The organism is Microbacterium sp. HMH0099, from assembly GCF_049384025.1.
Taxonomy (GTDB): Bacteria; Actinomycetota; Actinomycetes; order Actinomycetales; family Microbacteriaceae; genus Microbacterium.
Genome location: NZ_JBMRJR010000004.1, coordinates 274,622 through 332,292 on the forward strand (window position 1 = coordinate 274,622; position 57,671 = coordinate 332,292).

At 72.5% G+C, this 57,671-nt stretch carries 49 protein-coding genes (2 of these 49 running past the window's edge); 22 read left to right on the plus strand and 27 right to left on the minus strand.

From position 1 onward, the window contains the following. The 3 genes in view from ACO03V_RS11360 to ACO03V_RS11370 are tightly spaced (each overlapping or abutting the next) and all read left to right on the plus strand, a layout consistent with a single transcriptional unit that may run on beyond the window. A protein-coding gene (locus tag ACO03V_RS11360; protein WP_387055600.1) for a 3-oxoacyl-ACP synthase III crosses the window boundary here: on the plus strand, positions 1-635 show its 3' portion. 388 nt of this gene lie to the left of the window's left edge; 635 of the gene's 1,023 nt are visible here — the last part of the coding sequence; its start codon lies beyond the left edge, outside the window; its stop codon occupies positions 633-635. Continuing rightward, positions 632-3,274 carry an alpha/beta fold hydrolase gene (locus tag ACO03V_RS11365; RefSeq protein WP_423137660.1) on the plus strand — a complete coding sequence of 881 codons (2,643 nt, stop codon included), beginning with the start codon at positions 632-634 and terminating at the stop codon, positions 3,272-3,274. The genes ACO03V_RS11360 and ACO03V_RS11365 overlap by 4 nt, the downstream gene beginning before the upstream one ends. Continuing rightward, a complete protein-coding gene (locus ACO03V_RS11370; protein ID WP_423137661.1) occupies positions 3,271-4,230 on the plus strand; it encodes an NAD-dependent epimerase/dehydratase family protein in 960 nt (319 codons plus the stop codon). Before ACO03V_RS11365 ends, ACO03V_RS11370 begins: the two co-directional genes overlap by 4 nt. Before the next feature lie 208 nt (positions 4,231-4,438). Here the strand turns inward: ACO03V_RS11370 and katG are convergent, their stop codons facing one another. From katG to ACO03V_RS11385, 3 genes are all read right to left on the minus strand, one after another. Continuing rightward, positions 4,439-6,697, minus strand: a complete 2,259-nt coding sequence (katG, locus tag ACO03V_RS11375; RefSeq protein WP_423137662.1) for a catalase/peroxidase HPI — start codon at positions 6,695-6,697, stop codon at positions 4,439-4,441. A gap of 23 nt (positions 6,698-6,720) precedes the next feature. Next, complete coding sequence (locus ACO03V_RS11380) at positions 6,721-7,140, minus strand: Fur family transcriptional regulator (protein WP_367730926.1); 420 nt, start codon at positions 7,138-7,140, stop codon at positions 6,721-6,723. A 101-nt stretch (positions 7,141-7,241) separates the two neighbouring features. Then, positions 7,242-8,237 (minus strand): stage II sporulation protein M, encoded by a 996-nt coding sequence (locus ACO03V_RS11385; protein WP_423137663.1) that lies wholly within the window; start codon positions 8,235-8,237, stop codon positions 7,242-7,244. A gap of 16 nt (positions 8,238-8,253) precedes the next feature. Between ACO03V_RS11385 and ACO03V_RS11390 the strand changes: the two genes are divergently transcribed. After that, positions 8,254-9,102: an RDD family protein gene (locus ACO03V_RS11390; RefSeq protein WP_423137664.1), complete on the plus strand. Its 849-nt coding sequence runs from the start codon at positions 8,254-8,256 to the stop codon at positions 9,100-9,102. Between the two features lie 22 nt (positions 9,103-9,124). Here the strand turns inward: ACO03V_RS11390 and ACO03V_RS11395 are convergent, their stop codons facing one another. After that, positions 9,125-9,331, minus strand: a complete 207-nt coding sequence (locus ACO03V_RS11395; protein ID WP_367729907.1) for a DUF3499 family protein — start codon at positions 9,329-9,331, stop codon at positions 9,125-9,127. 69 nt (positions 9,332-9,400) lie between these two features. On the opposite strand from ACO03V_RS11395, the gene ACO03V_RS11400 reads away from it, so the two are divergent. After that, the gene (locus ACO03V_RS11400; protein ID WP_387055588.1) at positions 9,401-9,844 is read left to right on the plus strand and encodes a hypothetical protein; all 444 of its coding nucleotides are present in this window, start codon (positions 9,401-9,403) and stop codon (positions 9,842-9,844) included. A 20-nt stretch (positions 9,845-9,864) separates the two neighbouring features. On the opposite strand, the gene ACO03V_RS11405 is transcribed toward ACO03V_RS11400, so the two are convergent. The 4 genes from ACO03V_RS11405 to manA form a co-directional block, all read right to left on the minus strand. Continuing rightward, a complete protein-coding gene (locus ACO03V_RS11405) occupies positions 9,865-11,247 on the minus strand; it encodes a DUF5719 family protein (RefSeq protein WP_423137665.1) in 1,383 nt (460 codons plus the stop codon). Further along, positions 11,244-14,090, minus strand: a complete 2,847-nt coding sequence (locus ACO03V_RS11410; protein ID WP_423137666.1) for a glycosyltransferase — start codon at positions 14,088-14,090, stop codon at positions 11,244-11,246. Before ACO03V_RS11410 ends, ACO03V_RS11405 begins: the two co-directional genes overlap by 4 nt. A 61-nt stretch (positions 14,091-14,151) precedes the next feature. Further along, positions 14,152-14,475 (minus strand): WhiB family transcriptional regulator, encoded by a 324-nt coding sequence (locus ACO03V_RS11415; protein WP_367729903.1) that lies wholly within the window; start codon positions 14,473-14,475, stop codon positions 14,152-14,154. 149 nt (positions 14,476-14,624) lie between these two features. Next, a complete protein-coding gene (gene manA, locus ACO03V_RS11420; RefSeq protein ID WP_423137667.1) occupies positions 14,625-15,791 on the minus strand; it encodes a mannose-6-phosphate isomerase, class I in 1,167 nt (388 codons plus the stop codon). A 61-nt stretch (positions 15,792-15,852) separates the two neighbouring features. Here manA and ACO03V_RS11425 point away from each other — a divergent pair, with 61 nt between their 5' ends. From ACO03V_RS11425 to ACO03V_RS11435, 3 genes are read left to right on the plus strand one after another with little or no spacing between them, the layout of a single operon-like run. Continuing rightward, complete coding sequence (locus ACO03V_RS11425; protein ID WP_423137668.1) at positions 15,853-17,253, plus strand: O-antigen ligase family protein; 1,401 nt, start codon at positions 15,853-15,855, stop codon at positions 17,251-17,253. Positions 17,254-17,260: 7 nt separating this feature from the next. Next, positions 17,261-18,592, plus strand: a complete 1,332-nt coding sequence (locus ACO03V_RS11430; protein WP_367729900.1) for an O-antigen ligase family protein — start codon at positions 17,261-17,263, stop codon at positions 18,590-18,592. A 13-nt stretch (positions 18,593-18,605) separates the two neighbouring features. After that, positions 18,606-19,607 (plus strand): glycosyltransferase family 2 protein, encoded by a 1,002-nt coding sequence (locus ACO03V_RS11435; RefSeq protein ID WP_387055576.1) that lies wholly within the window; start codon positions 18,606-18,608, stop codon positions 19,605-19,607. Here ACO03V_RS11435 and ACO03V_RS11440 read toward each other — a convergent pair. From ACO03V_RS11440 to glf, 5 genes are read right to left on the minus strand one after another with little or no spacing between them, the layout of a single operon-like run. Continuing rightward, positions 19,592-20,332, minus strand: coding sequence for an ABC transporter ATP-binding protein (locus tag ACO03V_RS11440; protein ID WP_367729898.1), 741 nt, complete (start codon positions 20,330-20,332; stop codon positions 19,592-19,594). The two genes, ACO03V_RS11435 and ACO03V_RS11440, sit on opposite strands and share 16 nt — an antisense overlap. Further along, on the minus strand, positions 20,332-21,123 hold the full coding sequence (locus ACO03V_RS11445) for an ABC transporter permease (RefSeq protein WP_367729897.1): 792 nt from the start codon (positions 21,121-21,123) through the stop codon (positions 20,332-20,334). The genes ACO03V_RS11440 and ACO03V_RS11445 overlap by 1 nt, the downstream gene beginning before the upstream one ends. 26 nt (positions 21,124-21,149) lie before the next feature. After that, the gene (locus ACO03V_RS11450; protein ID WP_423137669.1) at positions 21,150-23,201 is read right to left on the minus strand and encodes an acyltransferase family protein; all 2,052 of its coding nucleotides are present in this window, start codon (positions 23,199-23,201) and stop codon (positions 21,150-21,152) included. After that, entirely contained in the window at positions 23,198-25,093 is a 1,896-nt protein-coding gene (locus ACO03V_RS11455; protein ID WP_423137670.1) for a glycosyltransferase, read from the minus strand. Before ACO03V_RS11455 ends, ACO03V_RS11450 begins: the two co-directional genes overlap by 4 nt. 1 nt (position 25,094) lies before the next feature. Then, positions 25,095-26,237 carry a UDP-galactopyranose mutase gene (gene glf, locus ACO03V_RS11460; protein WP_423137671.1) on the minus strand — a complete coding sequence of 381 codons (1,143 nt, stop codon included), beginning with the start codon at positions 26,235-26,237 and terminating at the stop codon, positions 25,095-25,097. Positions 26,238-26,395: 158 nt separating this feature from the next. Between glf and ACO03V_RS11465 the strand changes: the two genes are divergently transcribed. The 5 genes from ACO03V_RS11465 to ACO03V_RS11485 are packed head-to-tail and all read left to right on the plus strand — an operon-like array spanning position 26,396 to position 32,874. Further along, the gene (locus ACO03V_RS11465) at positions 26,396-28,318 is read left to right on the plus strand and encodes a DUF6541 family protein (protein WP_423137672.1); all 1,923 of its coding nucleotides are present in this window, start codon (positions 26,396-26,398) and stop codon (positions 28,316-28,318) included. Beyond that, positions 28,315-29,535: a glycosyltransferase family 4 protein gene (locus ACO03V_RS11470; protein ID WP_423137673.1), complete on the plus strand. Its 1,221-nt coding sequence runs from the start codon at positions 28,315-28,317 to the stop codon at positions 29,533-29,535. Before ACO03V_RS11465 ends, ACO03V_RS11470 begins: the two co-directional genes overlap by 4 nt. Continuing rightward, positions 29,528-30,718, plus strand: coding sequence for a glycosyltransferase family 2 protein (locus ACO03V_RS11475; protein ID WP_423137674.1), 1,191 nt, complete (start codon positions 29,528-29,530; stop codon positions 30,716-30,718). The genes ACO03V_RS11470 and ACO03V_RS11475 overlap by 8 nt, the downstream gene beginning before the upstream one ends. Positions 30,719-30,721: 3 nt before the next feature. Beyond that, positions 30,722-31,852: a glycosyltransferase family 4 protein gene (locus tag ACO03V_RS11480; protein ID WP_423137675.1), complete on the plus strand. Its 1,131-nt coding sequence runs from the start codon at positions 30,722-30,724 to the stop codon at positions 31,850-31,852. After that, on the plus strand, positions 31,849-32,874 hold the full coding sequence (locus ACO03V_RS11485) for a glycosyltransferase family 2 protein (protein WP_423137676.1): 1,026 nt from the start codon (positions 31,849-31,851) through the stop codon (positions 32,872-32,874). The genes ACO03V_RS11480 and ACO03V_RS11485 overlap by 4 nt, the downstream gene beginning before the upstream one ends. Here the strand turns inward: ACO03V_RS11485 and ACO03V_RS11490 are convergent. From ACO03V_RS11490 to rfbA, 3 genes are read right to left on the minus strand one after another with little or no spacing between them, the layout of a single operon-like run. Beyond that, complete coding sequence (locus ACO03V_RS11490) at positions 32,858-34,276, minus strand: sugar nucleotide-binding protein (RefSeq protein WP_423137677.1); 1,419 nt, start codon at positions 34,274-34,276, stop codon at positions 32,858-32,860. The genes ACO03V_RS11485 and ACO03V_RS11490 overlap by 17 nt on opposite strands. A 4-nt stretch (positions 34,277-34,280) precedes the next feature. Continuing rightward, positions 34,281-35,279 carry a dTDP-glucose 4,6-dehydratase gene (gene rfbB, locus ACO03V_RS11495; RefSeq protein ID WP_367729785.1) on the minus strand — a complete coding sequence of 333 codons (999 nt, stop codon included), beginning with the start codon at positions 35,277-35,279 and terminating at the stop codon, positions 34,281-34,283. Next, complete coding sequence (gene rfbA / locus ACO03V_RS11500) at positions 35,279-36,148, minus strand: glucose-1-phosphate thymidylyltransferase RfbA (protein ID WP_367729783.1); 870 nt, start codon at positions 36,146-36,148, stop codon at positions 35,279-35,281. The genes rfbB and rfbA overlap by 1 nt, the downstream gene beginning before the upstream one ends. 104 nt (positions 36,149-36,252) lie before the next feature. On the opposite strand from rfbA, the gene ACO03V_RS11505 reads away from it, so the two are divergent. From ACO03V_RS11505 to ACO03V_RS11525, 5 genes are all read left to right on the plus strand, one after another. Beyond that, positions 36,253-37,143 (plus strand): glycosyltransferase, encoded by an 891-nt coding sequence (locus ACO03V_RS11505; RefSeq protein WP_423137678.1) that lies wholly within the window; start codon positions 36,253-36,255, stop codon positions 37,141-37,143. Between the two features lie 88 nt (positions 37,144-37,231). Further along, the gene (locus tag ACO03V_RS11510; protein ID WP_367729779.1) at positions 37,232-38,155 is read left to right on the plus strand and encodes a glycosyltransferase family 2 protein; all 924 of its coding nucleotides are present in this window, start codon (positions 37,232-37,234) and stop codon (positions 38,153-38,155) included. Between the two features lie 25 nt (positions 38,156-38,180). Then, the gene (locus tag ACO03V_RS11515) at positions 38,181-39,401 is read left to right on the plus strand and encodes a lipopolysaccharide biosynthesis protein (RefSeq protein ID WP_423137679.1); all 1,221 of its coding nucleotides are present in this window, start codon (positions 38,181-38,183) and stop codon (positions 39,399-39,401) included. A gap of 96 nt (positions 39,402-39,497) precedes the next feature. Next, complete coding sequence (locus tag ACO03V_RS11520) at positions 39,498-40,367, plus strand: ABC transporter permease (RefSeq protein ID WP_367729775.1); 870 nt, start codon at positions 39,498-39,500, stop codon at positions 40,365-40,367. Continuing rightward, complete coding sequence (locus tag ACO03V_RS11525) at positions 40,351-41,091, plus strand: ABC transporter ATP-binding protein (RefSeq protein ID WP_367729774.1); 741 nt, start codon at positions 40,351-40,353, stop codon at positions 41,089-41,091. Before ACO03V_RS11520 ends, ACO03V_RS11525 begins: the two co-directional genes overlap by 17 nt. A 58-nt stretch (positions 41,092-41,149) precedes the next feature. On the opposite strand, the gene ACO03V_RS11530 is transcribed toward ACO03V_RS11525, so the two are convergent. The 7 genes from ACO03V_RS11530 to ACO03V_RS11560 form a co-directional block, all read right to left on the minus strand. Then, on the minus strand, positions 41,150-43,291 hold the full coding sequence (locus tag ACO03V_RS11530) for an LGFP repeat-containing protein (protein ID WP_423137680.1): 2,142 nt from the start codon (positions 43,289-43,291) through the stop codon (positions 41,150-41,152). 97 nt (positions 43,292-43,388) lie between these two features. Then, complete coding sequence (locus ACO03V_RS11535; protein ID WP_423137681.1) at positions 43,389-44,492, minus strand: glycosyltransferase; 1,104 nt, start codon at positions 44,490-44,492, stop codon at positions 43,389-43,391. Beyond that, positions 44,489-45,958: an LCP family protein gene (locus tag ACO03V_RS11540; protein ID WP_423137682.1), complete on the minus strand. Its 1,470-nt coding sequence runs from the start codon at positions 45,956-45,958 to the stop codon at positions 44,489-44,491. Before ACO03V_RS11540 ends, ACO03V_RS11535 begins: the two co-directional genes overlap by 4 nt. Beyond that, entirely contained in the window at positions 45,955-46,422 is a 468-nt protein-coding gene (purE, locus tag ACO03V_RS11545) for a 5-(carboxyamino)imidazole ribonucleotide mutase (RefSeq protein WP_367730922.1), read from the minus strand. Before purE ends, ACO03V_RS11540 begins: the two co-directional genes overlap by 4 nt. Positions 46,423-46,525: 103 nt before the next feature. Next, a complete protein-coding gene (locus ACO03V_RS11550; RefSeq protein WP_423137683.1) occupies positions 46,526-47,659 on the minus strand; it encodes a 5-(carboxyamino)imidazole ribonucleotide synthase in 1,134 nt (377 codons plus the stop codon). A 72-nt stretch (positions 47,660-47,731) separates the two neighbouring features. After that, entirely contained in the window at positions 47,732-48,283 is a 552-nt protein-coding gene (locus ACO03V_RS11555) for a PH domain-containing protein (protein WP_367729767.1), read from the minus strand. Between the two features lie 104 nt (positions 48,284-48,387). Beyond that, complete coding sequence (locus ACO03V_RS11560; protein WP_423137684.1) at positions 48,388-49,173, minus strand: biotin--[acetyl-CoA-carboxylase] ligase; 786 nt, start codon at positions 49,171-49,173, stop codon at positions 48,388-48,390. A 158-nt stretch (positions 49,174-49,331) separates the two neighbouring features. Here ACO03V_RS11560 and ACO03V_RS11565 point away from each other — a divergent pair, with 158 nt between their 5' ends. Beyond that, positions 49,332-50,921: an acyl-CoA carboxylase subunit beta gene (locus tag ACO03V_RS11565; protein WP_423137685.1), complete on the plus strand. Its 1,590-nt coding sequence runs from the start codon at positions 49,332-49,334 to the stop codon at positions 50,919-50,921. Beyond that, on the plus strand, positions 50,918-51,166 hold the full coding sequence (locus ACO03V_RS11570; protein WP_367729733.1) for an acyl-CoA carboxylase epsilon subunit: 249 nt from the start codon (positions 50,918-50,920) through the stop codon (positions 51,164-51,166). Before ACO03V_RS11565 ends, ACO03V_RS11570 begins: the two co-directional genes overlap by 4 nt. Positions 51,167-51,509: 343 nt before the next feature. Here the strand turns inward: ACO03V_RS11570 and ACO03V_RS11575 are convergent, their stop codons facing one another. From ACO03V_RS11575 to ACO03V_RS11590, 4 genes are read right to left on the minus strand one after another with little or no spacing between them, the layout of a single operon-like run. Further along, a complete protein-coding gene (locus ACO03V_RS11575) occupies positions 51,510-52,550 on the minus strand; it encodes a hypothetical protein (RefSeq protein ID WP_423137686.1) in 1,041 nt (346 codons plus the stop codon). Then, complete coding sequence (locus ACO03V_RS11580; protein ID WP_423137687.1) at positions 52,547-53,803, minus strand: sensor histidine kinase; 1,257 nt, start codon at positions 53,801-53,803, stop codon at positions 52,547-52,549. The genes ACO03V_RS11575 and ACO03V_RS11580 overlap by 4 nt, the downstream gene beginning before the upstream one ends. Further along, entirely contained in the window at positions 53,796-54,461 is a 666-nt protein-coding gene (locus tag ACO03V_RS11585; protein WP_367729728.1) for a response regulator, read from the minus strand. The genes ACO03V_RS11580 and ACO03V_RS11585 overlap by 8 nt, the downstream gene beginning before the upstream one ends. Before the next feature lie 59 nt (positions 54,462-54,520). Beyond that, the gene (locus ACO03V_RS11590) at positions 54,521-55,768 is read right to left on the minus strand and encodes a class I SAM-dependent RNA methyltransferase (RefSeq protein WP_423137688.1); all 1,248 of its coding nucleotides are present in this window, start codon (positions 55,766-55,768) and stop codon (positions 54,521-54,523) included. A 162-nt stretch (positions 55,769-55,930) separates the two neighbouring features. On the opposite strand from ACO03V_RS11590, the gene ACO03V_RS11595 reads away from it, so the two are divergent. Continuing rightward, the gene (locus ACO03V_RS11595) at positions 55,931-56,578 is read left to right on the plus strand and encodes a Maf family protein (protein ID WP_367729652.1); all 648 of its coding nucleotides are present in this window, start codon (positions 55,931-55,933) and stop codon (positions 56,576-56,578) included. 77 nt (positions 56,579-56,655) lie between these two features. Next, positions 56,656-57,671, plus strand: partial view of a biotin carboxylase N-terminal domain-containing protein gene (locus ACO03V_RS11600; RefSeq protein ID WP_423137689.1) — the 5' portion only. 751 nt of this gene lie beyond the right edge of the window; 1,016 of the gene's 1,767 nt are visible here — the first part of the coding sequence; the start codon lies at positions 56,656-56,658; its stop codon lies beyond the right edge, outside the window.

Consider the following 57,671-nt stretch of genomic DNA (forward strand, 5'->3'; position numbering starts at 1 on the left):
TCGGCTTCATCAACGGCATGAGCCTGGCGGCCGGGATGATCCAGTCCGGCCAGATCCGCTACGCGCTCATCGTCAACGGCGAGGACGCGGACGAGATCCAGGTCAACACCATCAACCGGCTCGTCCGCGAGGACCTCGACCGCGACGCCTTCATGCAGGAGTTCGCCTCGCTCACCCTCGGCTCGGGCGCGGCCGCCGCCGTCCTGGGCCGCGCGAGCGACCACCCCGAGGGCCACCGCATCGTCGGCGGCGTCACGCGGGCGGCGACCGAGTTCTACGACCTGTGCGTCGGCAGCGTCGACGGCATGTTCACCGATGCCAAGGCCCTGCTGAAGGGCGGGCTCGACCTCGTCGTCTCCGCCTGGAAGGAGGCGAAGGACGAGTTCTCGTGGACGGGCATGGACCGCTACGTCACCCACCAGGTGTCGTCGGTGCACACCTCCGCCATCGTGCGCGCGGCCAAGCTCGACCGCAGCCGGGTGCCGGTGACCTACCCCCACCTCGGCAACGTCGGTCCGGCCTCCATCCCCATCACCCTCGTCGACGAGCAGAAGACCCTGCGCCGTGGCGACCGCGTCCTGCTGATGGGAGTCGGGTCCGGCCTCAACACGGGGATGCTGGAGCTGGCCTGGTGACGGTGACCGGTCGGGCCGCGACGCTCCCCCCGGCGGGCCTGCCCGGGCTCGACCCCGCGCTGTCGCGGCTCGTCGACGTCCCCGGTGCCGGCGCCGACGCCGGCACCACCCGGCGCTGGCACGTCCTCGACACCGGCCCCGCTCTCGCCGCCCGCGGCGTCGAGCCGGTCGGCACGATCGTCGCCGTCCACGGCAACCCGACCTGGTCGTACCTCTGGCGCTCGTTGGTCGCGCAGTCGCTCGACCGCGCGGACGCCGGGCCCGCGTGGCGTGTCGTCGCCGTCGACCAGCTCGAGATGGGCTTCTCGGAGCGGACCGACGTGCGGCGCACCCTGGCCCAGCGCATCGCCGACCTCGGCGCGCTCGTCGAGGCGTGCGGCATCCCGGGTCCGATCGTGACCATCGGGCACGACTGGGGCGGTCCCGTCTCGCTCGGCTGGGCCGTGGAGAACCGGGAACGCCTGGCCGCCGTCATCGCGCTGAACACCGCGGTGCACCATCCCGAGGACGCGCCGCTGCCCTTCGCGCTGCGCGTCGCGACCGCGCGGGGCGTGCTCGCGCACGGCACGACCACGACGACGGCGTTCCTGGACACCACCCTCGCCCTGGCGGACCTCGACCCCGCCGTGCGGGCGGCCTTCCGCTCCCCATACGCCACCGTCGCCCGGCGCGGCGGCATCGGCGGGTTCGTCGCCGACATCCCGGCCACGGCGGACGACGAGAGCACCCCCGCCCTGCGCCGGATGTCGTCGGGCCTGCGCGAGCTCACGGTGCCTGCGCTGCTCCTGCGCGGACCGAAGGACCCCGTCTTCGGCGAGGGCCACCTCGACGACCTCGCCGAGCGCCTGCCGCACGCCGACGTGCACCGCTTCGAGGGGGCCGGGCACCTGATCGCGGAGGAGCGCCCGTACGCCGAGGCCGTCCTCGACTGGCTGGCCGAGAAGGTCGAGCCGGGGAGGGATGCCACCGGCCCGGCGCCGACGCCCCCGTCGACGGACGCCGACGCCGACACGGCCGCCCGGCTGTGGGACGCGCTCCACGCCCGCCGCGACGACGACGACACCGCCGTGATCGACATGAGCACCGCCCGCGACGGGGAACCGCTGCGGGTGAGCTGGCGGCAGCTGGCCGCCCGCGTCGAGGAGATCGCCGCGGGACTGGACGCGTTCGGCGTCCGTCGCGGCGACCGCGTCTCGCTCCTCGTGCCGCCCGGGCCGACCCTCACCGCCGCGCTCTACGCGTGTCTGCGCATCGGGGCCGTCGTGGTCGTGGCCGACCGGGGTCTCGGCATCCGGGGCCTGTCCCGCGCGGTCCGCAGCGCCGTCCCCGACATCGTGATCGGCGAGACCGCCGGCCTCGCCGCCGCGCGGGCGCTCGGCTGGCCGGGCCGGCGCATCTCGGCCCCGGCCCTGCCCGCGCCGACCGCGCGGGCGCTCGGCGTCGACGCGAGCCTCGCCGACCTCGCCCGCGCCGGCCGTGGCCGTGCTCTGCCGCCCGCCCCGCCCGCGGAGGCCGAGGCGGCGGTGCTGTTCACCTCCGGCTCGACCGGTCCGGCGAAGGGCGTCGTCTACACGCACGCCCAGCTGGTCGCGCTCCGGGACGCCCTCGCCGCGCACTTCGACGTGACCGCCGACACGGGACTGGTCACCGGGTTCGCTCCCTTCGCCCTGCTCGGACCGGCGCTCGGCACGCGCTCGGCCACCCCCGACATGGACGTGTCCGCGCCCCGGACGCTGACCGCCGCGGCCGTGGCGTCCGCCGTCCGCGCCTCGGACGCGCGGATCGTGTTCCTCTCCCCCGCCGCGGTGCGCAACGTCGTCGCCACGGCCGACGCCCTCGGTGACGAGGACCGCGCGGCACTCGCGCGCGTGGGGACGTTCCTGTCCACCGGGGCGCCCGTCGCCGTCGACCTCTTGCGGCGGGCGCAGGCGCTCATGCCGAACGCCGTCGCCCACACCCCGTACGGCATGACCGAGTGCCTGCTCGTCGCGGACGTGACCCTGCCCGAGATCGAGCGCGCCGCCGAGACGGGCGACCGCGGGGTGTGCGTCGGGCGCCCCGTCGGCCACGGCCGCGTCCGCATCTCGGCGCTGGACGCGGACGGGCGTGCGACCGGCACTCCGGACACCGCCGCCGGCGTCTCGGGCGAGGTCGTCATCTCGGCGCCGCACCTGAAGCGGGGATACTTCCGGCTCTACCTCACGGACCGCGAGGCCCGTCGCGACGTCGGCGAGCGCTGGCACCGCACCGGCGACGTCGGCCACCTCGACGCCGACGGCCGGCTGTGGATCGAGGGCCGGATGCCGCACGTCATCGCCACCGCCGGCGGCCCCGTGACGCCCGTCGGGATCGAGCAGGACGTCGAGTCCGTCCCCGGCGTCGGACGGGCCGCGGTGGTCGGAGTCGGACCGCGGGGCGCGCAGGTCGTCGTCGCCGTGGTCGAGACCGCCCAGGGCGCGCGGCGTCCCGGACTGGCATCCCCGGATCTGACGGCCGCCGTCCGCGCCGCGACGTCGCAGCAGCTCGCCGCGGTGCTCGTGGTCACCACGCTGCCGACGGACATCCGCCACAACTCCAAGATCGACCGCACCCGCGTCGGCGAGTGGGCCGCGCGGGTGCTGGCCGGCGAGAAGCCGTGAAGGTCCTCGCCACCGGGGCGTCCGGCTTCCTGGGCCGCGCCGTGGTCCGGGCCCTGCAAAGCGCCGGGCACGAGGTCCGCACCCTGCAGCGCCGGCCGTCCGGGGTGGCGGGTGCGGAGGACCGGCGCGGATCGGTGACGGATGCCGCCGTCGTGGCGGCCGCTCTCGACGGCGTCGACGGTGTGGTCCACCTCGCCGCGAAGGTCTCGCTCGCCGGCGACCCCGCGCAGTTCCGGGCGGTCAACGTGGAGGGCACGCGGACGCTGCTCGACGCCGCGTCGGCGGCCGGCGTGTCCCGGGTCGTGCACGTGTCGTCGCCGTCGGTGGCGCACGCCGGTCATGCGCTGGCCGGAGTGGGCGCCGAGCCGGCCGACCCCGCCGCGGCCTCGGGCGAGTACGCCCGCACCAAGGCCGAGGCCGAGCTGCTCGCCCTCGGCCGCGCGGGCGACGGGCTCTCGCTGGTGGCCATCCGCCCGCATCTCGTCTGGGGACCGGGCGACACCCAGCTCATCGCGCGCATCGTCGACCGTGCCCGGCGCGGGACGCTGCCGCTGCTGAACGGCGGGACAGCCCTCATCGACTCGACCTACGTGGACAACGCCGCCTCCGGCATCGTCGCCGCCCTGGACCGCGTCGACGACGTGAGCGGCCGGGCCTACGTGCTGACGAACGGGGAGCCGCGCCCGGTGGGCGACCTGCTCGCCGGTATCTGCCTCGCCTCGGGTGTACGGCCGCCGCGGTTCAGCGTGCCGGCCGGGCTGGCCCGCGCGGCGGGCGCCCTCGTCGAGCGGGTGTGGGCCGTGCGCCCCGGCGAGGACGAGCCGCCGATGACCCGCTTCCTCGCCGAGCAGCTGTCCACCGCCCACTGGTTCGACCAGACGGAGATCCGCCGCGATCTGCGCTGGACGCCCGCCGTCTCGCTCGACGAGGGCCTGCGCCGACTCTCCCGCGCCTGACTCGGCGGCCTCCCCTCTCTGCATGTCCCACTCTGTGCAGGAAACAGCCCTCTAACCTGCACGAAGTGGGACACCCAGCAGCATCCCCTCTCTGCATGTCCCACTCTGTGCAGAAATCAGCCCCCTGACCTGCACGAAGTGGGACACCCACTCCCAGGAACGGCGGAAGGCCCGCCCCCGCGAGGGGACGGGCCTTCCGGACAGGGGCTCAGACCAGGTCGAAGCGGTCCAGCTCGGTGACCTTGCGCCAGGCGGCGACGAAGTCGCGGACGAACTTCTCCTTGGCGTCGTCGGAGGCGTAGACCTCGGCGAGCGCGCGCAGCTCGGAGTTCGACGAGAACACCAGGTCGACGCGGGTGCCGATGCCGACCTTCTCGCCCGAGCCGTCCTTCGTGCCCTGGAAGGCGTGCTTGCCGCTGTCGAGCGGCTTCCACGTCGTGCCGAGGTCGAGGAGGTTCGCGAAGACGTCGTTCGTCAGCGCGCCCGGGGTGTCGGTGAAGACGCCCCAGTCGCTGCCGTCCCAGTTCGCGCCGATCGCGCGGAGGCCGCCGACGAGCACGGTCATCTCGGGCGCGGTGAGCGTGAGCAGGTTGGCCTTGTCGAGCAGCAGGAACTCCGCGGGCAGGCGCGCCTCGCGCGAGGCGTAGTTGCGGAAGCCGTCGGCGATCGGCTCGAGCCAGCGGAACGACTCGATCTCGGTCTGCTCCTGCGACGCGTCGGTGCGGCCCGGGGTGAAGGGCACCTCGACCTCGACGCCGCCGGCGAGCGCGGCCTGCTCTACCCCGGCGTTGCCGGCGAGCACGAGCAGGTCGGCGATCGAGACCTTCTTGCCGTCCGCGGCCTGGGCGTCGAACTCGGCCTTGATCCGCTCGAGGACCTCGAGGACGGATGCCAACTGCTCGGGGTTGTTGACCGTCCAGCTCTTCTGCGGCTCGAGGCGGATGCGCGCGCCGTTCACGCCACCGCGCTTGTCGCTGCCGCGGAAGGTCGAGGCGGCGGCCCAGGTGGTGGTGACGAGCTGCTGCACCGACAGGCCGCTGTCGAGGATCTGCTGCTTGAGGGCAGCGGCATCCGTCGCATCGATCAGTGCGTGGTCGACGGCGGGCACGGGGTCCTGCCACACGAGCACCTCGGAGGGGACCTCGGAACCGAGGTAGCGCTCGCGCGGGCCCATGTCGCGGTGGGTAAGCTTGAACCAGGCGCGGGCGAACGCGTCCTGGAAGGCCGCCGGGTCCTCGGCGAAGCGGCGCGAGATCCTCTCGTACGCCGGGTCGACGCGCAGGGCGAGGTCGCTCGTGAGCATGCGGGGCTCGCGGCGGCCGTCCGAGTGCGCCTCGGGGACCATGTCCGCTCCGCCGCCGTTCACGGGGCGCCACTGGTGCGCGCCCGCGGGGCTCTGGAACAGCTCCCACTCGTAGGCGAAGAGGATGTGGAAGAACTCGTTGTCCCAGCGGGTCGGGTGGTAGGTCCAGGTGACCTCGAGGCCGCTGGTGATGGTGTCGTCGCCCTTGCCCGTGCCGTGGCTGTTCTTCCAGCCCAGGCCCTGGTCGTTGATGTCGGCGGCCTCGGGGTTGACGCCCACGTGCGAGTCGCTCGCCGCGCCGTGCGTCTTGCCGAAGGTGTGTCCGCCGGCGATGAGCGCGACGGTCTCCTCGTCGTTCATGGCCATGCGGCCGAACGTCTCGCGGATGTCGTGCGCGGACAGCTGCGGGTCGGGGTTGCCGTTGGGGCCCTCGGGGTTGACGTAGATGAGGCCCATCTGCACCGCGGCGAGGGGACGCTCGAGCTCGCGGTTGCCCGTGTAGCGCTCGTCGCCGAGCCACGTGGTCTCGGGACCCCAGTACACGTCGTCGTCGGGCTCCCACTGGTCGGTGCGGCCGCCGGCGAAGCCGAAGGTCGGGAAGCCCATGTCCTCGAGCGCGACGTTCCCGGCGAGGATCATGAGGTCGGCCCACGAGATCGACTGGCCGTACTTCTTCTTGATCGGCCAGAGCAGACGGCGCGCCTTGTCGAGGTTGACGTTGTCGGGCCAGCTGTTCAGCGGAGCGAAGCGCTGCATGCCCGCGCCCGAGCCGCCGCGACCGTCGGTCACGCGGTAGGTGCCGGCGCTGTGCCAGGCCATGCGGATCATGAGGGGGCCGTAGTGGCCGAAGTCGGCGGGCCACCAGTCCTGTGAGGTCGTCATGACCTGCTGGATGTCGCTCTTGACGGCGGCGAGGTCGAGCGCCTCGAAGGCCGCCTTGTAGTCGAAGCCCTCATCGAGCGGATCGCGGGAGGCGTTGTTCTTCGCGAGGATCTTGACGTTCAGGCTCTCGGGCCACCACACGCGGTTGGCGGATCCCTGGGTCGGGTGCGGCAGGGCACCGACGGGCTCGCTGTCGGCGGGGGCTTCGCCCACCGGCAGCCGGTTGTCGTCGGGGGCGCCTCCGTCGTGAAAGACGGGGCATCCGTTCAGCGTGTCGCTCATCGGAATCCTCTCGGGGAAGGGTGTCAGGACGTGGCTCGACAGTCGGGGCAGACGCCCCAGAACGTGACCTCGGCGGTCTCGATCGTGAATCCGCTGCCGACCGGCGCGTGCAGGCAGGGAGCGGCTCCGACGACGCAGTCGACGTCGTCGACGCGCCCGCACTGACGGCAGACCACGTGGTGGTGGTTGTCGCCGACGCGCAGTTCGAACATGCCGGGGTGCCCCGCCGGCTCGATGCGGGCGGCCAGCCCGGCCCCGACGAAATCGCCGAGAGCGTTGTAGACCGACTGCATGCTGGTGGCGGGGAGGACGTCGCGGATGCCGGCGAACACGTCGTCGGCGGTCGCGTGCGGGCGGGAGCGCAGCGCGTCCAGCACGGCGACGCGGGTCGCCGTCACGCGCAGGCCGGCCTCGCGGATGATCGCATCCGCCGAGGCATCCATTCGTCCGTCGAGCACTCGATCACTCTAGCTTGTTTTGAGTTAATCAAAAACAACACGCCGGTGACGGATCGGATTCGGGATGCCGCCCCCCGGCGGTGCGGTCACCCGGCGACGAGCGTCGGCGTCCCGGCCTCGTACTCGGTCAGATCCCCGGTCTCGCCGAGGCGCACCGCGCGCCGGCCCACGACGAGCATGTAGAGGAGGAAGACGCCGAGGGCCGCAGCACCGATGGCGACCTTCACCTGCCAGGGCCACTCGCGCGGGGTGACGAAGCCCTCCACGACCCCCGAGAGCGCCAGCGCGAACACCAGCCCGACCGCGACCGTGGCGAGGGACCGGCCCTCCGCCGCCAGCGCCTCGATGCGCGTGCGACGGCCCGGGGCGATCCAGGCCCAGAAGATGTGGAGCCCCGCGGCGATCGCGACGAAGATGCACGTCAGCTCGAGCAGCCCGTGCGGCAGGATGAACTGGAAGAACACGTCGATGCGGTCGAACGCCGCCATGATCGCGGCAGTGACGCCGACGTTCATCGCGTTGAGGACGAGCTGGTAGACCGGCCAGATGCCGGTGATGCCGAAGATCACCGCCTGGGCCGAGATCCACGCGTTGTTCGTCCAGACCGTGGCCGCGAAGATCGAGTTCGGGTTCTCGCGGTAGTAAGCGACGAACTGCTCGTCCGCGACGTTCTGGAGCTGCGACTGCGCGCCGAGGGAGGCCAGCGCGGCCGGGTCATTCGAGATCCATGCCGCGAAGAGCGTCGCGATCAGGACGAACACCACCCCGACGACCAGCGTCGTCCACCGCACGCGGTAGAGCGCCGCCGGCAGCTGCAGCACGAAGAAGCGCGGGAGCTGCCGCTGGACGTTCTCCCGCACCCCGGTCAGACGCAGACGCGTCCGCGCCAGCAGCGTCGAGACGACGTCGCCCTGCGGCGTGCGGCCGGCGGAGCTCTTGATGTCGGCGAGGTCGGCGGAGGCGGCGCGGTAGCGCGTGACGAGCTCGTCGACCTCCGGGCCGGTCAGACGGCGGGTCCTGCTGAGCTCGTCGAGACGACTCCACTCGTCGCGACGGGCGGCCGTGATCGCGTCGAGGTCCATGTGATCAACTGTACGCATGGCCTCGTCGCACCCCACGCCGGTCTCGCCCGCCCCCGCCGCCGGGGCGGCCGTCGTCGAGATCGCCCAGGACGAGACCCTCACCGGCGAGGCCGTGGCCCTGGACGTGCAGCCGGTCGGCTTCTTCCTCCGCATCGTCGGGGCGCTGATCGATCTCGTCGTCTCCGTCCTCGTCCTGATCGCCGGGAGCTTCCTGGCCGGCTGGCTGCTGCAGAGCGGCGTCGTCGACGCCGCGGCGCTCCCCATCGTGAGCGTCGTGCTCGTCGTCACCGTGCTCGTGGTCGTCCCGACCGCCGTCGAGACCCTGAGCCGCGGACGCAGCCTCGGCAAGCTCGCCGTGGGCGGACGCATCGTCCGGCTCGACGGCGGGACGTCCGGCTTCCGGCAGGCCCTCATCCGGGCGGTGGCGGGCGTCTTCGAGATCTGGTTCACCCTCGGCACGGTGGCGGCCCTCGTCGGCATCTTCACGCCGCGCGCGCAGCGCCTCGGCGACCTCCTGGCGGGAACGGCGAGCGAGCGGACGCGGACGCGCCCGCTGCCCCCGCCCGCACCCGGCCTCCCGGCGGGTCTGGAGGACTGGGCGCGCTCGGCCGACGTCTCCCGCCTGCCCGACCGTCTGGGCGCGCGTGTGGGACAGTTCGTCCGCACCGCCGACGCCCTCGACCCGGCGAGCCGTCTCCGCGTGGCCACCGGGCTGGCCGAGGCCGTGGCGCCCTACGTCGCCCCGCGTCCGCCGGTCGACGCCGAGACGCTGGTCCGCGCCGTCGCCGCGGTGCGCCGTGACCGGGAGTACCGCGCCCTGGTCTGGGAGCGCGAGCGCGCGGCATCCCTCACCGCCGACCGCTGACGGCCGGGACGTGGGCCGGGTGTCAGGCGCGCAGGGTCTCGTGCCGGACGACGACCCAGCCGCGCGGGACGGACAACCGGTCGGCGTGGATGGCGCAGAGGTCGTGGGCGTGCGGATCGCCGGCCGGGCCGAGCGGGCCGAGCGCGGCCATCTGGTCGCCGTAGTCGTAGGTGAGGGTGCTCATCGCCTCGCGGGCGCATCCCACCTTCGAGCAGAGTCTGTCGCGCATCGCCGCTCAGCCTAGGCGAGGGCCCCTCCCCCGCTGACCGCGCCGCGCCGCCGACCGTAGGATGGGCGCATGGTGCGCAGACGATTCCGCGAGGCCGCATCGGTCCCCCGCCCGGCGCGTCCGTCCCGGCACGGACGTCACGGCCGGGAGAACCGCAGCCCCGTGGTCCGCCCCCCGCTGCCGCCCCTGGACACCCGGCCCGAGCGCTTCGACCTCGCGGTGAGCACGGCCGCGGAGTTCCTGCGGTCGGCGTGGAGCGAGCTGCGCGACGTCTCGTTCGAGATCGGGATCATGCCCCCGGCCGCGGGCGACGGCATCCCGCGCTGGCAGGTGCTCCGTGACGAGAAGCGCATCATCCTGTACCGCGTGCCGATCGAGCGTCTGGGGCACCCTCACCAGGACGACGACCTGCATCGACGCATGATGGTCGAGGGCGCCGTCTTCCGCGCGGCCGCCGAGTACCTCGACCGCGACCCCTGGGACCTCGGTCCCGAGCGCTTCCGCTTCCTCTGAGCCGGACGGCCGTCCCCGCGTCAGGGGTAGACGGTGACGGCGGCGGTGGCGGCCTCCGCCGGCCACAGCGGGTAGCCCGCGAGCGCACGGTCCGCCGTGTATGACACCGCGGCCCGAACGGGCGCCTGCGGCGAGAGCGTGTAGACCCCCGCACCGGCATCGACGACCACGCCGCCGTCCCCCGGGACGTCGATCTGGACCGGCGACCCTCCGTCGGACGGGGTCAGCGTCGCCGTCGTCGCCTGCCCGCCGTCCGCGACGAGGACGAGCCGCGCCCCGGCACCCGGGGCGACGGCGACGACGCTCTCGGCGTCGAAGACGGGCGCCGCGGCGTACCAGGCGAAGTCCGCGCCCTCGCCGAACCCGGTGGTCGACCACACGCCGCTGACCACCGGCGCATCCGCGCGGACGTCGACGGTGTAGGTCCCGGGGGCGATGCCCGACAGGTCGAGGGCGGTCGGGATGCCACCGGCCAGCGGCACCTGTCGCGGGTCCCCCGCCGTCTGCCCGGCGGCGTCGGTGACGGTGACGGTGGCCGTGGCATCCCCTCCCGGGGAGAGCAGACGCACGAAGGAGCCGACCTCGCCCTCGCCGGTGGTGAGGATCTCCACGCCGGGGACGACCACGCGCGTGTCGGCTTGGGCCGCCGGCGCGGCCTGGTCGACCCCGCCGGCGAGCAGGGTCCGCGTGAGGGTCGACTGCAGCGACGCCTGGACGGGTGCCCCGGTGGCGACGACCCGGACGACCGGGCTCTCCTCCCCGAGCAGCAGTCCCGCGAGGGGCACGATGCGCTGGCCGCGAGCGGGCACGATGACGTCGGCGCCGCCCGGCGGCGTGGAGACGCCCTGCGCGCCGTAGACGGACAGCTGCACCGTCGCGGGCACGTCCCCGGGGTTGCCGAGGACGACGAGGTCGTTCGCGCCCGTGGTCGTCGCCCCCGCGACGAGCCAGGACTCCGCCAGCGGCGGGCGGCACGCGGAGGCGACGAACCCGGCCAGGTCCTCCGCCGCGGAGGCGGCGCTCCCGGCCGCGGCCAGCGGCGCACGCGCCCCGTCCTGCGGCGCCGCACGGAAGGCGGGGGTGTCCGCCCCGGCGTCGCCCGACAGAGTGAACGCCTCGACCTGGGCCGCGCCGCCGCTGACCACGTCGGGCGCCGCCGCGACGCTGAGCGCCCCGGCCTGCTCGATGGTGCGGCCGAGCGCGAAGATCGGACCGCTGCAGGCGAGGACGGTGTCGGACGGCGTCGGCAGGGCCTCGACGCTGACCGGGTCGGAGGCCACGACGGGCCAGGGCGCCGCGATGGCGACGACCGTGCCGACGACCGCGGCGGTCGCCACGGCCGTCCCGGCGATGACGCGGGCGCTGGTGGTGGCCAGTCGGACGAGAGGGCGATCGGTGCTCATCGGTGTGCTCCCGGGGTCGGGCCGACCACGCGCGGCGTCCGGCGGGCCACCCGGCGGGAGGCGGCGGTGGGCACGGCCAGCAGGAGGGCGATCACGAGGACCGCGAGGGCGGACAGGGCGATCACGCGCGCGATGACCTCGTCGTCGCCGCCGATCGCCGCGCGGGGCTGCACCTCCCCCGTCACGCGCCACAGGTCGCCGCGGGCGGTCGCGCCCACGGCGTCGAGGCGGTCGCGCTGATCGAGCGCCGTCCCCGCCGAGAGGCGGTTGCCCCGGGCGATCTCGTCCTGCCCCTCGGGCGCGGTCTCGAGCAGGACGAACCCGATGCCGCGCGCGGCCAGCCGGGACACGGCGTCGTCGGACGACAGCGTCACGAGGTCGGCTGCGATATCGGCGAGCTCCCGGTCGCCGGGGGTCGCCTCCGTGCGCGTGGCCAGGACGGTGCTCTGCCCGCCGAGGGTCGCGCTGCCGCCCCAGACCACGTCGACGCGCAGGCCGTCCGCCCGGGGGTCGAGCACGATCGTGCCGATCGCGGTCGAGCCGCGTCCCTCCGCCGCGACGAACGCGGGCAGCGTCGAGGTCGGGCCGTTCGTCAGCCGGCTGCGCGCCTGGTCGGCGGCGAGGTCCGTCTGGGCCGTGAGAGCGGGGACGGCCGAGACCGTGAGGGCGAGGAGCACGACGAGCGCGCCGATCGGCCGGAGGGCGTGCGCCCGGCCCACGACCCCCGCGTCGAGCGCGACGGCCGCCGCGCACACGACGGCCAGCCACGCCAGGCTGAGGCCGGAGCCCGGCCACAGCGCGACCGGCTCGGCGTGATCGAACGACACCGCGACGCCGACCGCGGCGAAGGCGGTGGCGATCCCCGTCGCCGCGACGACGATGAGGGCGGAGGCGGTGATCCACCGCGGGGTGAGGACCGACAGCACCGCGAGCACGGCGAGGGGCGCAGCCAGCAGCCCCACCCACCACACCGGACCGCCGTCGGTGAAGAGCGACCAGCCCCCGGGGTCGGCGGTCGGGAAGCCGGCGGCCAGCAGGGCGCGGCCGAGGGGGTCGGCGCCCACCTCGTCCCCGGAGTACGGCAGGCCGGGGTCGGCCAGCAGCCCCCAGGGGTTGCCCGCGCGCAGCTGCGTCCACACCAGCGGCGCGAAGACGACGGCCGACGGGATGAGGAGCCAGATGACGCGAGCGGTCCCGCGCCCCGCGACGAGCGCGACGACGATGAGGCCGGCGGACCACAGCACCACGGTGGCCGGGGCCAGCGACGGCGCGCACGCCAGCACGGCGACGAGGAGGATGGATGCCGCCCCCGCGGGCGCCCAGGACCGGTGGGCCACGCTGGCCGAGAAGAACAGCCAGGGCAGCAGCAGGTGCAGGAGCACTGCCGCGGGCCGCCCCTCGACGAGAGCGGCGAGGAACGTCGGCGCGAGGGCCCAGGCGATCGCCACGACGATGCGCAGGAGCGCCGACTCGGTCACCCGCGTCGCCGCGAACCACCCGCCGAGCACGGCCAGCGGGAGGGCGAGGACCCACAGCACCACGAACGCGCGGGACGGGTCGCCCGGGGAGAGGGACCCGAGCAGCGCGACGAGGGAGGCGAACGGGTCGGCCGGCCCGATGGCATCCAGCCCCAGGGGGCGGAGCCCCCAGCCGGCGTCCTCCCAGAGCTGGGACACGGTCGCGCGCAGCGGCAGCAGCCCGCCCCCGCCGAGGACGGGCCACGCCAGCAGGCGGGAGAACAGCGCGGCGGACACGGCCAGGGCGCCGAGCACGACCCACGCCCCGCCACCGGTGAAGAACCGCAGCTCGCTGCGGACCGGAGCCGTCGTGTCACCGTCGCCGTCCAGGCGCAGGCGCATCTCGCCGCGGGTGATCCGGAGCGGCGCGATCCGCGACCAGCCGACGCCGCGGGTCGTGCGGATGCGCCGGCGGGCGCGGGCGACGGCGGCGGGCCGCAGCATGACCAGGAGCGTCGCCCCCCATTCCGGCATCACCCGGTGCGGGGCCTTGGTGATCAGGTGCAGCACCGAGCGCCACAGGGCGAGCGGGAGGAACGAGAGCCAGTGGAACAGGACCGCCGGGGCCGGCGCGTAGGTCAGACGGCGGTGCAGCTCGGCCTGCCGCTGGGCGAAGGCGCGGCGGCGCGCACGGCGGCGGCCCTTCGCCATGGCGGCGACGCCGTCGCCGGCGACGGCGATCCGCGCGGCCGGGACGAGCGAGACGCGGTCGGCGGCGAGACGGGCGCGGATGCAGAGGTCCAGGCCCTCATCGGCGCCGCCGAGGGCGGGATCGAGGCCGCCCAGAGCGCGCCAGGTCTCGCGGCGGACCAGCAGACCGCGGACGTCCGCGCCGAGCACGTCGGCGTCGCCGTCGTGCTGCCCCTGGTCCAGCTCGCCGGCGGCGAGCTCGACGGTGCGCCCATAGCGGGTGACGCTGATGCCGAGGGAGATGATCTCGCCGTGGTCGTCCCACTTCACGAGCTTGGGGGCGGAGATCGCCAGCGACGGGGAGAGCTCGAGCGCTCCGGCCAGCCGCTGCAGCGCGTCCGGCTCGGGGGCGGTGTCCTGCGCCAGCAGCCAGACGGCGTCCCCGGTCAGGCGGGGGGTGGCGAGCGCGGTCGCGCGGGCGAACGGCGTGCCCACGGGGGCGGTGATGACGCCCTCCGCGCCGGAGGCGGCGGCGAGCTCGGTGAGAGCCGCGTCCGCGCCGCAGAGGACGATGGTGAGAGCGTCGACGGGCCGCACCTGCGCATCGAGCGCGGCGAGCGTGCGCTTCAGATGGAGCGCGGCGGGCGTGCGTCCCTCGGGGCGCACGACGAGGATGGCGTGAACTCTCGCGGGCATAGCGTGGTCAGCCTAAGCGGGGCCTCCGGCGAACGGCGACGCCGCGCCGGGAGCGCGGGGATCAGGCGCGACGCTTGAGCTTGCGCCGCTCGCGCTCGCTCAGACCGCCCCAGATGCCGAAGCGCTCGTCGTTCTGCAGGGCGTAGTCGAGGCACTGCGCCTTGACGTCGCACGAAGTGCAGATGCGCTTCGCGTCGCGGGTGGAGCCGCCCTTCTCGGGAAAGAACGCCTCCGGGTCCGTCTGCGCGCAGAGGGCGTCGGTCTGCCAGGCGAGAGCGTTGTCGTCGCCGGCTTCGGTGTCACGCCGTACGCCCGGGACACCGAGGTCGACCGGGTCGACGAACCAGTTGTCCGGGACGCCGGATCGATACTGTGACGTCGCCATCTCGTCCTCCGCCTCGCTCGAGCCCCCATGACGCGATTTCGCGTACTCATAATTACACCGGTGTGATTCGCTCCGGTCAAGTCGCGGATACTAAAGGCTCAATGGCGGCTTGAACCTTCACGACGCGCCGCGGGCGTGTCGCGATGCGATCACGCTCCCGGCATGGCGACGAAGACCTCGCCGTCGCCGCGCACCGCGATCGGGCTCTCGTCGGCCGTGACGAGCGCGGCCTGCCCGGGCTTGAGCGTCAGCACGGCGCCGGACGCGCCGGTGACGTGCGCCTCGCCGGCCACGCCGAGCACCAGGGAGACGCCCCGCAGGTCCAGGCGAGCGGTGGACTCCCCCGCGGTGAGGTGGCCCAGGGCGAAGTCCGCGATACGCGGGTCGAACACCTCGGCCCCCGCGCCCGCCGGGGACGGGGTGAGCAGCGGCGCCGGTGCCGGGCGGAAGTCGACGAGCGCGAGCAGCTCCGGGACGTCGATGTGCTTCGGCGTCAGCCCACCGCGCAGCACGTTGTCGCTCGCCGCCATGATCTCGACGCCGAGCCCGGCCACATAGGCGTGCAGCACGCCCGCCGGGACGAAGACGGCCTCCCCGCGACGCAGCTCGACGAGGTTCATCAGCAGCGCGACGACGATGCCCGGATCGGCGGGATAGGCGGAGGACAGTGCGCGCGTCAGGGCGAGCTCCGCGGCGAACTCGTCGGAGGTCGTGGATGCCGCGGCGGAGACGATCTGCTCGATCTCCTCGCGCGCCGCCTCGCCCAGCAGCCACCCGATCGCGGCGCGGAGGGCCGCGGCGGGGTCGTCGGCGCTCAGCCGCTCGCGCAGCGCGTCGACGCCCGCTCCGCCGCCGAGCGCGTCCACGAGCCGCCGGGTGGCGGCGATGTCGCGCAGGCCGGCGAGCGCCGTGAACGTCTCGCTGAGCGCGACGATGACCTCGGGCTTGTGGTTGTCGTCCTTGTAGTTGCGCGAGCCGGCGTCGCGCGGGACGCCGGCGGCCTCCTCGCGGGCGAACCCCTCGGCCGCCTGCTCCATGGACGGATGCACCTGGATGGAGAGGGGCGCCCCCGCGGCGAGGAGCTTCAGGAGATAGGGCAGGTGGGCGGGGACGTCGACGTGTCCGGGCGGGTCCGCGAGCCACTGGTCGAGCGTCATGCCGGACCCGTCGTGCACGCGGGCCGGCGATCCCGGGTGGTCGCCGAACCAGACCTCGGCCTCGGGTGCACCGGTCGGGGTCCGCCCCTCGAGACCGGCGATGAGCGTCGGGCTGCCCCAGGCGTAGTCGCGGGGCGTGTTCGAGATCGCTACCAGCACGGCGTCAGCCTACCCGGCAGGCCCGTCGGCGCCGAGGTCGGACGGGTACCCTGAAGGCACCATGGCCATGCACACCCACCACCCCGTGACGGGGCCGCCCGCGGCCCCGGTGCGCGAGACCACGGGCCACCTGCTCCTGCGGGCGTGGTGCGTCGCCGTCATCGTGCTCGCCCTCGGCGGTGTCGGCCTGGTCAACGCGGTCGGGCCCGTCGCGGCCGGGGTCGTCGTGGTCGGGTCGGCGGTCGTCTCCGCCGTCGTCTGGGCGGTCGTGCGCCCGCCCGTCCTGGTCAGCCGGCTTCCGTGGCTGGCGTTCGGCTACGTCGGCTGGGCGCTGCTCTCGATCCTGTGGAGCGCCTGGCCCGCGGCATCCGTCGTCACCTGGCTCATGCTGGCCGTGACGACCTTTCAGGGGCTCTTCGTCGGGGCGATGCTGGCCTGGCGCGACGTCGTCCGCGCCGTCGCGTCGGCGGCCAAGTGGATCGTCGCACTGTCGCTGCTGTTCGAGCTGGGCGTGTCGCTCCTCGTGCACGGGCCCCTGCTGCCCGGCTTCGTCATCCCCGCCGAGCGGATGGACCCGATCGTCTACTGGTCGCGCGACAACCTCCTCGACGGGGGCCGCATCCAGGGGATCTTCGGCAACGCCAACCTCCTCGCCCCGGCCATGATCGTCGCGATCATCGTGTTCGCCGTCCGCTTCGCCGCCCGCGCCCCGCGCCGCCCGCTGCTGCTGGTGTGGATCGCCGTCGCGGCGTACCTCTTCGTCCGCGCGGGCTCCGCGACCGCCGTGGTCGCCGCGGCGTTCGTCGCCCTGGTCCTGGTCACGGTGCTCGTCATGCGCACCGCCCGTCGCCCCGGCGAACGCACGCGCTGGTACCTGCTCTTCGCCCTCCTCGGCGTCGGCGGCGGCGCCGTGCTGTGGTTCGGCCGGGACGCGCTGTTCGGGGTGCTGGGCCGCTCGTCCGATCTCACCGGACGCGACATGATCTGGCAGGCCGTCCTCGAGCGGGCGAACCAGCACCCGCTGCACGGCTGGGGCTACTCGACCCCGTGGATCGCCGACCAGCCCCTCATCGACGGGTGGATCGTCGATCACGGCGAGACCGTCGTGCAGGCGCACAGCATGTGGGTCGACGCCTACCTCCAGCTCGGCGGTGTCGGCGTGGGGCTGCTGGCGCTGGTGTACCTCGCCTACCTCTGGCGGTCCTGGTTCTTCGCGGTGGACCGCCCCCGCTGGGACCTGCAGGCGGACCGCCCGTACTCCCCGCTGACGCTGCTGCCCACCCTGATCGGTGCGCTGCTCGTGGTCCAGGGCCTCACCGAGTCCGCTCCGCTGCTGCTCTGGGGGTGGATGTTCGTCGTCCTGTTCGGCGCGAAGATCAAGCAGGCGCCCCTCGTCGGGGTCGGCCCGGCCGAGCGGACCCTGTCGATCGAACGCGGCGAGCTGCAGAGACCCGCCCCGTGACGTCGTCATGACGGTGAGTCCGCCGCCGGAGGCGTCGGGGGTCCGCCACCTCCTGGACTCCGCCTCTTTCGCCCGCGCCTTCACCCTCACGGCGTTCGCCGCCGTCTTCTCCTCGTTCGCCATCCGCGCTGTCGCCGGCGACGTCGCCTACGCGACGATCGTCTCCGGCCTCTGCGTCATCGGCGCCGCGATGCTCGTCGTCCGCCGGCGCGAGATCGAGCTGGTGCGGCTCGCGCCGACCACTGCGACGCTGCTGCTCGTGTGGGCCCTCGTCAGCGCTTTCTGGAGCGGCGACCCGGTCGTCACCCTCGGCAAGGCCGTCTCGTTCGCCGGCATCGCCCTGCTGGCCGTCGTGATCGGGCACGTGCGCGACGCCCTGCAGACCGTGCGCGCACTGGGCGACGTGCTCCGGTGGCTGCTCGCGATCTCGCTCGGACTCGAGATCCTCAGCGGCATCCTGCTCGACCTGCCCATCCCGTTCCTCGGCATCGCCGGCGACATCGCGACCCTCGGACCGGTGCAGGGCCTGTTCGGCACCCGCAACTACCTCGGCTTCGTCACCGTCGTCGCCCTCATCACCTTCGTCGTGGAGTACCGCACGCAGTCGGTCCGCGTCGGGGTCGCCCTCGCCTCGGTCGTCCTCGGCGGCACACTCGCGGTCCTGAGCGACTCACCGACGGTGGTCATCGTGGCGTCGGCGACGGCGCTGGCGACCCTCGCACTGTGGACGGTGCGACGGATGCCGCCGGCGCAGCGCTCCATCGCGCAGACCGCGCTCGGCGTCGCGGTGGTCGCCCTCATCGCCGTCGGGTACGCGATGCGCGGGGCGGTCGTCGCGGTCCTGGGCGCCCGCACCGACATCTCTCTCCGGACGGACCTGTGGACGGAGATCCTGTCGTTCGCACGGTCCCGGCCCGTCGAGGGCTTCGGCTTCTTCGGGCCGTGGCGCCGCAGCGAGTTCCCGTTCAACGCGCTGAACTTCCGGCTGGGCGAGACGCACGCGTCCGCCCTGAACGCCTACCTCGACGTCCTGCTCCAGCTCGGCTGGGCGGGCCTGCTGCTGTTCCTCGCCCTCGGCGGCATCGCCCTCGCGCGCGGCTGGCTGGTGGCGAGCGAGCGGCGGTCGGTGGTCCACGCCTGGACGCCCCTCATCCTCGTCGCCCTGCTGTGCGTGTCGCTCTTCGAGAGCTTCACCCTGTCCGGAGCCGGGTGGCTCCTGCTGGTGGTCTGCGCGGTGCGCGCGGGGCAGTCCCGTTCCTGGCGCGAGCGGCTGGAGGCACGGATGCCGCGCGACGGCGGAGCCGCCCCGGCGCAGGATGCCGATCGGGCGAACGGGTAGGATCGACGGCGCTATGACCCCCGCAGACGACGCCACGGCGCCCGCCCCCGAGGCATCCTTCGATCCCGCGTCGGCCACCATCGTCGTCGTCACCTTCAACCGCACGCACCTGCTGACCCGGCTCCTCGAGAGCATCGAGCGGATGGACCCCGCGCCGGGCCACCTCGTCGTCATCGACAACGCCTCCACCGACGACACCACCGCCGTCGTGGAGTCGTTCCGCGACCGCCTCCCCACCGAGCTCGTCTACCGCCGCCTCGAGACGAACACCGGCGGCTCGGGCGGGTTCAGCGAGGGCATGCGCGTCGCGTACGAGCTCGGCTCGCAGTGGATGTGGCTCATGGACGACGACGTCGAGGTCGTCTCGGACGGCCTCGCCCGTATGGGTCGCTGGGCGCCGCGGTTCAAGAGCATCCAGGGCCGCCGCTACGACTACGACGGCAGCGAGTTCTACTGGCAGTACCGCATCGCCGAGGCCATGGGCATCCCCATCCCCTTCGCCCCCGCCGGCTTCGACGACTCCGGGTTCAAGCCGATGAACTCCGGATGCTTCGAGGGCATGTTCATCCACCGGGACGTCGTCGCGCAGATCGGCCTGCCCGACCCGCGGTTCTTCATCTACTGGGACGACCAGGTCTACGGCTGGCTGGCCTCGCGCCGCACCCCGTCGGTGATCGTGAACGAGTTCGTCCTGCGCCGCACGCGCGAGATCAAGCAGTGGGACATGGGCATCCGCCACATGAACGCCTCCAGCGACGCGTACCGGTACTACATCATGCGCAACCGCGCCTTCATCCAGAAGTACTACCGGTCGGTCGGCGTGTACCGGGCCCTGCCCTTCACCGCGGGCACCGCGCTCACGTTCGTGAAGGAGCTCATCCGCCTCGTCGTGGTCGAGCGCAAGCTCCGCGGGACGAGTCACCTGTTCCGGGGTCTCCGCGACGGACGGAAGATCTCGCGGGATGCCACCTGGAAGCCCATGCCGCCGCTGGAGCAGTCTCAGCCCGTCGTGTAGTCGCTGTTGTAGCGGTCCAGGACGTCGGTGATGGCGGCATCCATCTGCAAGCTGCCCTTGTCGAGGTACAGGCCGCGCGTGCAGAAGCGGCGCAGGTCCTTCTCGTTGTGGCTGACGAAGAAGAGCGTGCGCCCGTCGGCGAGCAGCTCGTCGATGCGGCGGTAGCACTTCTCGCGGAAGGACCGGTCGCCGACGGCGAGCACCTCGTCGACGAGGAGGATCGGCTCGTCCAGCTGCGACACGACCGAGAACGCCAGGCGCACCTTCATCCCGTTGGAGAGGTGCTTGTACGGGGTGTCGACGAAGTCGCCGATCTCCGCGAAGTCGATCATGTCGTCGAACCGGCGCGAGACCTCGGCCCGTGGCATCCCGTGCAGTCCCGCCGTCAGCCGGACGTTCTCGCGCACGGTGAGGTCGCCGACGAAGCCGCCGGTGATCTCGATGAGCGGGGCGACTCCCCCGCGCACCTCGACGCGGCCCTCGTCCGGGAGCAGCACCCCGGCCACAAGCTTCAGCAGCGTCGACTTGCCCTGCCCGTTGCGGCCGACCACGCCGATCGACTCGCCCGGCTGCACGTCGAACGACACGTCGCGCAGCGCCCAGAACTCGTCCGGACGGGCCCGGCGCGTGGAGCCGCCGAACAGGTCCTTGATACTGCGGCCGCCGCGCCTGTTGCGGCGGAAGCGCACGCCCAGGTCGCGGACCTCGATCGCGGGTCGCTCCATCACAGCTCCTTCAGCACGGGACGCTCCAGCCGCGGGAACAGCAGGATCCCGAGGATCAGGATGCCGACGCTCAGCGCCGCGCCGACGACGACGGTCAGCGTGTCCCACTGGTCGCCGAAGAAGCCCACGCGGTACAGGGTGAAGATGCCCGACAGCGGGTTGAACGCGGCGATGTCGGAGAACGCGCCGGGGAGGTTCTGGACGCCGTAGATGATCGGCGAGGCGTAGAACAGCGCACGGAGGATGAGCCGCGTCGTCCGCTCCAGGTCGCCGAACATGACGCACAGCGGCGCCACGATGAGACCGAGTCCCGTGAGCAGGACGATCTGCAGCAGCACGGCGACGGGGAACAGCAGGAGGTTCCACGACACCTGCGCGCCGCCGAAGACCGCGAACAGCACGAGGACCGGCATGGAGAAGAGGAACTCGATCCCCTTGCTGAGCACGATGCGGTTGACCCAGATGCTGCGCGGGATCGACGTCGACCGGACCAGCCGGGCGTCCTTCTTGAACGCCTTGGTGAAGTCCGTGACCGCGGAGTTGAACCACACCCACGGCAGGAGCGCGGTGATGAGGAAGACGATGTACGGCTCCTCGCCGACCGAGCGGTGGAACACCTGCGTGAAGACGAACCAGTAGATGCCGCTCATCACGAGCGGGTCGAGGACCGACCACAGGTAGCCCAGCGCGCTCGTGGAGTAGCGCACGCGCAGGTCACGCGCCGACAGCAGCCACAGCGAATGAAGGTAGCGCCGCGCGGATCCGGGGGCGCCGACGGCGGCGGGGGTCACCCGCTCGATTCTACGGGGGGAGCGCATCAGCCGATGCTGAGCGGCAGCAGCTCGGTGAGAGACGGACCGAGCGTGGTGGCGTAGAGCCGCGAGAGGTGGTTGTCGTCCCGGTAGACCGCGACGTTGCCGATGATCGCCGGGCACCGGTCCTGGGGGCAGATCCAGGGGGTGAGGTCGATCAGGTGGACGCCCTCGCGATCCAGCGCCGACGCGGGGTTGTCGTCCGCGAGCGAGTCCGCGCGGTCCACGACGCACTCGTCGGGGTCGGGCCCGGTGGCGCACTCGAACATGTCGACGTCGAAGCGGGGGTTGTCGCGGACGGCGAGCACGGGGATGCCGGCCGAGACGAAGCGGTCGAGGGTCCGATCGATCCCGGGGCGCATGACCTCGGGCTCCCCGTCGACGCCGGCGCGGGTCACGATCGTCATGACGGCGGCGGGACGGAGGTTCTCGATGAGGTCGATCGCGGCGTCGCGCCACTGTCCGCACCCCTCGGGGTCGCGGCGGGACTCGTCGAGGCCGAGGGCGCAGCCGCCCTTGACGAGCGTGATGACGCCCCAGCCGTTCTGCTCGGCGTGATCCAGGACCGTGGCCGTCAGTTGCTGGGCGTGGGAGTCGCCGGCCACGACGATCGTGCGATCGGCGTCGGGGGTCGAGGGGGTCGAGAAGCAGGTCCCGTAGATCACGTCGCTGTCGGCGCCGACGCTCGCGTCGCAGACGCGCTCCAGCTGCACCCACTCCTCGTCGAGGGTGGTGGGAAGCGGCAGCAGCGGCGCGTCGAGCTCCTCCTCCGCCAGGAACGCGTTGCGGAGCACGGCCGCGCCGGGATTGTCTCGGACCTCGACGGAGGCGAGGCTGCGCTCCCGCAGGGTGACCGTGGTCTGCCAGGTGCTCACGACGGCCGCGACGGCGACGACCGACACGACGATGACGCCCACGGCCGGCAGGAGCGCGCGGGCCCCACGACGCCAGGAGCGGATCGGGGCGTCGACGAGTCGCGTCAGGAGCCGGGCGAGCAGCAGCGACAGGGCGACGACCCCGATGCCGGCGAGGATGCCGACGTGCTGGTCGCGCTGCAGGACCATCCACGTCACGAGGATGGGCCAGTGGACGAGGTAGAGCGCGTAGGCGTCGGTGCCGATCGCCCGCATCACGCGCGACCCGAGGATGCGGGTCGGCAGCGGCGACGCGTCCCCGGACCCGGCCGCGACGATCGCCGCGGCGCTGAGGATCGGCCAGAGGGCGAGGAAGCCGGGGAAGCCCCCCTGCACGTCCAGCAGCATCCCCACCGACACCAGGCCGATCAGGCCCAGCCAGCCGAGGACGACGCGCACCGGCGCCGACAGGCGCAGCAGGGGCAGGGCGACGACGAGCAGGGAGCCGGCCGCGAACTCCCACAGCCGGGCGAAGGTGTCGAAGTACGCCGCCTCCTGGACGGTGGCCGTCCGGATGACGGAGTAGGCCAACGACGCCGCGAACACGACGCCGAAGGTCGTACCCACGACGCGGGCCGGCGCGAGCGACCACCGGCGCACGACGACCTGGCACGCCGCGAGGAGGATGATCCAGAGGACGAAGGCCTGCCCCTGCACCGACAGCGACCAGAAGTGCTGGAGCGGGCTGGGGATGTCCGAGCGCACGTAGTAGTTGACCGCCTCCGCGGACAGCACCCAGTTCTGCACGTAGAGCAGCGACGCCCAGGTCTGCTCCCAGATCGACGGCCAGCGCGAGGCCGGGTAGAAGGCGTGTGCGGCGGCGAGGACGGCGAGCAGGGTGACCGCTGCCGCGGGGAGCAGACGCCGGAACACCCCGACGAGCCGCTCCAGCGGCGAGACGCGGACACCCGCCTGCATCCGGGTGAGGAACGTCCGCGTGAGGAAGAACGCGGAGAGCATCAGGAAGACGTCCACGCCGCCGGAGACGCGCCCCAGCCAGACGTGGTAACCCACCACCAGCAGGATCGCCAGGGCGCGCAGCCCGTCGATGTCGGGGCGGTAATCGGATCGGACCGTCGTCGACGGCCGGTCGGAGAGCGGACGGGCCTCAGCCGGACGCCGAGTGCACGTCCGGGCCGTCATCGCGCGTGCTCGCCGAAGATCCGCTGCCAGGCGTCGGCCGACACCAGATCGGGCATCTCGTTGCGGTAACGGCGGGAGAGCTCGTTCCAGCGTGCGGAGAGACGGAGGCTGAGCAGCGCGCCGCGGACGATCGACCGGCGCATCTGCTTGCGGTCCCGCTGGTACCACGCGACACCGATGCCGTCCGGCGCCGTGACCAGCGCCGAGTCGATGTCCGCGAACCGCCACCACGTGATGTCGGGGGCCGGGATGATGCGCTCCGGGTTCTGCTTGCTGCCCGGCGACTCCTTCACGAGGAGCTGACGGAACGTCACCCGCAGCGCCAGCGCGAACGTGGCGAACGGATTCGTGGGCCGGCGGACGGCGCCGAGGAAGGCCCGCGACGACCGGCGCACCGGCGGGATCGAGGAGAGGTCCTCGACCACACGGGCGTCGACGAAGTGCGTGCGCATCTCGCGGACGTCGCCCTGGCGGGAGCCCAGCCACTCGGGCAGGGACGCGGGACCCGCGAACACGTCGGCGAGCGCCTGGTGGCGCAGGCGGACCGTCGAATACTGCAGCATGAATAGCAGCTTGAGGTCGCCCAGGAAAGAGTGGAGGGGCAGGTACCCGCCGCGCGGCACGTCCGAGTGCAGCAGACCGGTGATGACCCGGTTCCGGTGGATGAAGTACTCCTCCCACGTCCGGGTGGGGTCCTTGTCGTGCCAGGCCATGTGCCAGACCGCGACGCCGGGGAGGCTCACCGTCGGGAAGCCGTGGCGCGCCGCCCGCAGCGAGTACTCGATGTCGTCGAACTTGAGGAAGACCGGGAGCGAGAGCCCGATGCGGCGCAGGATCTCCGTGGGGATGAGGCACATCCACCAGCCGTTGAAGTCCGCGTTGAGCCGGCGGTGGATCTCCGGCGTCTCGCGCAGCGTGTCCTCGGCGAAGTCGTGGTCGTACTCGCTGTCGCCGGAGGCGACCATCCAGGACTTGCGGGCGTCCCAGACCTCGCCCTGGGTGTACAGCACGGCCCGCTCGTCCAGGTGGAGCATGCCACCGCCGACGATCGTGGGCGTGACGGCGAAGTCGGCGAAGCGCACGGCGCGGAGGATGGCCTCCGGCTCGCTGATCGCGTCGTCGTCCAGGAGCAGCACGTAGTCGCTCGACGACGAGGCGAGCGACTCCAGCATGGCCCGGGAGAACCCGCCCGACCCGCCGTAGTTCGGCTGGCGCACGACGTGCAGGAGGTCGCCCAGTCCGGCGGCGATGTCGTCGAAGCCCGGCTGGTCCTGGACCAGCTGCGTGCCCTGGTCGACGACGATGACGCGGTCGAGGGCCTCCTGGATGTACGTGTTCTGCCCGACGGCGCGGATCTGGTCGAGGCAGTAGGTGGGACGGTTGAACGTCGTGATGCCGACCGTGGCCCGACCGCCGACCCACTCCTCGTCGACCTCGACGCTCCACTCGGCCTGCACCAGCGTCGCGTCCGACTGCGCGCAGGCGAGGTCGAACCAGTAGTAGCCGCCGTCGACGAACGAGCGCACCGGCAGGTCGAACTCCACGACCTCGTTCTCGAACTGCTTCGAGGCGACCGCCGACGAGCGGCCCCGCGCGCTCGACTTGTAGACCGAGACCAGCCCCTCGCCCTCCAGCTGCAGCCGGAGGCGCACGTCGCGGACCGACGTCCAGCGCTGCCAGTAGCTTGCGGGAAACGCGTTGAAGAACGTCCCCATCGAGATGCGCTTGTGCGCGAAGACGCGCACCGACCGGCGGCCGACGATCTCGTAGGCCTCGCCCGGCTGGGAGCCGTCGCCGGTCCCCGTGTCCACGTACAGCGAAGAGACCTCGGCGACGCCCTCGACGGGGAAGACGACGTTGTTGACGGCGATGCGGCGAGCGGTGTCGGTCATCTCAGCCCTCGTTGAGCGTGTTGTTCCACATGGACAGGGCGGAACCGATCGCCATGTGCATGTCCAGGTACTGGTAGGTGCCGAGGCGTCCGCCGAAGTGCACGCCCTGCTCGCCCTTCGTGAGCTCGCGGTAGGCGAGCAGGCCCGAGCGGTCCTCCGGCGTGTTCACCGGGTAGTAGGGCTCGTCCTCGCGCGTGGCGAACCGCGAGAACTCGCGGACGATGACGGTCTTGTCCATCGGATAGCGGTCCGCGCGCTCGGGGTGGAAGTGCTTGAACTCGTGGATGCGGGTGTAAGGGGCGTCCGCATCGGCGTAGTTCATGACGCTGGTGCCCTGGAAGTCGCCGATCGGCAGGACCTCCTGCTCGAAGTCGAGCGTGCGCCACGACAGCTCGCCCTCGGCGTAGTCGAAGTAGCGGTCGACGGGGCCGGTGTAGACGATCGGCACCTGACCGACGGTGGCCTTCTTGTTCAGCGGCTGCGACTCGTCGAAGTAGTCCGTCGAGAGCTTGACGTCGATGTTCGGGTGGTCCGCCATGCGCTCGAGCCAGGCGGTGTACCCGTCGACGGGCAGACCCTCCCACGTGTCGTTGAAGTAGCGGTTGTCGTACGTGTAGCGCACGGGCAGGCGCGAGATGACCTCGGCGGGGAGGTCCTTCGGGTCGGTCTGCCACTGCTTCGCGGTGTAGTCGCGGATGAACGCCTCGTACAGCGGACGGCCGATGAGGGCGATCGCCTTCTCCTCGAGGTTCGCGGCATCCTTGGCGTCGAACTCGCCGGCGAGCTCCTGGACGAGCGCGCGCGCCTCGCCCGGGGTGTACGCGGCCTGGAAGAACTGGTTGATGGTGCCGAGGTTGATCGGCAGCGGGAACACGACACCCTTGTGGGTCGTGTAGACGCGGTGCACGTAGCTGGTGAAGTCCGTGAAGCGGTTCACGTACTCCCACACCGTCGGGTTGGAGGTGTGGAAGAGGTGCGCGCCGTACTGGTGCACCTCGATGCCCGTCTCGGGCTCGTCGGCCGAGTACGCGTTGCCGCCGATGTGGTGGCGACGGTCGATGACCGTGACCTTGCGGCCGGCAGCGGCGGCCCGCTCCGCGATCGTGAGACCGAAGAAGCCGGAGCCGACGATGAGAAGATCCATGAAGATACGCTTTCGTGTGATCGAGCGGCCGACATCGCGGCCCGCGCCTGTCGAGCGCAACGACAGATCACTTTACCCAACGAAGCCGGGCGCCCGATCTGACCCTCACCGGGGCGTCGGCTACGATTGCTTGCTATTGCCGACGAGACGGGAGACGCATGTCCGGCAGCTGGCTGACGGCGCTTCCGTCGATCGCCGTCGCACTGGCCGCCGTCCTTCTGCCCGGCATCCTCATCCGCCTCGCCGGGTGGAACGTGCGCGACGTCCTCCCGTGGCTGCTCGTCCCGGCGATGTCGGTGACGGTCCTCGCGGTCGCCTCCAACGTCGCCCATTTCGTGCGACTGCCGTGGTCCCCGCTCCCCGTCGCCCTCGTCGCGGTCCTGATCGCCGCCGTCGCCTTCGTCGTGCGACGGGTGCTCCGGGCTGGGGAGGTCGTCTCCGTCCGCCCGACCCACGCGGTCGGCATGACGGTGGCCCTCGCGGTGAGCGCCCTCGCGATCGGGGTGCAGCTCGTCGTCGCGTTCGGGCGACCGGATGCCATCTCCCAGACGCTCGACAACATCGTCCACCTCAACGCGATCAAGCTCGCCACCGACACCGCCGACGCGTCCGCCGTCCAGATCGGCGCGACCTCGGACATCCCGTTCTACCCGAACGGCTGGCACAGCATCGTCGCGCTGGTCCAGCTCCTCACCGGTGCGCCCATCCCCGTCGCCGTCACCGCGGCGAACATCGTCATCGGCGCGGTGGTCTGGCCTTTCTCGGCCGCGGCGCTGGCCTGGGCGGTCTTCCGCCGACCGCTCGCCGTCGTCTTCGCCGCCCTGCTGGCCACCGGCTTCGGCGCGTTCCCCCTGCTCCTGCTCGACTTCGGCGTCCTGTACCCCAACTTCGCGGGCTACGCCCTGATCGGCGCGGCGCTCGCGGCGGTCTGGCCGCTCGTGCAGGCGTCCGGGTGGCGTGAGCGCGTCCGCCCGTTCCTGCTCCTCCTCCTCATCTCGGTCGGCGTGGGCATCTCCCACCCGAACGCCCTCCTCGGGGTGTTCGCGCTCGCGGTGCCGGCGGTCGTGCTCCTCCTCGTCCCGTTCACCCGCGCCGAGCGCACGCGGGGACGCTTCCTCGCCCTGGCCGTCGTCACGCTGGGGCTGCTGGTGATCGGCTACGCGGTCTGGACCGTCGCCCGCACCAACTACGACATGTCCCGCTGGGGACCGTGGCAGACGGCGTCGCAGGCGGTGGGCGAGGCCCTGACGCTCGCTCCGCGGCAGTTCCCCATGACGATCGTCCTCGCGCTCCTCCTCGCGGTCGGCGCGGTCGTCATCGCCCGGCGACCCGCCCGTCTGCCCGCGGCCGGTCCGTTCCTCGCCGCGCTCGTCCTCTTCGTGCTGTGCTCCGGCGCCGTGGTGGCGAACCCGATCCGCGAGTTCCTCGCCAACCCCTGGTACAACGACCCCTACCGTCTCGCGGCGCTCCTGCCCGTCGCCGCCATCCCGCTGGTGACGCTCGGCGCGCTGGCCGTGTCCGACGGGCTGCGGGCGTGCCTCGGTCGTCTGCCCGGAGCCTCCGCGTGGGCGCCGGTGGCCGCCGTCGCCGTCGTGACCGCCCTCGCCGCCTCCGTGGCGGTGGGACAGAACGTCCGCGCGACGATCGTGCAGACGCAGGGTCAGTACGCGCTGCGGGCCGATGCGAACGTCCTGAGCGAGGACGAGCTCGACGTGCTCACCCGCCTCGACGAGACGACCCCGCCGGATGCCGTCATCGTCGGCAGCCCGCTGACGGGGGCCTCGCTCGCCTACGCCATCGGCGACCGCACGGTGACCGAGCGCCACGTCTTCGGCACCCGCACCCCCGACGAGCAGTACCTGACGGAGAACCTCCGCGACATCGACTCGGACCCCGAGGTGTGCGAGGCCGTGCGCGCCGTCGGCGCGACCTACGTCCTGGACTTCGGCGACCGCACGGTGAACGGCAACGACGGCTCGGCCTACACCGGCCTGGAGGACCTCCAACCGTCCGCCCGGCTCGTCCTCGTCGACTCCGAGGGCCCGGATGCGAAGCTCTTCAGGATCGAAGGGTGCTCATGACGGACCGTCGCCGCCGCGTCGCCATCGCCTACGACTGCCTCTTCCCGTTCACCGTCGGCGGCGGGGAGCGCCAGTACCGGGCGTTCGCCGAGAGCCTCGCCCGATCGGGATACGACGTCGACTACCTCACCGCCGACCAGGGCGCGGGCGCGCCGCTGACCGCCCCGGACTTCGACGTGGTCACCGTCTCCCCCGCCCTGCGCCTGTACGACGAGAACGGGGTGCGCCGCACCGGGACCGCGGTGGTGTTCGCCCTGCGTCTCGGCTGGGCGCTCCTGCGACGGCGCCGCCGTTACGGCACCGTCGTCGTGTCCGGACTCCCCGCGCTGAACGTGCTGACCGCTCGCGCCGCGCTCCTCGGCTCGGGCACCACGCTCGTCGTCGACTACCTCGAGGTGTGGGGCCGCCGTCAGTGGGCGGAGTACGCCGGCCGTGCCGTCGGCGCCCTCGCCTGGGCGGCCCAGCGACTCGCCGTGGCTCTGACCCCCGTCGCGACATGCCACTCCGCCCTCACCGCCGGGCGCCTGCGCGCCGAGGGCTTCCGCGGCACGCTGCTGCGCAGTCCCGGCCTCATCGACGACGACGCCGCGCCGGAGCCCCGGGCGGGGGCCGCGGCCGAGCCCCCGTACGTCGTGTACGTCGGACGCCACATCCCCGACAAGCAGGTCGAGAGCATCCCGGCGGCCGTCGCCGTCGCGCGGCGGACGGTCCCCGGGCTGCGCCTGGTGATCCTCGGCAGCGGCCCGAGCACCTCCGACGTCCGTGCCGCCGTCGACGCCGCGGACGCCGCGGCCTGGACGGCGCTGCCCGGCTTCGTGAGCGAGGACGATCTGCACCGGATCGTGGGCGGCGCCGCCGCCGTCGTCAATCCTTCGCGGCGGGAGGGCTACGGTCTCGTCGTCGTGGAGGCCGCCCGCCACGGCGTCCCGGTCGTCCTCGTGGAGGACCCCGACAACGCCGCGACCGAGCTCATCGAACCCGGGACGAACGGCGCCGTCGCCGCCTCCCCCGCGCCCGGGCCCCTCGGCGACGCCATCGCCGAGGTCGTGCTCGCCGGTCCGGCCCTGCGCGACCGCACCCGAGAGTGGTACGACCGCGCCCGGCGCGAACGCACGATCGACGCCACCATCCGACAGCTGCTGGAGGTCGTCGACCCCGGCCGCTCCGCCGTACAGCAGCAACCGCAAGACGCCCCTGGAGGGGACCCCCGTGACTGATACTCGTGACATCGAGCTGACCATCCTCATGCCCTGCCTCAACGAGGCGGAGACACTCGAGACCTGCGTCCGGAAGGCCAAGGGCTTCCTGGACCGCACCGGCATCTCCGGCGAGGTCGTCGTCGCCGACAACGGCAGCACCGACGGCTCCCAGGCGATCGCCACGGGTCTGGGCGCCCGCGTGGTCCCGGCGTCGCGCCGCGGCTACGGCGCGGCCCTCCTCGCCGGCATCGACCAGGCTCACGGCACCTACACGATCATGGGCGACGCCGACGACAGCTACGACTTCACGCGGCTGGAGCCGTTCGTCGAGCGCCTCCGGACCGGCTCCGACCTCGTGATGGGAAACCGCTTCGCCGGCGGCATCGAGCCCGGCGCGATGCCGCCCCTGCACAAGTACCTGGGCAACCCGGTGCTCTCCTTCATCGGTCAGCTCTTCTTCCGCCCCGGCATCGGCGACTTCCACTGCGGCCTGCGCGGCTTCAACACGGAGCGCATCCGCGCGCTGTCGCTGAAGACGACGGGCATGGAGTTCGCCTCCGAGATGGTGGTGCGCTCCTCCCTGGCCCGGTACCGCATCGACGAGGTGCCCACGACCCTGAAGAAGGACGGCCGTTCGCGCCCGCCGCACCTGCGCAGCTGGCACGACGGGTGGCGCCACCTGCGCTTCCTGCTGCTCTTCGCGCCCCGCTGGCTCTTCGTGTACCCGGGCCTGTTCGCCTTCCTGCTCGGCGCGCTCACCGTCGGCATCCTGTCCTTCGGCGGGGTCCGCATCGGTCAGATCGGCTTCGACGTGACGACGATGGTCTACGCCAGCGCCCTGTGCATCCTCGGCTTCCAAGCCCTCCTGTTCTTCTGGTTGACGAAGCTGTATGCGACGCAAGAGGGGTTCCTGCCGACGAGCGAGCGCTATCGACGCATCATGTCGAGATGGACGACGGAACGCGGGCTCCTCGCCGGCACCGTGCTCTTCCTCCTCGGCGTGGTTCTGGGCGTCGTCCAGGTCTCGCAGTGGGCCGCCCTCGGATTCGGGCAACAGGATGCCGTGGACGTCATCCGCGTCGCCATCCCGAGCTCCCTCGGCATCATCCTGGGCTTCCAGACGATCATGATGAGCTTCTTCTCCGGTGTCCTCACCGTGCCGCGCCAGGACATGGAGCCGGAAGCCGTGATCGAGAGCTGACGGATGACGCGCACCCTCGTCGTCGATCTGCTGGGGTTCACCGGCGGACGCGGCGGCACCGAGACCTACGCCCGCGAGATCACGGGACGGCTGCCGGCGCTGCTCCCGGGGACGAGGCTGGCGGCGCTCGTGTCCGCTCCGGGCGCGGCCGAGGTGCGGTCGTTCTTCCCCGGTGACGTCGAGCCGGTGCCCGCCGTCGGCGCCTCGCCGTCGTCGTGGGCTGCAGGAGAGGTGATCCGGGCCGAGCGCGCGGCACGGGGTCTCGGCGCGACCGCCCTCTGGGCGCCCGCCAACTTCGGTCCCGTCCGTCGCGGCATCCCGCGCGCCGTGACCATCCACGACCTCATCTACCACCAGGTCCCGGGGGCCGGCCGGGAACGCCTCTTCCGCCGCGTCACCGCCGAGCTCATGGCCCGGTCCGCCCTCACGGCCGACGCGGTCATCGCGGTCTCGCACGCCACCGGCGAGGAGGTCCACCGCCGCCTCGGGCTTCCCGCGGACCGCGTCCACGTCGTCCCCAACGGGACCACGCCGCCCCCGGTGCCCGACGATCGGCGGACGGATGCCACGGGTCGGCGTCTCGTGCTGAGCACGGGCAACCGGATGCCGCACAAGAACCACGTCGGCCTGCTCGAGGCCGTCGCGGTGATGCCGCCGGCATCCCGCCCCGACGTCGTCATCACCGGCGGCGGGACGGACGACCCCCTGGCCGCCGACGTGCACCGGCTCGGCCTCCAGGACCGGGTGCAGCTGCCCGGTTGGGTGAGCGGCGCAGAGCTCGAGGAGCTCTACCGGCGCGCGGACGTGTACGTCTGCCCCTCCCTGCTCGAGGGCTTCGGACTGCCCGTCCTGGACGCGCTCGGCCGCGCCTGCGTGGTCGTGGCCAACGACATCCCCGTCCTCCGCGAGGTGGGCGGCGACACCGTCTTCTACACCGACGCGGAGGACCCCGGCGCGCTCGCGCGCACGATCGACCGCGCCCTCGCCTCCGCCGACGACGAGACCCGGCGCGCCGCCGGCCGCGCGTGGGCCGGGCGCTTCACCTGGGACGCGGCCGCCGCGGGCACCGCCGCCGTCCTCGACCGGCTGCTGGACGGCCGCGCCGGCACCGGACGCGAGGAGCATCGCCCATGAGCACCACCGGCGGCACCGCCCGCATCGACGTCGTCGTCCCCGTCTACGGCGGCTGGGCGCACGTCGAGGAATGCCTGCGATCGCTGCGCGCGCAGACCTCGCCGGTCAACGTCTTCGTCGTGGACGACGTGTCTCCCGACGACACCCCCGACCGCGTGGCACGCGAGTTCCCGGAGGTCACCCTTCTGCGGAACCGCGTCAACAGCGGGTTCGCGACGTCCTGCAACCACGGCATCCGTGCGGGCGCCGCGCCCTACGTCGTCCTGCTCAACAGCGACGTGATCGCGGAGCCGTCCATGGCGGCTGATCTGCTCGCGACCTTCGACGCCGCCGACGAGCGGACCGGCAGCGTCTCGCCCGTGCTCTCCGACCGGGAGGGCAACGTCGACGCGTTCGGCACCTGCGCCGACGTGACCCTCGCCGGCTACGTGCGGTGGCACGGCGTGTCGTCTCTGCCCGCCGACGCGGCGCGGCGGGCGCCGGTCAACCTCGGCCCCTACGGCGCCCTGGCGGCCTACCGCCGGGCGGCGCTGGACGACGTCGGCCTCCTCGACGAGAACATCTTCATGTACGGCGAGGAGCTCGAGCTGTCGCTGCGCCTGGCCGCCGGCGGGTGGACGTCGCTGCCGCTCCCCCGGGTGCTGGGCTCGCACATCGGCGGCGCGAGCGCGGGCGTGGAGTCGCCCCGTCAGCGCTATCTCAGCGCGTTCGGGCGGGCGTACACGCTGCGCGTGTACGACGTCCTCCGCAGCCGACACGCGGCTCGGACCGTCCTGACCGAGCTGGTCGTCGTCGGCGCACGCCTCGTACTGCGCCGGGACGTCGCCTCCCTGCGGGGGCGCGTGGCGGGCTGGCGCGCGGGCCGCGGCGTGCCGCATCGACGTCGCCCCGCGACCGGACTCGACCGCGGCATCACCTTCACGCAGTCGCTCCGCATGCGTGGCGACGGCTTCTGGCAGGGTCTGGCGGCCGCCCCGTCCGGCACCGACGGGGACGGCCGTTCGGTCACGCCTCAGGCGTGAGGTAGCCCTCCAGGCGCTGTGCGGCGGGCGCCGTGGGCGTCCAGGCGCGGGTCTTGGCGAGGTCGAGCACGCTGTTGCGCGGACGCGGGGACACCGGGGCCGTCGCGGCCGAGAAGTAGTCCGCCGTGGAGGTGCCGCTGACGCGCTCCGGGTCGTGGCCGGTCAGCCGGAACACCTCGCGCGCCGCCTCGAACCAGCTCTGGGGCTCGCCGTCGCCGGTGACGTTGTAGACGCCCGACGGCGCCCCGCCGTCGATGAGGCGTCGGATGGCCGCGGCGATGTCCGCGGTGAACGTCAGGCGGCCGATCTGGTCGTCCACGACCTTCGGGTCGATGCCGCGCTCGGCCAGCGACGCCATGGTCCGCACGAAGTTGGCGCCGTCGCCGATCACCCAGCTCGTGCGGACGATGTAGTGGCGCGGGACGACCGAGACCACGGCATCCCCCGCCGCCTTGGTCTGCCCGTAGACGCCGAGGGGGCTGATCGGGTCGTCCTCGCCGTAGGCGCCGTCCTTCGCGCCGTCGAACACGTAGTCGCTCGAGACGTGGACGAGCGTGATGCCGTTCAGCGTCGCGATGCGGGCGAGGGCCGCGACGGCGGTCACGTTCGCGGCCCAGGCCGCGGTTCGTCCCTCCGGCGTCTCCGCGGCGTCCACCTTCGTGTAGGCGGCGGCGTTGATGATCGTGCCGTAGTCGCGCCAGCGGCGCGCCGTCCCGAGGTCGGGCGCGGTGAGGTCGAGGTCCTCACGGCCCGCGTACTCGATCCAGGGCTGGTCGCCGTACTCGGTCCGCAGCGCGCGACCGAGCTGGCCGTTCGCTCCGGTCACGAGCACCTTCTTCGGCGGCATCGGGACCACGTCGGCCAGGCGCGGGTGGTTCTTGTCCTTCTCGCTGATCTCGACCTGGTCGAGCGGAATGGGCCAGGCGACGGCCGCGGTCTCGTCCGCGAGGTTCAGGAACGTGTACGTGGCGTCGGGCGACCAGTGGTCGTTGACGAGGTAGGTGTACGCCGTGTCGGGCTCGAGCGTCTGGTACGAGTTGCCGACACCGCGCGGCACGAAGATGGCCTTCGAGGGGTCCAGCTCGGTCGTGTACACCGCGCCGAACGTGTCGCCCTCGCGGAGGTCGACCCACGCGCCGAAGATCCGGCCGGTCGCGACCGACACGTACTTGTCCCAGGGTTCGGCATGGATGCCACGGGTCGTGCCCACCGCGTCGTTGAAGGAGATGTTGTTCTGCACCGGCCCGAAGTCGGGCAGGTCGATCCCCGCGGCGGTCATCTTCTCGCGCTGCCAGTTCTCCTTGAACCAGCCGCGCGAATCGCCGTGCACCGGGAGGTCGAGGACGACCAGCCCGGGGATCGGGGTCGTCGTGACGGAGAGCTGCTTGCCGAAGGCGGTCACCGGGTCACTGGCCCTTCGAGGCGTAGAAGGCTTCGACGCCGTCCTTGGCGGGGGCCCACCAGGACTCGTTGGCGCGGTACCAGTCGATGGTCGCGGCCAGGCCGGACTCGAAGTCGCCGTAGGCGGGGGTCCAGCCCAGCTCGGTGCGGAGCTTGGTGGAGTCGATGGCGTAGCGCAGGTCGTGGCCGGCGCGGTCGGTGACGTGGTCGTAGGCGTCGGCGGGCTGGCCCATGATCTGCAGGATGAGCTCGACGACGGTCTTGTTGTCCTTCTCGCCGTCGGCGCCGATGAGGTAGGTCTGACCGATCTCGCCCTTGTCGAGGATGGTCAGCACGGCCGAGGAGTGGTCGTCGGCGTGGATCCAGTCCCGCACGTTCTCGCCCTTGCCGTAGAGCTTGGGGCGGATGCCGCGGATGACGTTGGTGATCTGCCGGGGGATGAACTTCTCCACGTGCTGGTACGGGCCGTAGTTGTTGGAGCAGTTGCTGATGGTGGCCTGCACCCCGAAGGAGCGGACCCAGGCGCGCACGAGCAGGTCGGAGCCGGCCTTGGTGGAGGAGTACGGCGAGGACGGGTTGTACGGGGTGGACTCGGTGAACCGGGCCGGGTCGTCGAGCTCGAGGTCGCCGTACACCTCGTCGGTGGAGATGTGGTGGAAGCGGGTCTCGTGCCGGCGGGCGGCCTCGAGGAGGGTGTACGTGCCGATGATGTTGGTGTCCAGGAACGGACGCGGGTCGTGCAGGGAGTTGTCGTTGTGCGACTCCGCGGCGTAGTGGACCACGGCATCGGCCTCGGCGACGAGGGGGTCCACCACCGCGGCGTCGGCGATGTCGCCCACGGCCAGGCGCACCCGGTTCTCCGGAAGACCTGCCAGGGAGGCCTGGTTGCCGGCGTAGGTGAGCTTGTCCAGCACCGTCACGGTGTGGTCGGTGTGCTCCACGACGTGGTGGACGAAGTTGGACCCGATGAACCCGGCACCGCCGGTCACGAGAAGGTGCGCCATCAGCGGCCTCTTTCCAGAATTTCCAGCAGGTACGTCCCGTACCCGGATTTCACCAGCTTGTTCGCCCGCTCCCGGACCTCGTCATCACCGAGGAAGCCCTGCCGCCAGGCGACCTCCTCCGGCACGCCGATGCGAAGACCCGTGCGGCGCTCGATCGTGCGGACGTAATCGGCCGCGTCGGTCATCTGATCGAACGTGCCCGTGTCCAGCCACGCCGTCCCGCGCGGGAGCACCTCGACCTGCAGCGTGCCGCGACGCAGGTACTCCGCGTTGATGTCCGTGATCTCGTACTCCCCCCGCGGGGAGGGAGCGAGGTTGCGGGCGATCTCGATCACGTCGTTGTCGTAGAAGTACAGCCCCGGCACCGCGTAGTTCGACTTCGGCTGCGCCGGCTTCTCCTCCAGCGACACCGCCGTGCCGTCGGCATCGAACTCCACCACCCCGTACGCGGCCGGCTCGGCCACCCAGTACGCGAACACCGCACCGCCGTCGACGTCGGCGTACCGCTTCAGCTGCGTGCCCAGACCCGGGCCGTACAGCAGGTTGTCGCCCAGGACCAGGGCCACCTTGTCGTCGCCGATGAAGTCCGCGCCGATCGTGAACGCCTGAGCCAGCCCGTCCGGAGACGGCTGCTGCGCGAAGGACAGATTGATCCCGAACTGCGACCCGTCCCCCAGCAGACGCTCGAAGAACGGCGCGTCGTGCGGCGTCGTGATCACCAGGATGTCGCGGATCCCCGCCAGCATCAGCGTCGACAACGGGTAGTAGACCATCGGCTTGTCGTACACCGGGATCAACTGCTTCGACACGCCCAGAGTGATCGGATGCAGACGCGTACCAGACCCACCGGCCAGAATGATGCCCTTCACGGCTCCATCGTCGCATACCGGGCCTCCCCGACCCGGCCGCGACGGCGCGGGGGACGGGACCGGCCGATTAGGCTCGGGACGTCGTCCTGATGGAAGGTTCCCCCGTGTCGTCCGACCCCGCCGCACCGCTCTCCCCCGTCGTCGTGGCCGTGGTCGCCGCGCACAACGCGCCGGCGGACCTGCCCGCGAGGTGTGCCGAGCTGGCGCCGCAGGTGGCCTCGACGGTGATCGTCGACGACGGCACCTTCAGCGTGGATGCCGCGGACTACGCCTCCCACCCGACCCATGTCGTGTCGCTGCAGGAGAACCGCGGCATCGCGGGCGCCCTGAACGCCGGAGTGGCCCGCGCCCGTTCGCAGGGCGCGACGCACGTGCTGGTGCTCGACCAGGATTCCCGCGTGGCGCCCGGCTACGTCGTCGCCGGGCTGGACGTCTTCCGTGCGGAGGAGGCCGCAGGGGTGCGGCTGGTCGCGGCCGTACCGGAGACGGTCGAGAACGAGCGCATCACCGTGCTGCGCGACGGGCGGCCCTTCGACCCGATCCAGTCCGGTCAGCTGATGTCGGTGGCGGCGATCGCGCAGGTCGGGCCGTTCGCGGACGACTTCGTCATCGACTCCGTCGACAGCGAGTACACGCTGCGCGCCCGGGGCGCCGGCTACGAGTTCGCCGTCGTGCCGGGCAGCGACCTGGAGCACACCCTCGGGGAGCCCTCGCCGCTCGTCCTGTTCGGTCGCCACCTCACGTTGCTCGGCAAGCCCCGCTTCCGCCGGTACCACCGCCCGTTCCGCACCTATTACATGGTGCGCAACGGCCTGACGCTCTGGCGTCGGCACCACCGCGGCAACCTCGGCTGGCTCGTGCACCGCACGGCCTTCATGCTCGTGGACGTCTCGTTCAACACCCTGACCGCGCCGGACCGGTGGCAGCAGTTGCGCGCCGGCCTCCGCGGGCTCCGCGATGCCGCGCGCGGCCGCATGGGCGCCATCCGCCCCTGACCCGGTCCGCACACGGCCCGCGCCGCCCTGAGAGGGGGCCGCGGGTCGGTATGTCATAGTTGACGACGCATCTGACGAAGGGATCGGCGTGACGTTTGCTGCAGTGGTGGTGTCGTACAACCGGCGGGAGCTGCTCGAGAAGTGCCTGACGGCGCTCGAGAACCAGACCCGACCGCTCGACGAGATCATCGTCGTGGACAACGGGTCGACGGACGGCAGCGCGGAGTACGTCGCCGAGCACCACCCCGACGTCTTCCTGTTCCGCACCGGTGCCAACCTCGGCGGCGCCGGCGGATTCGCCTGGGGCGTGGAGATCGCCCTCGCCCACGGGCACGAGGGCGCCTGGCTCATGGACGACGACGCCGAGCCCGAGCTCGACGCCGTGGCGCCGCTCATCGAGGCGTTCGAGACCGTCACCCCGACGCCGTCGTTCGTGGCATCCCTCGTCACCGCCGGCCGCGGCACGTACAACAAGCGCAACCCCCCGGTGATCAGTCATGACGCGGAGCGGCAGGTCGTCGCCCACGCGCACGGCGGCATCGCCATCGACACCGCCACGTTCGTCGGCGTCATGGTCAACCTGCGCCTGGCCGCGAAGACGCACCTCCCTCTCAGCGACTTCTTCATCTGGCTCGACGACTCCGAGTACACGCACCGGCTCTCGCGCCGGGAGCTGGCCCTCGTGCTGCCCGCCAGCATGATCAACCACCCGGACAACAAGCCCGTCAGCAACGACATGGCCGGGCGGCTGTTCTACTTCCTGCGCAACTACCTCTGGTACATCCGCGAGCGTCAGGGCAAGCTCAGCACCGACATGCTTGACCGCGTGGGGCTCGTGGTCCACGCCGCGAAGCAGTTCCCCGTCGCCGCCGACAAGAAGCTCTGGGCGACCTCGGTGGCCAAGGGCTTCGCGCAGGGCCTGTTCTCGCGTCCGCGGCGCCAGAAGCCCGGCAGCCTGCTGGCGACCCTCGCGCCCGAGGAGCGCGCGCGGGTGGCCGGCAGCGCGACGTGAGCCCGGTCCCCCCGACGGCTCGGGCATGAGACGCGGCAGCAGCGCCCGCCGTCTCGGAGGGTTCGTCCTCTCCACGGGCTTCGGCTCGGCGGTCACTCTTCTCGCCGTCCCGGTCGTCATCGACGGCGCGGGCCCCCTCCTGTGGGGCGTGCAGGCGGCCATCCAGTCCGCGGCAGGCCTGTTCGGCGTCCTCGTCGCGTTCGGCTGGGGGACGACGGGCGCGGCGGAGGTCGCCTCGATGCCGCCCGGCGCACGCCCCCAGTGGTACGCGGACTCGCTCGTGAGCCGCCTGTTCCTGTTCGCCCTGGGCTACCCGCTCATGGTGCTCGTCATGTGGCTGCTGAACCCGACGCTCCTGCCGCTGGTCGTCATCGCCTCCGCGGCCTACCTCGTGCCGTCGCTCGGAGGCGCCTGGTACTTCGTCGGCGAGGCCCGCCCCGACCGCCTCTTCCGGCTGGAGGTCCTCCCGCAGGCGCTCGGCATCCTGGCGAGCCTGCCCGTCATGATCTTCACGCGCGACCTCGCCCTGACGATGCTCGTGCAGCTGCTCTTCAACGTGCTCGCCGTCTCGCTGTCCGCCCGCGTCATCCTGCGCGGCTCGGGTGCCCGCGTGTCCCCCGGCCTCGCCCCGGCCTTCCGCCGGCTCGGCGGCCAGCGCCACGCCGTGGTCACCTCCGCGACCTCCGCCCTGTACGTGGCGACTCCGCTCCTCGTCCTCAACGCCCTCGCCCCGGCGGCGCTGCCGGTCTACGCGATGGGCGACAAGCTGTTCCGGTTCGCCCTCACGGCCTTCGCCCCGATCCTGCACTTCGTCCAGGGCTGGATCTCGGAGCGCGGGCCGGAGCACCGCCCGCAGCGCATCCGTCGCGTGATGACGCTCATCCCCCTCGTCAGCCTGGCCGGGGGCGCGTGCGTCGTCCTGCTCGGCCCGTGGGCGGCGGGTCTGCTCTCGCAGTCCGCCATCCCGTTCGGTCCCGAGCTCAGCGTGCCGTTCGCGGTCGTGCTCTTCGCCGTGACCCTCAGCCAGGTGCTGGGTCTCGCGTGCCTCGTGCAGCTCGGCCGCGCCCGCGATCTGGCCGCGTCCACGCTGCTCGGCGCCGTCGTCGGCGCGCCGATGCTCGTCGCGGGCGCGCTCGCCTTCGGCGCCCCCGGGGTGGCGTGGGCGCTCGCGCTCTCGGAGGTCCTCGTGGTCCTCTACCAGGGCGCGGTCATCGTCCGGCTGCTGCGGACGCGTCCGGCATCCTGACCTCCTCCGACGCGGCGGTCGCCCCGCATCCGCATCCCATCGCCGCACATAAGATTGACTGGTCCCTCGACGGATCTCAGAAAGGTCCCGCCGCCTGTGTCGCCCCACCCGACCGCTGATAACGCACGTCTGACGACCCCCGGCGCGACGAGCGGTCTCCTCGAGGTCTTCCGGCGTCGGTACCTGCTCAGCCTGATCATCCGCAAGGAGGTCGGCATCCGCTACCGGGGCTCGGTCCTCGGCTGGCTGTGGTCCTACGTCAAGCCGCTCGTCCAGTTCGTCGTCTTCTTCGTCGCGCTGGGCATCTTCCTGAACCTCAACGCCTCCATCGCGTTCTACCCGATCTACATGCTCGCGGGCATCACGATCGTCACCTTCTTCAACGAGGCCTTCTCCAACGGCACGCGCTCCCTCATCGACAACGCCTCGCTGATCAAGAAGATCTACCTGCCGCGGGAGATGTTCCCCGTGGCGAGCGTCCTCGTCGCCGCCGTCAACACGCTTCCCCAGATCGTCGTGATCGTCGTCATCGCGCTGTTCCTCGGGTGGGCGCCGTCGGCGCTGCAGCTGCTCGCCATCGTCCTCGCCCTGGTCATCGTGACGATCCTCTCCGTCGGGCTCGGGATGCTGTTCGGCTCGGTGAACGCCACGTTCCGCGACGCGCAGAGCTTCGTCGAGATCATCGTCATGTGCGCCGTCTGGGCGTCGCCGGTGATGTACCGCTGGCAGATGGTCGCGGACAACGTCCCCGAGTGGGTCTTCGACCTCTACCGCCTGAACCCGCTCACCCCCGCCGTCGAGCTCTTCCACTGGGGCATCTGGGCCCCTCTCGGCGGCTCGAACTCGGAACCCATGCCCGGCCTGCTGACGTATGCGCTCATCGCGCTCGGCACCTCCGTGCTCGTCCTCGGCATCGGGCAGCTCGTGTTCCGTCGACTGGAGGGTCGCTTTGCCCAAGATCTCTGACCAGCGGGAGGCGAGCGTCCTCGTCGAGGGCGTCCGGAAGAACTTCAAGCTCCGTCACACGCACTCGTTCAAGGAGACCTTCGTCGCCGCGATGCGACGCAAGCCCCTGTCGACCGACTTCCGCGCGCTCGACGACGTCTCCTTCCGCATCGACGAGGGCGAGGCCGTCGCCCTGCTCGGCTACAACGGCTCCGGCAAGTCGACGATGCTCAAGCTCATCTCCGGCGTCCTCAAGCCCGACGAGGGCAGCGTCATGACCCGCGGCCGGGTCGCGGGGCTCATCGAGGTCGGCGCCGGCTTCCACCCGGACCTCTCCGGCCGCGAGAACATCTTCCTCAACGCCGCCATCCTCGGCATGAGCCGCAAGGAGATCGAGGACCGCTTCGACGAGATCGTCGCCTTCAGCGAGATCGAGCAGTTCATCGACACCGAGGTGAAGCACTACTCCTCGGGCATGTTCCTGCGCCTCGCGTTCTCGGTCGCCATCCACACCGAGGTGGACCTGCTCCTCATCGACGAGATCCTCTCGGTGGGCGACGAGCCGTTCCAGCACAAGTGCCTGGCCCGCATCCGCGAGCTGCACGCCCAGGGCAAGACGCTGGTCGTCGTCAGCCACGACCTCGACATGGTCTCGCAGCTGTGCGACCGCGGCATCCTGCTGCGTCACGGCAACGTGATGTTCGACGGCGACAGCCGCGAGGCCGTCGCCCTCATGCGGAGCTGACCGGGCGCGAATCGACGAAGGGCCGGCGCGCGGACGCGGCCGGCCCTTCGATCCGTGCTCAGGGAGTGCGCGCGAACGACACCGTGTTGGTGGCGCGGTCCCAGGTGGCGGTACCCGTCTGGAAGCGCTGCGTCTGACCGGCGGTCTGCGCCGTGACGGCGCCCACCGGGTAGCCGAGCGTACCGGCCTCGTAGCCGTTCTGACGCCAATAGGTGCGGATGGCGCCGTAGGTCTCCCAGGCTCCCGTCGCCGCGGACCAGCTGATGGCCCCCTGCTGGAAGTTCTGGTAGCAGCCGTTGTCCTTCGTCCCGCACGTGTACGGGCCGACCGGGGCGCCCAGCACGCCGGACGCGGCCGACAGGGCGACCCAGCGCTTGCCGACCTCACCGGTCACCGGGAACGCGCCCGCCGTCGAGGACCAGCCGATGCCGCCGCCCTGGAACGTCTGCGAGGCGCGGCCGTCGGCGTTCACCGGTGCCGCGGTCGGGTACCCGAGGGCCCCGCCCTCGAAGCCCGCGTTCTGCCATGCGCCGCGGATCGCGCCGTACGTCTCCCACGCGCCCGTCGCGGACGACCAGGAGATCGCACCGAGCTGGAAGTTCTGGAAGCAGCCGCCGTCCTTCGTCCCGCACACGGGCGCCGCGACGGGGTAGCCCAGGACGCCGGACTCGAAGCCGATGGCCGACCACCGGGCGCGGATCTGCCCGTAGGACTCCCACGCGCCCGTCGCCTTGGACCAGCTGATGGCCCCCTGCTGGAAGTTCTGGTAGCAGCCGTTGTCCTTCGTCCCGCACGTGTACGGACCGACGGGGGCGCCCAGCACGCCGGCCGCGGCCGAGAGGGCGACCCAGCGCTTGCCGACCTCACCGGTCACCGGGAACGCGCCCGCCGTCGAGGACCAGCCGATCGCACCGCCCTGGAACGTCTGCGAGGCGCGGCCGTCGGCGTTCACCGGCGCCGCGGTCGGGTACCCGAGCGCACCGCCCTCGTAGCCCGCGTTCTGCCACGCCGTGCGGATCGCGCCGTACGTCTCCCACGCGCCGGTCGCGGACGTCCACGAGATCGCACCGAGCTGGAACTCCTGGTAGCAGCCGCCGTCCTTCGTCCCGCACACCGGTGCGGCGACGGGGTATCCGAGGACACCGGTCTCGTAGCCGAGTGCCGCCCACCGGGCACGGATCTGTCCGTAGGTCTCCCAGGCGCCCGTCCCCGGCGTCCAGCTGATCGCTCCCAGCTGGAAGTTCTGGAAGCAGCCGCCGTCCTTCGTGCCGCACGTGAACGGACCGGTCGGCAGCCCGAGGGTGCCGGTACGGCCGCCCAGCTCGTTCCAGCGGTCCACGACGGCGCCGCCCACGGGGTAGGTGGTGGAGCCGAACCAGTCGGTGAAGTAGTTGAAGAAGTTGCGGTTGCCGTAGGCCGAGCAGCCGTCGCCCTCGCCGTATCCCGCGCGCAGCGCGGCGGCGTTGGGCTGGTAGGGCGTGTAGTAGTAGAGGTTCGACGTGGCCTGGTTCGCCACCGCGACCGGCGACGAGCCGCACGACTCGCTGGGGTTGTACCGGATGTTCCAGGTCTTCCCCGGGGCGTACCAGGTGAAGTACTGGCTCGTGCCCGGCGGGTTGGCGTAGCGCTTGAACTGCCAGGCGGCGCCGTAGACCTGGTTGAAGAAGCCGTAGTACCGCGTGTCGCACGCGGCGGTGTCCGGGCAGCCCTGGCCCATCGCGATCCGGTAGCGCCAGTCGCTCGGCCACGTGTGCGTGACGAGCCCCTGCTCCTTTTGGAGCGTCGTGAGGATGACCTGCGGGTTGATCCCGCAGGCCTGCGCCACCTTGAAGATGATGCGGGCCGCGCGTTCGCGGGTCCCGCCCGAGTACGCGCCGCACATGGCGTCCGCCGAGGTCGTGCGCGACGTGTCGTACCAGTCCTTGAGGCAGGTGTAGCCGGACTGGCAGACGGGCACCTTCGACTCGAGGAAGGACTGGATCTGCGCCTCGGTCATCGTGCCGCTCGCGAAGAACGCGTCGTTCGTGATGATCTGCGAGGCGTTGAACCCCGACGGCGCGGCGGCTGCCGCGGCGACCGGCGCGACCGCTGCCGCCGCTGCCGTCGCGGGCGCCTCGACGGGCGCGATCGCCCGCGCCGGTGTCGTGCCGGTGAGGAGGCTCACCGTCACCGCCCAGGCGGCGACGATGACAGAGGCCATGCCCAGCACGCTGCGGCGCCCATGTTGCTGCATGTGCTCAGTGTGACTTATGAGGAAGGTGAGAACCAAATGTCTTCTCGGAACTCCCCGCGCGCCGCTACAGTTCCGCGTGCAGCGCCCACACCCGGTCGGCGCACGCCTCCCACTGGAATCCCTTCGCCCGGTCGCCGGCGAGCACCCGCAGCCGCTCCGCCCCCGCGCCCAGCGCGTCGGACAGCACGGCACCGAGCTGGTCGGCCGGGGCGAGCGCCGCGGCATCCGCCAGCACCTCCCGGTGCACGGGGGTGTCCACCGCCACGATCGGCACGCCGACGGCGAGCGCGTCGACCGCACGCCACGGCCAGTCGGTGCGCGCGCAGGCGGTGACGTAAGCGTCCGCGTGCGACAGCACGGCGGCGCGGTCCCACCGGTCGAGGGAGCCGCGCGCGTGGACCCGGGACTCCGGGATGCCGGCGGCGGACGCGAGCTCCGCCACCGCGGGCTCCTCCCCCTCCGGCACATCGAGCACGACGACAGGGCCGTCGTACGACGCGGCAGCCACCGCGGCGAAGGCGTCCGCGAGCGCGTCCGACGGGGCGGCCCCGCCGGAGACGGCCACGAACGTCGACGGCAGGTCGAGCGCGCGCAGGCGCCCGACGGCATCCGAGGGCACCCGGAGTCCGGCCGCGGGTGCGCCTCCGACGACGCGCACCTTGGATGCGAACGTCGTCTTGGCCACCTCGTTGAGGCGCTCCGCCATGGCGTGCGTCGGCACGACGACGGCGTCCGCGTGCTTGTTCACGCGCTTCAGGAGGGCCCGCGCGGCGAGGACCTCGGCCGTCGGGAGCTCGTCCGGCGTCTCCCAGGCCCGCAGGTCCCAGAGCGACACGACGATCTGGTGCGTCTCGTTGACCCGGTCGTGACGGACGAGCGGCGCGAGCGCGGTCGGCGAGTGGATGAGCCCCTTGCCGACGCCGGCCACGACGCCCAGCTGCCAGGAGGCGGCGAGCTCGCGCCGGCGCATCGGCAGGCGCGTCTCGTCGACGAGCCCGGTCACGCCGGCGGCATCGGGGAGTCCGGGCGCGGGCACGATCGCGGCCACGTCGCACCCGCGGGGGGCGGTGTCGACGAGGGCCTGGGCCAGGGAGGCCGACGCCTCGGCGAGGTCGCGCGAGGTCTCGGCGACGAGCTGGTCCAGCACGACGCGAAGGGTGACGGTCACGATGCGGGGTCCTCCGTGGCGGCGGGCGGGTGGAGCGTCGCCTGCACCAGCTGCTGAACGTACGCATAGTCGGGGCTGTACTCGTCGATGCCGCCCTCCGGCGTGAGCTCCAGCGTGGTGACCGGCTGCTCCTTGGCCTTGAGCGCGAGGTCGACGAGAGTGGGCGCGATGAGGCCCTGCGGCAGGTCCGTCTCGACGATGGCCGTTCCGGCGGCCGCGACGTCCTGGAACCGGGTGAGCACGTTCTGCGGCGTGGACTGCGCGAGGATCGCCTCCTGCAGCACGCGCTGGCGCTTCATGCGGTCGAAGTCGCTCGTCGTGTACCGCGACCGGGCGTACCACTGGGCGGTGTCGCCGTCCATGTGCTGCGGGCCGGCCTCGATCCATCCGATGGCCCAGTCCTCGGCGGGCTGACCCGAGTACGCCGGGCCGCCGCCCTTCGGCAGGCGCTGCTCGACGGTGATGTCGACCCCGCCCAGCGCGTCCACGAGGGCGGCGAAGCCGTGCATGTCGATGAACACGTAATAGGGGATCTGGATGCCGAGGATCCCCTCGGCCGCATCCTTCGTGGCCTCGACGGCCGGTGTCGAGCCGGCGCTGCGGGCGTCCGGATAGAGGGCGTCGCCGTCCTGGCAGACCTCCACCTCGGTGCGCAGCTGGTTGATGCCGCTCCCCCACCCGCAGGTGGCGTTCGCGACGCCCTGGTGGCCGTTCGGGTACTTGTCCTGCATCGGCCCCGGCGCGAACGGGAAGTGCGGCATGTCGCGCGGGATGCCGGTGATCGTGGTCGCGCCCGTCTCGGCGTTGATGGAGACGACGGAGATGCTGTCGTAGCGCATCGAGTCGCGCCCCTCGCCGGAGTCCGCGCCGAGCAGGAGGATGTTGTAGTAGCCGTCCGAGGGTGGGACCACCGCCGCGGACTGCCCGAACAGATCGGCGAAGGCGTCGCGGGTCGTCCCGGCGGCCTGCGCGGCCCACGCCGCGCCCGAACCGGACAGGACGAGCAGCACGATGGAGACGACGGCGATCGCGAACCGGGCGAGGCGCCCCGTCCTGACGAGCCGCACGAGCCGGAGCGTGTCGATCGTCAGCACGATCCAGAGGACCGCGTAGCCGACGGCGGCGACCTGGACGAGGGTGAGCGGCACCCACCGCAGCCAGGCGAGGAAGTCGGGGATGAAGGCGCCCGTGGCGATCGCGAACGTCTGGCTCGGCATGAGGACCGCGCCGAGCGCCACCAGGACCAGGACCGTCCAGAGCGCCAGCGTGGCGCCGAGCCCGAAGCGGCCGAGACGACGATCGCCGGCGAGCACCTGCGCCGATCCGGGGACGAGGAAGTTCAGGACGACGAGCCACCATCCCCGCCGTGTCATGACCTGCGGCGACCCGATATCGGGGTTGCGGAGCGGACGCTGCTCGATCACCGTCGCCCGCGTCCGCGGACGCGACGGGGCGGCCGTGCTCACAGGGAGTCCTTCAGCCGGCGGTTCTTCTCCTCGACCTGCCCCTCGAGGTCGCGCGCGTACGCCTCGACGCGCTCCGCGGTCTCCGCGTCGGCGGCACCCAGGATGCGGACGGCCAGCAGACCCGCGTTCTTCGCGCCGTTGATCGACACGGTGGCCACCGGGATGCCGGCGGGCATCTGCACGATGCTGAGGAGGGAGTCCAGTCCGTCCAGTGTCGACAGCTGCACCGGCACGCCGATCACGGGCAGGGCGGTGACCGAGGCCAGCATGCCCGGGAGGTGCGCGGCGCCGCCGGCCCCCGCGATGACGGCGCGCAGGCCGCGCTGTCGGGCCTCGCGGCCGTAGCGGATGAGCTTGTCGGGCGTGCGGTGGGCCGACACGACCTCGACCTCGTGCGGGATGCCGAACTCGGTGAGGATCTGCGAGGCGTCGCTCATCACGCGCCAGTCGGAGTCGGAGCCCATGACGACGCCGACCACGGGCGTCTCGGAGGAATGCAGCGGTCGGGTCACCGGTCCAGGGTAGGGCGGGTCGCTGGAAGAAGCCGGAACGGCGCGCAGCGGCCCGTCAGTCGAACAGCGCGGCGGCCGCCCGCCCCTCGTAGACCACGTCGTCGAGGTCGTCGCCGACGACGTTCACGTGCCCGACCTTGCGCCCGGGGCGGGGCGCCTTGCCGTAGGTGTGGAGCTTGGCCGTCGGGTGCGCCGCCATCGCCGACGCGAAGCGGTCGTCCATGCCGCCCTCCGTCGGACCGCCGAGGATGTTGATCATCACGGACCAGGGGGCCGTGGCATCCGTCGCCCCGAGGGGGAGGTCGAGCACCGCGCGGACGTGCTGCTCAAACTGGCTCGTGACCGCGCCGTCCTGCGTCCAGTGGCCGCTGTTGTGGGGGCGCATCGCCAGCTCGTTGACGAGGATGCGCTCGTCGGCGGTCTCGAAGAGCTCGACGGCGAGCATGCCGGTGACGCCGAGGCCCTCGGCGACGGCGACGCCGATCTCCGCCGCCGCGCGACGCAGGCGCTCGCTCGCGCGCGGGGCGGGCGCGATGACCTCCGCGCAGACGCCGTCGCGCTGCACCGTCTCGACGACCGGGTAGACCCTCACCTCGCCCGACGGGCGGCGGGCGACCTGCTGCGCGAGCTCGCGCGTGAAGTCGACCAGCTCCTCGACGAGGAGCCGGCCGCCGTTGGCGTCCTCGGCCAGTGCCGCGAACCAGTCGTCGGCCTCGGTGGCGGCCGAGACGACGCGGACGCCCTTGCCGTCGTAGCCGCCGCGCGGGGTCTTGACAACGGCGCGTCCGCCGTGCGTGTCGAGGAACTCCTGCAGCTCTCCCGCGTCGGCGACGGCGGCCCAGTCGGGCTGCGGCATCCCGAGCTCGCTCATCCGGCGGCGCATGACGAGCTTGTCCTGTGCGACGCCCAGGGGTGCCGGACCGGGGTGGACCGCGACGCCGGCGTCGACGAGGGCCGCCAGCACGTCCTGCGGGACGTGCTCGTGGTCGAACGTGATCACGTCGACCTCGCGGGCGAAGGCGAGGACGGTCTCGGCGTCGCGGTAGTCGCCGACGGCCGTGGCGGCGAGCGCCGCGGACATCCCCTCGTCCTCCGCGAGCACGCGGATCTCGACGCCGAGCTCCACGGCGGGCGCGATCATCATCCGCGCCAGCTGTCCGCCACCGACCACTCCGACTCGCAGCGTCATGCCGCTCCTTCCGTCCCGACCATTGTGGTCTGCCCGCGCCGCCGATGCACACTGCGGCGCCGCGCGCGGGGATCAGCGGTCGGTGCCGAGGGCGTTCGCCTGCGAGTCCCGGTGGGCGAGGATCTGGTTGACCTCGACCTGGTCGACGAGGGTCTCGTGGACGAGCACCGCGCTGGGGATGTTCTTCAGCCGCAACGGCGGCTCGACGCCGTTGGAGAGCGTGAGCGTCCCGGCGCCCCAGAGGCGCTGCAGGATGCCGCGGCGCATGGCGATCGCGTACCCGCGGACGTGCGAGATCTCGCGGCGGCGGCTGCCGAACAGTCCGGACCGTTCGATGACCCGTCGCGTGGTGATGGTCCACGTGTGCGACATCCAGATCACCCACGGCACGACGACGAGGAGGAGGACGGCCGCGCCGGCGGCGGAGAGGAGCATCCAGTTCTCGTACCCGTCAGGCAGGTTGTCGTAGAAGAACGCGGTCGCGCCCGACACGGCGATGAGGACGAGCGCGGACCAGAACAGTCGGCGGGGGTGGCTCCGCAGCCGCGCGATGCGCAGCTCGGGCGCGGGGCTCCCCGGCGCCGGAGTGCGCGGGCGCCCTCCGTAGCTGGTCGGCTGGGTCACCCTCTCATTCTGCGGGGTCGGCCGCGCCGCGGCGCGCGCACACGCGGGACGTCACGCGCACGGGCCGCTCGTCGGCGCGGCCCGCCCGCCCTCGGGCGCGCGCGTCAGCGCACGTGGACGACGTCGCCCGCCGACACCGCCGTCTCGACCGTGCCCGAGGTCACGACGAGCCGTCCGGCCGCGTCGAGCCCGGTGGCCGTCCCCTGCAGCGTCGTGCCGTCCGGCAGCGACACCTCGACGTCCTTGCCCACCGTGACGCACAGGTCCGCGACCTCGCGGCGGACCCGCTCCACATCGCCGCGGCGCAGGTCGTCCACGAGGCTCGACAGGACGGACAGGTAATCGGCCAGCAGCCGGTCGTCGTCGCAGTCGCGTCCGATGGCCGCGAAGGAGGTCGCCGTGGTCACGGGGAGGTCGGCGCGGCTCATGCGGGTGTTCACCCCGGAGCCGACGACCACCTTCTCGAACGTGCCCGGCACGGCCTCCGCCAGGATGCCGCAGATCTTGCCGCCGTCGACGAGGACGTCGTTCGGCCACTTCAGCTCGGCGGTCGAGGCGCCGTGCCCCTTGAGCTGACCGCGGACGGCACGGGTCATGGCCGCGCCCGCGGCCAGAGGGATCCAGCCGCGCGCCTCGACGGGGACCTCGGCCACGTCGAGCACCACCGACGCCGCCAGGGCGGTGCCCGGCGGGGTCGTCCACGAGCGGTCCAGGCGCCCCCGCCCGGCCCGCTGGTCGTCGGTCACCAGGAGCGAGAGATGCGGCCACTCGGCCGGGTCGGCGGTGACGGCGGCGACGACGTCCGCGTTGGTGGACGCGGTCGTCTCGACGGCCTGGACTCGGGGGCTGACGGCGGCGGTGGCGGGGTATCCGGACTCGGGGATCGGCATGACCCACACCCTAGAGAGTCCGCGGGTCGGCGGCATCCACTTGCCTTTCCCCCTCGCGGGGCACACGGAGGGGAATGAAGGGATGCCACAGCGAATCGCCCCGTGACCTGTCTGCACCCTCCAACGCGGGGGCGGACGCGGTCGCTAGGGTGGAAAGCGTGACCGACCAGCCCGATCTCTTCACGACCGCCGGCAAGATCGCCGACCTGCGCAGCAGGTACCAGGAGGCCGTCGTCGACGCCGAGTCCTCCGCGCGCGACAAGCAGCACGCGAAGGGCAAGCTCACCGCCCGCGAGCGCATCGAGCTGCTGGTCGACCCCGGCTCCTTCGTCGAGATCGACGAATACGTGCGCCACCGCACCACTGCCTTCGGAATGGACAGGTCGCGCCCCTACGGCGACTCCGTCGTCACCGGCACCGGCACGATCCACGGCCGCACGGTCGCCGTGTACGCGCAGGACTTCTCCACCTTCGGCGGCTCGCTCGGAGAGGTCGCGGGCGACAAGATCATCAAGGTCATGGAGCTCGCGCTGCGCAGCGGCATCCCGATCATCGGCATCCTGGACTCGGGCGGCGCGCGCATCCAGGAGGGCGTCGTCGCCCTCGGCAAGTACGGCGAGATCTTCCGCCTGAACACCGCCGCCTCGGGCGTCATCCCGCAGCTGTCGATCATCATGGGGCCCGCCGCGGGCGGCGCGGTCTACTCCCCCGCCCTCACCGACTTCGTCATCATGGTCGACAAGACCAGCCAGATGTTCGTCACCGGCCCCGACGTCATCAAGACCGTCACCGGCGAGGACGTCGGGATGGAGGAGCTCGGCGGCGCGCACACGCACAACACCCGCTCCGGTGTCGCGCACTACCTCGCCGACGACGAGGACGACGCGATCGACTACGCCCGCTCGCTCATCGGCTTCCTGCCCGACAACAACCTCGCCGAGACCCCGGTCTACGACACCCCCTTCGAGTTCGAGACGACGGATGCCGACCGGGCGCTGAACACCGTCATCCCCGACTCGCCCAATCAGCCCTACGACATCCACACCGTCATCGACGGGATCGTGGATGACGCCGACTTCCTCGAGGTGCAGCCGCTGTTCGCCCCGAACATCGTCATCGGCTTCGGTCGGATCGAGGGCCGCACGGTCGGCATCATCGCCAACCAGCCGTCCCAGATGGCCGGCACCCTGAACATCGACGCGGGTGAGAAGGCCAGCCGGTTCGTCCGGTTCTGCGACGCCTTCTCGGTGCCGATCGTCACCCTGGTCGACGTCCCCGGGTACCTGCCCGGCACGGATCAGGAGTGGACCGGCGTCATCCGCCGCGGCGCGAAGCTGCTGTACGCCTACGCCGAGGCCACCGTGCCGCTGGTCACGGTGATCCTCCGCAAGGCCTACGGCGGCGCCTACATCGTGATGGGCTCCAAGCAGCTGGGCGCCGACATCAACCTCGCGTGGCCCACCGCCGAGATCGCCGTCATGGGCGGTCAGGGGGCGGTCAACATCCTCTACCGCGGCGAGATCAAGCGCGCGGAGGAGGCCGGTGAGGACGTCGCCGCGGTGCGCGCGCGTCTCGCGAGCGAGTACACGTACAACGTGGCATCCCCGTTCCTCGCCGCCGAGCGCGGCGAGCTCGACGGGATCATCGAGCCGGCGCAGACGCGCGTGTCCATCGCCAAGGCGCTGCGCGCCCTGCGGAACAAGCGCGCGAGCCTGCCCGCCAAGAAGCACGGGAACATCCCGCTGTGAGCCCGACGTCGCCCGACCCCGCGGCCGGGGACGACCGTCCGCAGGTCGTCGCCGAGGTGGTCCGCGGAACGGCCACCGAGGAGGAGCTCGCCGCTGTCGTCGTGGTCGTGACGGAGGCCTACGAGGCGGAGGCGGCCGCGGCCGTCGCCCCCGAGCCGGCGACGCGGTCCCGGTGGGAGCTCTCGGCCCGCGGCCTGCGCCGTCCGCTCGACCGCCTGTCGGGCTGGCACGGCTTCACCGGCTGACCCCTGTCCCCCGAAATACCTACAGACGGCACCGATCCGCTCCCGAATACTGGAGGAGCTGGAACGCATTCACTGCGTTCGGTCGGGCCGCTCCTCGAGCCGGTCCCGGCCTTGCGGACGGTTTTCGGGTAGCCGTTCGCCGGAGTGAGGGGTGGGCGGCTTCGCCGCCCCTCACCCCTAGACGACCCACCGCCCCGGTTCTCCCCCCCGGACGGGGCGGTGGGTCGTCTCATGATCTCGGGACCGTTCCCGGAACGGCCGTCGTCGGGCCGGTGTCCGGTCCGCGCGCGGTCGGGATGCCGCCCTGATCGCGGGTCAGCCCGCGTGCGCGGGTCGCGGCGCGTCAGCGCGGGCGTCGGATCTCGTGCCAGAGGTCGACGTCGTCGTCGTCGCCTCCCGCGCCGTCGCCGGCCGACCGGCCCACGACCGTCACCGCCACCGCGGGGTGCGGCGAGGTGCGGATGATCAGGCGCTCGGACGCGGAGTCGCGCAGCACGTCGGCCAGCTCGGCGCGGACCGCCGCCAGCTCGGCGCCCTGCAGGCCCTCCAGGCCGCCCTCATCGAACAGCGTGACCGCGGCGCCCCGGCGCCGGGCGGCGTCGATCCCCGCCCGCACGGCGTCGTCGAGCAGTCGCGGTCCGCGGAGCTCGTCGCGCAGGCTCTGCTCGGCGAGGCGGGCCGCCTCCTTCTCCGCCGCGCGGAGGTTGCCGCCGGTCTCGATGGTGCGACCGAGCACCGGACCGGCGACCTGCAGCGCGCGCTGCACATGGATGCGCCGCTCCCGCTGGCGTCCCGACTGCGACGCCTGCCAGGCCGAGGCGGCCTGCTGCAGCTCCGCGAGACGCTCCGCGTCCCGCGCGGCGCGGGTGAGGGCGATGCTGAGCAGCTGCGCGGCTCCCACCCAGACGATGGAGCCGACCAGCCCCTGGCTGAGGGCGCCGAGCGGGCCGAGCCACAGCGAGGCCGACAGCGCGATCACCCCGATGCCGATCCAGGCGACGACGGGACGTCCGCGCGCCATCACGATCGTCATCAGGGCGCCGATCGCCCCGATCGACGAGGTCGCGAAGGGCTGCGTGCGCCCGTCCTCCGCCACCGCGAAGAACGTCGCGTTGGGGACGACGACAGCGACCACGAGCGCCAGGCCCGCGGCCCACCCCGGCAGTCCGGCGCCGGCCGGGGCCACGTCGACCCGCGTCGTCGTCGCGCGCGACGGACGGCCCCACAGGATCCACAGCCACGCGACGGGAAGGTACAGCGCGAGCGAGGCGACGAGGAGCCACCCGTGGACGACCGTCTCCGGCCGCGTCCACAGGAGGCCGCGCGCGGCGAGGTACGCCGTGAAGGCCAGCGCGATGGCCGAGAGGACGCCGCGGACGGTCACCAGCGGTCCCCGCTCTCCCACTCGAGCAGCACCGTCGTCCCGGCGGGACCGGTGTCGATGTCGCTGCGTCCGCCGACGGCGGTCACGCGCGCGATGATCGACCCGCGGATGCCGAGGCGGTCCTCCGGGATGGCGGAGAGGTCGAAGCCGCCCCCGGCGTCGCGGACGCGCACCGCGACGCTGCCGGGATCGGCGTAGCCGTTCAGCTCGACCGACAGGCCGCGGGCCTCCGCGTGCTGAACGGCGTTGGCCACGGCCTGCATCGCCGCGAGGACGAGCGCCCGCGCGACGCGTCCAGGCACGCGAGGCGTACCGAACTGGACGCGACGGGTCACCGTGAGGTCGACGCCGAACTCGTGCGCGGCCTCCTCGATGTCGTCGGCCAGGCGGGCGGCATCCACGGGCTCGTCGCTGCCCTCGAGGGCGTCCTTCTCGGCGTTGGCCAGCCGCATGAGCGCCTCGCGGGCCATGCTGACGGCGAGGGTCCGCTCGCGCGGGGTGGTCGCCCGCTCGGCCGCGAGGAGCGCGCCCAGCACGCTGTCGTGCATGAGGGCCGCGACCGCGACGCGCTCGCGCTCGGTGGCCTCCGCGGCGGCGGCCGAGGCGTAGCTGCTGACGGCGCGGCTGCGGGTCTCGTCGACGTTGCCGGCCACCGAGCGGTACATCCAGCCCAGCGTCACGAGAACGCTGCCGAGGATGCAGGCGAACGACACGTCGAGGAGGACGGGGAGGAGGAAGTCCGGCGCGAAGTCGGCCTGCACGAGACGGGCGAGGCCGAACAGCAGCGGGACGGCGATCGTCCAGACCACCTGCAGCGGCAGCGGGAACGCGACGACGGCCGCGACCGTGGCGACGTTGATGAGGAAGAAGATCCAGGGGTTCTCCGTCACCGAGGGGGCGGACCCGTCGACCGTGGCCGCCGGCCACAGCGCCAGGGCCACGACGAAGGCGACGGCGAAGATGCCGGAGAACAGGCGGGCGAAGCGCCCGATCGTGCAGGCGACGACCATCGCGATCAGGGGCAGGAAGACTCCGACGACCAGCGGGAGGTGCCAGCCGGGCGTCTCGTCGCCCGGGCCGAACGCCGCGACGAAGGCCTGCGCGCCGAGGACGAGGCAGCCCGGTCCCACGAGGAGCGTGATGACGCGCTCGATGCGCGTCTGGGTGAACGAGCCGGGCTCCTCCGTCGTCTCGCGCGTGTGGGGGATGCGGCCCCAGGCCTCATCGAGGACGGAACGCCCGGTGTCAGACATCGGGTTCGGTCTCGGCATCTTCGTGGAGGATGCCGTCTTCCATCGCCCGACGCAGCAGGTCCACCTTGGTCGGCGCGGGACGCCCGACCTCGACGTACTTCACGCGCACACGGGTGATGTTCTCTTTCGCCGTCGAGTAGGCCACGCCGAGGCGGTCGGCGACGGCCTTCAGCGGCAGCCCCGCGGCGTACAGCCGCAGCACCTCGCGCTCGCGGGCCGACAGCTGCGCGTCGGCGAAGTCGCGGTCCGCCTCGACGGCGCTGGCCCACTCCACGTTGTCGAGCAGCTCGCCGCGGGCGACCGTGCCGATCGCGCCGAGCACCTCGTGCGTCGGCGAGGACTTGCTGACGATGCCGGCCGCCCCCGCGGCGAGCGCCTCGCGCACGGCGGCGGGACGGTCGGCGACGCTGTGGATGATGACGCTGGACCCGTCGCGCACGACGCGGTCGACGTTCTCGGACACCGTGGTGCCGTCGCCGAGCGTCAGGTCGAGCACGACGACGTCGGCGGGGTTCTGCACCGCGCCGCGGCGCCAGTCGAGGTAGGCGGCGACGTTCGCTCCGGAGAAGACGACCTCGGTCGCGTCGACGCGGGCCAGTGCGGCCTCGAGCCCCAGTCGGACCGACTCGTGGTCATCGATGAGGGCGACGCGCGTCATGTCCACATCGTATCTGCGCGCTCACCGCCGAGGAGGGTGCGACTTTCCGCGGATGTCCGTCATCGGCGCAGAACGGCCACGGCCTCCACGTGGTGCGAGTTCGGGAACAGGTCGACCCCGCGGATGCCGCTGTCGGCGCGGTAGCCGTGATCGGCGAAGGTCGCCAGGTCCCGGGCCAGGGCGACCGGGTCGCACGCCACGTAGACGACCGAGGACGGGCTGAGCCCGGCGACAGCCTCGACGACCTCGCGTCCGGCTCCCGCCCGCGGCGGGTCCAGGAGCACGACCCCGCGGGCGAGGCGCTCGCGCTCGCGTGCCGAGGCGTCCGCCGCCAGGCGCGCGACGTACCGGTCGACCCGGGCGGTCTCGGCACGGGCGCCGACCCACTCGGCGAGGTTCTCGCCCGCGTGCTCCGTGGCGCGGGCGTCCGACTCGACGCTCGTCACGCGCGTGCCGCTGCCGCCGAGGTCGGCGAGGGCGGCCGCGAAGAGGCCCACGCCGCCGTAGAGGTCGAGGTGGGATGCCTCCGGATCCAGACCCCCGGTGGCATCCCGGAGCTCCGTCGTGACGAGGTCGGTGAGGGTGCGCGCGGCGAGGCGGTGCACCTGCCAGAACCCGCCGGCGTCGACCCGGAAGACGCGATCGCCGACGCGTTCCTCGACGACCTCCGGCGCGGGGGCGCGGCGTGCGCCGTCGGGGCGCGGCAGCACGCGCACCCGACCGTCGGCGGGCTGCACGAGATCGATGCGGCCGGGCTCGGCGCCCCCGAGGTCGGCGGCGGCCCGCGCGACGGCGGGTGTGGCCAGCGGCAGGTCCGGCGTGGGGACGACGTCGTGGGAACGGGCGGCGAACGGCCCGACGCGGCCCGCGTCGTCGACGTGGAGGCTGACGCGCGTGCGCCAGCCCGTGCCGTCCGGGGTCTCGTCGGCACCGGCGGCCCGGACCTCGACGGGGAGGTCGAGGCGCCCCACGCGCTCGATGGCCTCCCGGATGACGCGCTCCTTGAGCGCCCGCTGGTGGGACAGCTCGATGTGGCCGAACTCCGCGCCGCCGGCGCGTTCCTCGGGCGCACGGTCGATCGAGGCGGCCGCCCAGACGTGCGGACGCCGTTCCGGCGCGGCCTCGAGCACCTCGAGCGCCTCGGCGCGCCAGAAGCTCTTCTTCCGCGTGTCGGTCAGGCGGGCGCGGATGCGTTCGCCCGGGAGGGTGTCGGGGACGAAGACGACCCGGCCCTCGTGGCGCCCGACGAACACGCCGCCGTGGGCGATGCCGGTGATGTCGAGATCGATGGTGTCGCCGTCATGCATGCGTCGAGCCTGTCACACGCTCCCTCCTCCGGACCGCCGCGAGAAACGCCGTCTGCACCCGGGAACGCCGGGTGCGGGCGTTTCTCGGTGCAGGGAGCGTTCCTCGGCGCGGAGGCTCGACGCCGCGGTGGGGTGCGAGCACGGGCTCGGTAGCGTGGACGCATGCGCGTGTGCTTGGCATCCACCTCCCCCGCCCGACTCATGCTGATGCGTCAGGCGGGCATCGAGCCCGAGGCCCGGGCGCCCCAGGTAGACGAGGAGGCGGTCATCGCCGAGGTGGAGGCCGCGGAGGGACGCCGGCTCCCGGCGGAGGAGCACGTGCTGCTGCTCGCCCGGCGGAAGGCGGAGGACGTCGCCCTCCGCCTGCGCGACGAAGACCCGGACTTCGAGGGGTTCGTCGTGGGCGGCGACTCGATGTTCGCGCTCGGGGAGGAGATCCTCGGCAAGCCGTACACCCCCGAGAACGCCACCGCCCGCTGGCGCGACATGCGCGGGCGGACGGGCGTGCTGCACTCGGGGCACAGCGTCTTCCGGCTGACGCCCGGTGCGGAGCCGCGGGAGGCGTACGCCGTGGCGGAGGCGTCCGTCACCTTCGCCGCGGACGTCGACGAGGACGAGATCGCGGCGTACGTCGCGACGGGCGAGCCGCTGCAGGTGGCGGGCGCGTTCACGGTCGACAGCCTGGGCGGCGCGTTCATCGAGCGGGTCGAGGGCGATCCCTCGACGGTCGTCGGGATGTCGCTGTCGACGGTGCGTCGTCTCGTCCGCGAGCTCGGCGGGTCCTGGCCCGCGCTGTGGAACCGTTCGTAGACTTCGCCACACGTTCCCCGGACTTTCTTGTCGAGAAGGGTCAAAAAGAGGTCCCTTCGCGTCGCTAGGCTGGACGAATGCCGAAGATCGCCAAGGTACTCGTCGCCAACCGTGGCGAGATCGCCGTCCGTGTCATCCGCGCCGCACGCGATTCGGGCAAGGCCTCGGTCGCCGTGTACGCGGATCAGGATCGCGACGCCCTGCACTCCCGCCTCGCCGACGAGGCCTACGCCCTCGAGGGCGCCACCAGCGCCGAGACGTACCTCTCCATCGAGAAGATCCTCTCGATCGCCCGGCGCTCGGGCGCCGACGCCGTCCACCCCGGTTACGGCTTCCTCGCCGAGAACGCGGACTTCGCCCGCGCCGTCATCGGCGCCGGCCTGGTCTGGATCGGCCCGTCGCCCGACGCCATCGAGGCCCTCGGCGACAAGGTCACCGCCCGCCACGTGGCCGAGAAGGTCGGCGCCCCGCTGGCCCCCGGGACCCCCGGCCCCGTCTCGGGTGCCGACGAGGTCGTCGCGTTCGCCGAGCAGGTGGGCCTGCCCATCGCCATCAAGGCCGCCTACGGCGGCGGAGGCCGCGGCCTCAAGGTCGCGCGCGAGCTCGACGAGGTCGCCGAGATGTTCGAGTCCGCGACCCGCGAGGCCGTGGCCGCCTTCGGCCGCGGCGAGTGCTTCGTCGAGAAGTACCTCGACAAGCCGCGTCACGTCGAGACCCAGTGCCTCGCGGACGCCGCCGGCAACGTCGTGGTCGTCTCGACCCGCGACTGCTCGCTGCAGCGCCGCCACCAGAAGCTCGTCGAGGAGGCGCCCGCGCCGTTCCTGACCGACGAGCAGAACGAGATCCTGTACTCCGCGTCGAAGGCCATCCTCCGCGAGGTGGGCTACGTCGGAGCCGGCACGTGCGAGTTCCTCGTCGGCGCGGACGGGACGATCTCGTTCCTCGAGGTCAACACGCGTCTTCAGGTGGAGCACCCGGTGTCCGAGGAGGTCACCGGCATCGACCTGGTGCGCGAGCAGTTCCGCATCGCGGAGGGCGAGGAGATCGGGTACGACGACCCCCGCCCGGTCGGCCACTCCATCGAGTTCCGCAT

Bases quoted from the DNA above. Each gene is read 5' to 3' on its own strand.
- katG (WP_423137662.1), bottom strand. From the start codon at position 6,697: ATGAGCGACACGCTGAACGGATGCCCCGTCTTTCACGACGGAGGCGCC.
- ACO03V_RS11380 (WP_367730926.1), bottom strand. From the start codon at position 7,140: ATGGATGCCTCGGCGGATGCGATCATCCGCGAGGCCGGCCTGCGCGTG.
- ACO03V_RS11385 (WP_423137663.1), bottom strand. From the start codon at position 8,237: ATGGACCTCGACGCGATCACGGCCGCCCGTCGCGACGAGTGGAGTCGT.
- ACO03V_RS11390 (WP_423137664.1), top strand. From the start codon at position 8,254: ATGGCCTCGTCGCACCCCACGCCGGTCTCGCCCGCCCCCGCCGCCGGG.
- ACO03V_RS11395 (WP_367729907.1), bottom strand. From the start codon at position 9,331: ATGCGCGACAGACTCTGCTCGAAGGTGGGATGCGCCCGCGAGGCGATG.
- ACO03V_RS11400 (WP_387055588.1), top strand. From the start codon at position 9,401: ATGGTGCGCAGACGATTCCGCGAGGCCGCATCGGTCCCCCGCCCGGCG.
- ACO03V_RS11405 (WP_423137665.1), bottom strand. From the start codon at position 11,247: ATGAGCACCGATCGCCCTCTCGTCCGACTGGCCACCACCAGCGCCCGC.
- ACO03V_RS11410 (WP_423137666.1), bottom strand. From the start codon at position 14,090: ATGCCCGCGAGAGTTCACGCCATCCTCGTCGTGCGCCCCGAGGGACGC.
- ACO03V_RS11415 (WP_367729903.1), bottom strand. From the start codon at position 14,475: ATGGCGACGTCACAGTATCGATCCGGCGTCCCGGACAACTGGTTCGTC.
- ACO03V_RS11425 (WP_423137668.1), top strand. From the start codon at position 15,853: ATGGCCATGCACACCCACCACCCCGTGACGGGGCCGCCCGCGGCCCCG.
- ACO03V_RS11430 (WP_367729900.1), top strand. From the start codon at position 17,261: ATGACGGTGAGTCCGCCGCCGGAGGCGTCGGGGGTCCGCCACCTCCTG.
- ACO03V_RS11435 (WP_387055576.1), top strand. From the start codon at position 18,606: ATGACCCCCGCAGACGACGCCACGGCGCCCGCCCCCGAGGCATCCTTC.
- ACO03V_RS11440 (WP_367729898.1), bottom strand. From the start codon at position 20,332: ATGGAGCGACCCGCGATCGAGGTCCGCGACCTGGGCGTGCGCTTCCGC.
- ACO03V_RS11450 (WP_423137669.1), bottom strand. From the start codon at position 23,201: ATGACGGCCCGGACGTGCACTCGGCGTCCGGCTGAGGCCCGTCCGCTC.
- ACO03V_RS11455 (WP_423137670.1), bottom strand. From the start codon at position 25,093: ATGACCGACACCGCTCGCCGCATCGCCGTCAACAACGTCGTCTTCCCC.
- glf (WP_423137671.1), bottom strand. From the start codon at position 26,237: ATGGATCTTCTCATCGTCGGCTCCGGCTTCTTCGGTCTCACGATCGCG.
- ACO03V_RS11465 (WP_423137672.1), top strand. From the start codon at position 26,396: ATGTCCGGCAGCTGGCTGACGGCGCTTCCGTCGATCGCCGTCGCACTG.
- ACO03V_RS11470 (WP_423137673.1), top strand. From the start codon at position 28,315: ATGACGGACCGTCGCCGCCGCGTCGCCATCGCCTACGACTGCCTCTTC.
- ACO03V_RS11480 (WP_423137675.1), top strand. From the start codon at position 30,722: ATGACGCGCACCCTCGTCGTCGATCTGCTGGGGTTCACCGGCGGACGC.
- ACO03V_RS11485 (WP_423137676.1), top strand. From the start codon at position 31,849: ATGAGCACCACCGGCGGCACCGCCCGCATCGACGTCGTCGTCCCCGTC.
- rfbB (WP_367729785.1), bottom strand. From the start codon at position 35,279: ATGGCGCACCTTCTCGTGACCGGCGGTGCCGGGTTCATCGGGTCCAAC.
- ACO03V_RS11515 (WP_423137679.1), top strand. From the start codon at position 38,181: ATGAGACGCGGCAGCAGCGCCCGCCGTCTCGGAGGGTTCGTCCTCTCC.
- ACO03V_RS11530 (WP_423137680.1), bottom strand. From the start codon at position 43,291: ATGGCCTCTGTCATCGTCGCCGCCTGGGCGGTGACGGTGAGCCTCCTC.
- purE (WP_367730922.1), bottom strand. From the start codon at position 46,422: ATGGGCTCCGACTCCGACTGGCGCGTGATGAGCGACGCCTCGCAGATC.
- ACO03V_RS11550 (WP_423137683.1), bottom strand. From the start codon at position 47,659: ATGACGCTGCGAGTCGGAGTGGTCGGTGGCGGACAGCTGGCGCGGATG.
- ACO03V_RS11560 (WP_423137684.1), bottom strand. From the start codon at position 49,173: ATGCCGATCCCCGAGTCCGGATACCCCGCCACCGCCGCCGTCAGCCCC.
- ACO03V_RS11580 (WP_423137687.1), bottom strand. From the start codon at position 53,803: ATGTCTGACACCGGGCGTTCCGTCCTCGATGAGGCCTGGGGCCGCATC.
- ACO03V_RS11585 (WP_367729728.1), bottom strand. From the start codon at position 54,461: ATGACGCGCGTCGCCCTCATCGATGACCACGAGTCGGTCCGACTGGGG.
- ACO03V_RS11590 (WP_423137688.1), bottom strand. From the start codon at position 55,768: ATGCATGACGGCGACACCATCGATCTCGACATCACCGGCATCGCCCAC.
- ACO03V_RS11595 (WP_367729652.1), top strand. From the start codon at position 55,931: ATGCGCGTGTGCTTGGCATCCACCTCCCCCGCCCGACTCATGCTGATG.